Source organism: Alteromonas sp. ABV4_515 (assembly GCF_056160345.1).
In genome coordinates this window covers 403,701-461,371 of record NZ_JBSWWZ010000003.1, presented here as the reverse complement: position 1 = coordinate 461,371, position 57,671 = coordinate 403,701, and the positions used below count along the sequence as shown (strand labels likewise).

The 57,671-nt window shown below is 49.3% G+C and carries 48 protein-coding genes (2 of these 48 cut by a window edge); 36 read left to right on the top strand and 12 right to left on the bottom strand.

The window, feature by feature from the left end; translation table 11 throughout:
* The 3 genes from dapD to map all read right to left on the bottom strand — a co-directional run.
* Positions 1-768: the 5' portion of a 2,3,4,5-tetrahydropyridine-2,6-dicarboxylate N-succinyltransferase gene (gene dapD, locus ACXAGX_RS09825; RefSeq protein WP_070127127.1), read on the bottom strand. Its footprint begins 57 nt before the window's first position; the window shows 768 of its 825 coding nt (coding positions 1-768); the start codon lies at positions 766-768; its stop codon lies beyond the left edge, outside the window.
* Positions 765-3,416: a [protein-PII] uridylyltransferase gene (gene glnD, locus ACXAGX_RS09820; RefSeq protein ID WP_474838006.1), complete on the bottom strand. Its 2,652-nt coding sequence runs from the start codon at positions 3,414-3,416 to the stop codon at positions 765-767. Before glnD ends, dapD begins: the two co-directional genes overlap by 4 nt.
* Positions 3,417-3,601: 185 nt before the next feature.
* On the bottom strand, positions 3,602-4,441 hold the full coding sequence (gene map, locus ACXAGX_RS09815; protein ID WP_474838113.1) for a type I methionyl aminopeptidase: 840 nt from the start codon (positions 4,439-4,441) through the stop codon (positions 3,602-3,604).
* 318 nt (positions 4,442-4,759) lie between these two features.
* Between map and rpsB the strand changes: the two genes are divergently transcribed.
* From rpsB to tilS, 17 genes are all read left to right on the top strand, one after another.
* Complete coding sequence (rpsB, locus tag ACXAGX_RS09810) at positions 4,760-5,491, top strand: 30S ribosomal protein S2 (RefSeq protein WP_070127124.1); 732 nt, start codon at positions 4,760-4,762, stop codon at positions 5,489-5,491.
* Positions 5,492-5,618: 127 nt separating this feature from the next.
* Complete coding sequence (tsf, locus tag ACXAGX_RS09805; protein WP_474817750.1) at positions 5,619-6,491, top strand: translation elongation factor Ts; 873 nt, start codon at positions 5,619-5,621, stop codon at positions 6,489-6,491.
* A gap of 195 nt (positions 6,492-6,686) precedes the next feature.
* Complete coding sequence (gene pyrH, locus ACXAGX_RS09800) at positions 6,687-7,427, top strand: UMP kinase (RefSeq protein WP_070127121.1); 741 nt, start codon at positions 6,687-6,689, stop codon at positions 7,425-7,427.
* Between the two features lie 16 nt (positions 7,428-7,443).
* A complete protein-coding gene (gene frr, locus ACXAGX_RS09795) occupies positions 7,444-8,001 on the top strand; it encodes a ribosome recycling factor (RefSeq protein WP_070127119.1) in 558 nt (185 codons plus the stop codon).
* Between the two features lie 18 nt (positions 8,002-8,019).
* Positions 8,020-8,784 (top strand): polyprenyl diphosphate synthase, encoded by a 765-nt coding sequence (gene uppS, locus ACXAGX_RS09790; protein ID WP_474817752.1) that lies wholly within the window; start codon positions 8,020-8,022, stop codon positions 8,782-8,784.
* Between the two features lie 58 nt (positions 8,785-8,842).
* Positions 8,843-9,706 carry a phosphatidate cytidylyltransferase gene (locus ACXAGX_RS09785; RefSeq protein WP_070127117.1) on the top strand — a complete coding sequence of 288 codons (864 nt, stop codon included), beginning with the start codon at positions 8,843-8,845 and terminating at the stop codon, positions 9,704-9,706.
* Positions 9,706-10,887 carry a 1-deoxy-D-xylulose-5-phosphate reductoisomerase gene (gene ispC / locus ACXAGX_RS09780; protein ID WP_474838111.1) on the top strand — a complete coding sequence of 394 codons (1,182 nt, stop codon included), beginning with the start codon at positions 9,706-9,708 and terminating at the stop codon, positions 10,885-10,887. Before ACXAGX_RS09785 ends, ispC begins: the two co-directional genes overlap by 1 nt.
* Entirely contained in the window at positions 10,887-12,242 is a 1,356-nt protein-coding gene (gene rseP / locus ACXAGX_RS09775; protein WP_474838004.1) for a sigma E protease regulator RseP, read from the top strand. The genes ispC and rseP overlap by 1 nt, the downstream gene beginning before the upstream one ends.
* A 91-nt stretch (positions 12,243-12,333) precedes the next feature.
* Positions 12,334-14,811, top strand: coding sequence for an outer membrane protein assembly factor BamA (gene bamA / locus ACXAGX_RS09770; RefSeq protein WP_474817754.1), 2,478 nt, complete (start codon positions 12,334-12,336; stop codon positions 14,809-14,811).
* A gap of 50 nt (positions 14,812-14,861) precedes the next feature.
* Positions 14,862-15,377, top strand: coding sequence for an OmpH family outer membrane protein (locus ACXAGX_RS09765; protein WP_083273186.1), 516 nt, complete (start codon positions 14,862-14,864; stop codon positions 15,375-15,377).
* A 195-nt stretch (positions 15,378-15,572) separates the two neighbouring features.
* Complete coding sequence (gene fabZ / locus ACXAGX_RS09760) at positions 15,573-16,022, top strand: 3-hydroxyacyl-ACP dehydratase FabZ (RefSeq protein WP_070127112.1); 450 nt, start codon at positions 15,573-15,575, stop codon at positions 16,020-16,022.
* A gap of 1 nt (position 16,023) precedes the next feature.
* The gene (gene lpxA / locus ACXAGX_RS09755; RefSeq protein WP_474817756.1) at positions 16,024-16,794 is read left to right on the top strand and encodes an acyl-ACP--UDP-N-acetylglucosamine O-acyltransferase; all 771 of its coding nucleotides are present in this window, start codon (positions 16,024-16,026) and stop codon (positions 16,792-16,794) included.
* Complete coding sequence (gene lpxB, locus ACXAGX_RS09750; protein ID WP_474838002.1) at positions 16,795-17,949, top strand: lipid-A-disaccharide synthase; 1,155 nt, start codon at positions 16,795-16,797, stop codon at positions 17,947-17,949.
* Entirely contained in the window at positions 17,942-18,517 is a 576-nt protein-coding gene (gene rnhB / locus ACXAGX_RS09745) for a ribonuclease HII (RefSeq protein WP_474838000.1), read from the top strand. The genes lpxB and rnhB overlap by 8 nt, the downstream gene beginning before the upstream one ends.
* A gap of 11 nt (positions 18,518-18,528) precedes the next feature.
* Positions 18,529-21,993 carry a DNA polymerase III subunit alpha gene (gene dnaE / locus ACXAGX_RS09740; RefSeq protein WP_474837998.1) on the top strand — a complete coding sequence of 1,155 codons (3,465 nt, stop codon included), beginning with the start codon at positions 18,529-18,531 and terminating at the stop codon, positions 21,991-21,993.
* A 33-nt stretch (positions 21,994-22,026) separates the two neighbouring features.
* The gene (gene accA / locus ACXAGX_RS09735) at positions 22,027-22,983 is read left to right on the top strand and encodes an acetyl-CoA carboxylase carboxyl transferase subunit alpha (protein ID WP_070127105.1); all 957 of its coding nucleotides are present in this window, start codon (positions 22,027-22,029) and stop codon (positions 22,981-22,983) included.
* A gap of 28 nt (positions 22,984-23,011) precedes the next feature.
* Positions 23,012-24,343, top strand: coding sequence for a tRNA lysidine(34) synthetase TilS (gene tilS, locus ACXAGX_RS09730; protein WP_474837996.1), 1,332 nt, complete (start codon positions 23,012-23,014; stop codon positions 24,341-24,343).
* 48 nt (positions 24,344-24,391) lie between these two features.
* Here the strand turns inward: tilS and ACXAGX_RS09725 are convergent, their stop codons facing one another.
* Positions 24,392-25,297: a GGDEF domain-containing protein gene (locus ACXAGX_RS09725; protein WP_474817760.1), complete on the bottom strand. Its 906-nt coding sequence runs from the start codon at positions 25,295-25,297 to the stop codon at positions 24,392-24,394.
* Positions 25,298-25,527: 230 nt separating this feature from the next.
* On the opposite strand from ACXAGX_RS09725, the gene ACXAGX_RS09720 reads away from it, so the two are divergent.
* Positions 25,528-27,465, top strand: a complete 1,938-nt coding sequence (locus ACXAGX_RS09720; RefSeq protein ID WP_474818391.1) for a cation:proton antiporter domain-containing protein — start codon at positions 25,528-25,530, stop codon at positions 27,463-27,465.
* 90 nt (positions 27,466-27,555) lie between these two features.
* Here ACXAGX_RS09720 and ACXAGX_RS09715 read toward each other — a convergent pair whose 3' ends face one another.
* On the bottom strand, positions 27,556-27,783 hold the full coding sequence (locus ACXAGX_RS09715; protein WP_474817761.1) for a hypothetical protein: 228 nt from the start codon (positions 27,781-27,783) through the stop codon (positions 27,556-27,558).
* Between the two features lie 290 nt (positions 27,784-28,073).
* Between ACXAGX_RS09715 and tadA the strand changes: the two genes are divergently transcribed.
* On the top strand, positions 28,074-28,583 hold the full coding sequence (tadA, locus tag ACXAGX_RS09710) for a tRNA adenosine(34) deaminase TadA (RefSeq protein ID WP_474837994.1): 510 nt from the start codon (positions 28,074-28,076) through the stop codon (positions 28,581-28,583).
* A 47-nt stretch (positions 28,584-28,630) separates the two neighbouring features.
* On the opposite strand, the gene ACXAGX_RS09705 is transcribed toward tadA, so the two are convergent.
* Both ACXAGX_RS09705 and ACXAGX_RS09700 read right to left on the bottom strand, forming a co-directional pair.
* The gene (locus ACXAGX_RS09705) at positions 28,631-28,783 is read right to left on the bottom strand and encodes a hypothetical protein (RefSeq protein WP_170826629.1); all 153 of its coding nucleotides are present in this window, start codon (positions 28,781-28,783) and stop codon (positions 28,631-28,633) included.
* Positions 28,784-28,991: 208 nt separating this feature from the next.
* Entirely contained in the window at positions 28,992-30,011 is a 1,020-nt protein-coding gene (locus ACXAGX_RS09700; RefSeq protein WP_474817763.1) for a membrane-bound lytic murein transglycosylase MltF, read from the bottom strand.
* 170 nt (positions 30,012-30,181) lie between these two features.
* Between ACXAGX_RS09700 and purL the strand changes: the two genes are divergently transcribed.
* A complete protein-coding gene (gene purL, locus ACXAGX_RS09695; protein WP_474837992.1) occupies positions 30,182-34,078 on the top strand; it encodes a phosphoribosylformylglycinamidine synthase in 3,897 nt (1,298 codons plus the stop codon).
* Between the two features lie 513 nt (positions 34,079-34,591).
* Entirely contained in the window at positions 34,592-34,729 is a 138-nt protein-coding gene (locus tag ACXAGX_RS09690) for a hypothetical protein (protein WP_170826628.1), read from the top strand.
* A gap of 169 nt (positions 34,730-34,898) precedes the next feature.
* On the opposite strand, the gene smrA is transcribed toward ACXAGX_RS09690, so the two are convergent.
* From smrA to ACXAGX_RS09675, 3 genes are all read right to left on the bottom strand, one after another.
* Positions 34,899-35,486 (bottom strand): DNA endonuclease SmrA, encoded by a 588-nt coding sequence (gene smrA / locus ACXAGX_RS09685; RefSeq protein WP_474817765.1) that lies wholly within the window; start codon positions 35,484-35,486, stop codon positions 34,899-34,901.
* Positions 35,487-35,690: 204 nt separating this feature from the next.
* Complete coding sequence (locus ACXAGX_RS09680; RefSeq protein ID WP_474837990.1) at positions 35,691-38,012, bottom strand: acyl-CoA dehydrogenase; 2,322 nt, start codon at positions 38,010-38,012, stop codon at positions 35,691-35,693.
* Positions 38,013-38,294: 282 nt separating this feature from the next.
* Entirely contained in the window at positions 38,295-39,194 is a 900-nt protein-coding gene (locus ACXAGX_RS09675; protein ID WP_474837988.1) for a LysR family transcriptional regulator, read from the bottom strand.
* Between the two features lie 179 nt (positions 39,195-39,373).
* Here ACXAGX_RS09675 and ACXAGX_RS09670 point away from each other — a divergent pair, with 179 nt between their 5' ends.
* The 5 genes from ACXAGX_RS09670 (at position 39,374) to ACXAGX_RS09650 (ending at position 47,795) form a co-directional block, all read left to right on the top strand.
* On the top strand, positions 39,374-41,038 hold the full coding sequence (locus ACXAGX_RS09670) for a DUF1302 domain-containing protein (RefSeq protein ID WP_474837986.1): 1,665 nt from the start codon (positions 39,374-39,376) through the stop codon (positions 41,036-41,038).
* 12 nt (positions 41,039-41,050) lie between these two features.
* A complete protein-coding gene (locus tag ACXAGX_RS09665) occupies positions 41,051-42,403 on the top strand; it encodes a DUF1329 domain-containing protein (protein ID WP_474837984.1) in 1,353 nt (450 codons plus the stop codon).
* Positions 42,404-42,479: 76 nt separating this feature from the next.
* Positions 42,480-43,583, top strand: a complete 1,104-nt coding sequence (locus tag ACXAGX_RS09660) for a WD40/YVTN/BNR-like repeat-containing protein (RefSeq protein WP_474837982.1) — start codon at positions 42,480-42,482, stop codon at positions 43,581-43,583.
* Positions 43,583-45,967 carry an efflux RND transporter permease subunit gene (locus ACXAGX_RS09655; protein WP_474837980.1) on the top strand — a complete coding sequence of 795 codons (2,385 nt, stop codon included), beginning with the start codon at positions 43,583-43,585 and terminating at the stop codon, positions 45,965-45,967. The genes ACXAGX_RS09660 and ACXAGX_RS09655 overlap by 1 nt, the downstream gene beginning before the upstream one ends.
* A gap of 118 nt (positions 45,968-46,085) precedes the next feature.
* Positions 46,086-47,795 (top strand): sigma 54-interacting transcriptional regulator, encoded by a 1,710-nt coding sequence (locus ACXAGX_RS09650; protein WP_474837978.1) that lies wholly within the window; start codon positions 46,086-46,088, stop codon positions 47,793-47,795.
* Positions 47,796-47,852: 57 nt separating this feature from the next.
* Here ACXAGX_RS09650 and ACXAGX_RS09645 read toward each other — a convergent pair whose 3' ends face one another.
* Both ACXAGX_RS09645 and ACXAGX_RS09640 read right to left on the bottom strand, forming a co-directional pair.
* Positions 47,853-48,086, bottom strand: coding sequence for a hypothetical protein (locus ACXAGX_RS09645; RefSeq protein ID WP_474837976.1), 234 nt, complete (start codon positions 48,084-48,086; stop codon positions 47,853-47,855).
* A 117-nt stretch (positions 48,087-48,203) separates the two neighbouring features.
* Positions 48,204-48,662 (bottom strand): FAD-dependent oxidoreductase, encoded by a 459-nt coding sequence (locus ACXAGX_RS09640; protein WP_474837974.1) that lies wholly within the window; start codon positions 48,660-48,662, stop codon positions 48,204-48,206.
* Positions 48,663-48,748: 86 nt separating this feature from the next.
* Between ACXAGX_RS09640 and ACXAGX_RS09635 the strand changes: the two genes are divergently transcribed.
* The 10 genes from ACXAGX_RS09635 to dmpE form a co-directional block, all read left to right on the top strand.
* Complete coding sequence (locus tag ACXAGX_RS09635; protein ID WP_474837972.1) at positions 48,749-49,543, top strand: SDR family NAD(P)-dependent oxidoreductase; 795 nt, start codon at positions 48,749-48,751, stop codon at positions 49,541-49,543.
* Positions 49,544-49,950: 407 nt separating this feature from the next.
* Positions 49,951-50,880 (top strand): catechol 2,3-dioxygenase, encoded by a 930-nt coding sequence (locus ACXAGX_RS09630; protein ID WP_474837970.1) that lies wholly within the window; start codon positions 49,951-49,953, stop codon positions 50,878-50,880.
* Positions 50,881-50,901: 21 nt separating this feature from the next.
* On the top strand, positions 50,902-51,180 hold the full coding sequence (locus tag ACXAGX_RS09625; protein WP_474837968.1) for a phenol hydroxylase subunit: 279 nt from the start codon (positions 50,902-50,904) through the stop codon (positions 51,178-51,180).
* Positions 51,181-51,267: 87 nt separating this feature from the next.
* Entirely contained in the window at positions 51,268-52,275 is a 1,008-nt protein-coding gene (locus tag ACXAGX_RS09620) for a ferritin family protein (RefSeq protein WP_474837966.1), read from the top strand.
* Positions 52,275-52,544: an MmoB/DmpM family protein gene (locus ACXAGX_RS09615; protein WP_474837964.1), complete on the top strand. Its 270-nt coding sequence runs from the start codon at positions 52,275-52,277 to the stop codon at positions 52,542-52,544. The genes ACXAGX_RS09620 and ACXAGX_RS09615 overlap by 1 nt, the downstream gene beginning before the upstream one ends.
* A 52-nt stretch (positions 52,545-52,596) precedes the next feature.
* A complete protein-coding gene (locus ACXAGX_RS09610; RefSeq protein ID WP_474837962.1) occupies positions 52,597-54,129 on the top strand; it encodes a YHS domain-containing protein in 1,533 nt (510 codons plus the stop codon).
* A 31-nt stretch (positions 54,130-54,160) separates the two neighbouring features.
* Positions 54,161-54,520, top strand: a complete 360-nt coding sequence (locus ACXAGX_RS09605; RefSeq protein WP_474837960.1) for a phenol hydroxylase subunit P4 — start codon at positions 54,161-54,163, stop codon at positions 54,518-54,520.
* Position 54,521: 1 nt separating this feature from the next.
* Positions 54,522-55,580 (top strand): 2Fe-2S iron-sulfur cluster-binding protein, encoded by a 1,059-nt coding sequence (locus ACXAGX_RS09600; protein ID WP_474837958.1) that lies wholly within the window; start codon positions 54,522-54,524, stop codon positions 55,578-55,580.
* A 153-nt stretch (positions 55,581-55,733) separates the two neighbouring features.
* Complete coding sequence (locus tag ACXAGX_RS09595) at positions 55,734-57,194, top strand: 2-hydroxymuconic semialdehyde dehydrogenase (RefSeq protein ID WP_474837956.1); 1,461 nt, start codon at positions 55,734-55,736, stop codon at positions 57,192-57,194.
* Positions 57,195-57,204: 10 nt separating this feature from the next.
* Positions 57,205-57,671 carry the 5' portion of a 2-oxopent-4-enoate hydratase gene (gene dmpE, locus ACXAGX_RS09590; RefSeq protein ID WP_474837954.1) on the top strand. Its footprint extends 331 nt past the window's final position, so 467 of the gene's 798 nt are visible here — the first part of the coding sequence; it begins with the start codon at positions 57,205-57,207; its stop codon lies off the right edge, out of view.

The window sequence follows — 57,671 nt, the reverse complement described above, 5'->3', positions numbered from 1 at the left end:
TACTTTCTTCACGATGATAGCAGCGTACAGGCTATGAGAGCCGTCTTTGCTTGGCAATGAGCCAGAAACAACCACGGAGCCTGCAGGTACACGGCCGTAAGTGATTTCGCCGGTTTCACGGTCATAAATACGGGTGCTTTGAGAAATGTAAACGCCCATTGAAATTACCGCGCCTTCTTCAACAATTACACCTTCCACGATTTCAGAGCGTGCGCCGATGAAGCAGTTGTCTTCGATGATGGTTGGATTGGCCTGCAGTGGCTCCAATACACCACCGATGCCCACGCCACCAGACAGGTGAACGTTTTTACCAATTTGCGCACATGAGCCAACCGTCGCCCAGGTATCAACCATGGTGCCTTCGTCTACGAATGCGCCAATGTTTACGTAAGATGGCATAACTACCACATTCTTACCAACGAAAGAACCCGTACGAACAGCCGCTGGTGGAACGATACGCACGCCTTCAGCTGCGAATTGCTCAGCAGTGTAATCTGTGTATTTCAGAGGAACTTTATCGAAGAACTTAGATTCAGCACCATCGATGATGTCATTGTTGTGAAGACGGAAGTACAACAGTACCGCCTTTTTCAGCCACTGATGAACTACCCACTCTCCGGCGATTTTCTCAGCCACACGCGCTTTGCCGCTATTCAGTAAAGCAATGGCGTCGGCTACGGCCTGGCGTACTTCGTCTGGCGCTGAAGAAGGTGACAGGCTGTCGCGATTTTCAAAGGCTTCTTCAATGATAGTTTTCAATTCAGTCATGATATGTTGATGTCTTCAAGTTGATCGAGTTTAAACAGGATCTGCTTTTTGAGGGCAGTCTGTTGCTCAGGGGTTAACGATTTGCCAGCATCGTTGCTGACAATAAATATATCCTCGGCGCGTTCACCGATGGTGGCAATCTTTGCCAATTTAAGTACGACATTCCTGTCAACGAAGGCATGGCCAATTTTAGCCAGAATACCCGGCGCGTCCAGTGCTTCCAGTTCAATCAATGTGCTTTCTTCATTAAGGGTGAAGAAGCGAATTTTGGTCGGCACGTCCAACTGGCGTAACTGACGGGATAGCTTACGCTTGTTGTCGTGTGCTCTGCCTGGCTTTTCCAACTGGTCGAGGATAGCCTTTTCCAGACTGAGGGTACGGTTTTCGCCACTCAATCGGGAACCGTCGTTTTCCAATACCAGAATGCTGTCGAATACGTAGCCGTCACGAGTAATGGTGATGTGTGCATCGTGTATGGAGCAGTTACGGCTGTCGAGCACCGATGCTACCTGGGCAAATAGCGCTTTACGGTCACGGCCATAGATCAGAATTTCGGTGCCGCCTTTGGCGCTGTTGTCATTCGCCTTTACCACCAGGGCATTGGAATCATCCCGCAGTTCTGATTTCTCTGCGGTGAGGATCACCTGGGAGTGCCAGGCTATTTGCGCGGGTTTGAAACGAACGAAATAATCATCATCCATCCGGCTCCACAGACTCTCAATGTCTTGTTCAGCGATACCCTGAGATTCCAGGATAATCCGCGCAGTATGTTTATGCTCTTTTACCCGATCATCAAGGGTAACCTGACACTGCAAGCCATTGTCTAACGCTTTTTGGGTCATCAGGTAGAGTTCCCGCAGGAGCGACGACTTCCAGTCATTCCACAAGTTATCGTTAGTGGCGCGAATATCTGCCAGGGTCAGCACATACAACAGGTTCAGATGCGTATGACTACGCACAGCAGTAGCAAATTCGCTGATCACTTCAGGATCATAAATGTCCCGGCGTTGAGCTACCACCGACATGAGCAAGTGGTTTTCCACCAACCATGCCACCAGGTCGGCATCGCGGGCATCGATACCATGAAGCAAGGCAAAGGTTGCAACGTCTTCGGCTCCCAGTTCAGAGTGATCACCACCACGACCTTTAGCGATATCATGGAACACGGCTGCCAGATAAATGATCTCAGGATGATCTAGATTTCGTACGATGCGACCACAGCGAGGAAACTCGATATTCTGTGGTTGGAAATAGCGATTCACGTTTTTCACTACACGGTGGGTATGTTCGTCCACAGTGTAAGCATGGAACAAATCGAACTGCATCATGCCGACAATTTTGTCCCACTCTGGCAGGTACGACTCAAGAATGCCGTACTCGTGCATGATATCCCAACCGAAATCAAAGAAATGAGGATGTCGGAACAAATCCATCAATTTGCCACGACAGGCTTCCCGTTCAACATAATATTGATTTTCAAACTTACGGCGGGCATTGCGTAACTGACGAATGGTATCCGTATCGAGCCCTTTAACATCTGGGGTATCAGCAATAACCTTCAGGAAATCGAGTACCGCTTCCGGACTATCGAAAACGTTGCTGCGGGTGGGGGAAATCATGCCATCAAGCAGGTGGAAGTCGGCATTAACTGGCACGTCGTTTTGTACGCTTTGATTCAGCATATCGTAGCGGAAGCGCTGCAGCAGCATTTTATTCAGTTCGCTGACCCGACGAATCACGCGGAAGAAGTCGCGCATCATTTTCTCAACTGACGCTTTTCCATCGCGACCATAACCGAGTTTCTCAGCAACATCGGGCTGATAATCAAACAATAAACGGTTTTCACTGCGACCAGCAATTAAATGCAGGGCAAACCGCATGCGCCACAAATGCATTCGGCAACTAATGAGTTCACTATGCTCTTCTGGGGCAAAATAACCGTGACCCACCAGGTCGAAGCCATCAGAGACTTTGAAGTGTTTCTTCGCCACCCAGCCAATAGACTGGATATCACGCAAACACCCCGGATTTTCTTTAATGTTCGGCTCAAGGTTGTAAGAGGTGCCATTGAACTTGGCATGACGGGTTAACTGTTCTTCGTACTTCGCCTTAAAGAATTCTTTTGAAGAGAGGGCACGACGGCCATTAAGCTTTTCCCACAACGTTTCGAATACACTGGCATCACCCGTCAGTAAACGACTTTCAACCAGATTGGTTGCAATGGTAATGTCTTCTTTCGCCAGCGAAAGCGTGTCTTTAACGGTGCGAACAGACTGTCCTACATCCAGTTTGATGTCCCACAGCAGGGTAATGAACTGGCTTATTTTTTCTTGTGCTGGCTGCTTCAGCGATTTGTGGCTGACAATGAGTAAATCAATGTCTGAATGCGGCTGCAAGTGACCGCGACCGTAGCCGCCCACTGCACACAGCGCTAACCCACTCACGGCATCCAGTCCCATGAGTTGCCAGATATGCGCCAACAGCGCATCGATAAATTTTGCGCGCCCTGTGACAAGCTCGTCTACCGGCGTGTTATCAAATGCGCTTTCCAGCCATTCGCCGGAGGCAGTGATGCTTGCCTTTATTCCCGCGATATCATCGGCTGAGGTGATGTTTTCTGCCTGATCGATCAGTGTCTGTAAGCTCAAAATATGCCTTTACCTACTTCTGGAAGGAAAAAATCTGGCGAACAATAACACGAATCAGTGGCTTTGCGCAGTATGCAAAAGTGATGAAAACGCGCTAATTAGCGAATAAGTAGACGAAAAAGTTATAAAAGGCAGGAAGATGGACGGACAAAGAGGGTGTCCGTCCTAATCTATTAGTTAACTGCTTAACTATGGCTGATCACGCGAGGCAGCGTTTCTTCATCACGCAGAGTGAGGATTTCAACACCGTCTTCTGTCATCAGTAACGTGTGCTCCCATTGGGCACTGAGGCTGCGGTCTTTGGTGACCACAGTCCATTGGTCTGGCAGTACTTTGGAGTAGCGCTTACCGGCATTCACCATGGGCTCAATGGTAAAACACATGCCAGGCAGCAATTCGTCGCCTGTGCCAGGCTTGCCATAGTGCACGATTTGCGGTTCTTCATGGAAGCCCGCACCAATGCCATGCCCACAATATTCGCGAACGATGGAATAGTTGTGTGATTCGGCATGTGTCTGACAAATATGGCCGATGTCGCCTAAACGCATACCTGGCTTAACCGCTTTAATGGCTTCATATAAACATTCTTGCGTTACTCGCACCAGACGTTCAGCGAGTATGCTTGGCTTACCCACGATAAACATTTTCGAGGTGTCGCCGTGGTACCCATCTTTAATTACCGTCACGTCGATATTGACAATATCGCCGTCTTTGAGTTTCTTGTCTGACGGAATGCCATGACAGATACAGTGATTAACCGACGTACAAATCGATTTTGGAAAAGGTGGATGGCCATAATTCAGCGGTGCTGGAATCGCGTTTTGTTCATTAACGATATAGTCATGACAAAGCGTATTAAGCTCGTCAGTGGTTACGCCCTTTTTCACATGCGGCGTAATCATAGTCAAAACGTCGGCGGCGAGTTTTCCGGCGACGCGCATTTTTTCAATTTCTTCAGCGGTTTTGATGATAGCTGCCACTGTACCCTCGATAACTGGTTTTAATAAATAAACTGATGCATCGATTTTCCTGCGATAATACGCATTAATGAATGATAAAGATGCATGATTACAATAATGGTAACCGCTGTAGCCACGGCTGTATAGTCAGGTGAGGCGAGTGCGCGAAAACTTGAGTGCGCCGGGGCTTTGTGGTATAAAGCGCCCGCGTTTCGAAAGACTCATTAAATTTAGCCATTTTTTAAGCCACCGTAAACGTAAATAAACTTTTTAAATAACACACATATACCGACACTGACATCGGGGTGTCTGCTAAGTCTTAATGGCTTAAATGCGGATCGATGGAAGGGGTATATGGAGGCCTAACCCCAAGAGGAAAATATCATGGCAAACGTATCAATGCGTGACATGCTGAAAGCCGGTGTGCATTTCGGTCACCAAACTCGCTACTGGAACCCAAAGATGAAGCCTTTCATCTTCGGTGCTCGTAACAAAGTTCACATCATCAACCTGGAAAAAACAGTACCTCTGTTTAACGAAGCAATGAACTACCTGTCAGGTGTTGCTTCTAAGAAAGGTAAGATCCTTTTCGTAGGTACTAAGCGCGCAGCTGGCGAAGCAGTGAAAGATGCTGCTGCTAAATGCGACCAGTTCTATGTGAACAAGCGTTGGTTGGGCGGTATGCTGACTAACTGGAAAACAGTTCGTCAGTCAATCAAGCGTCTGAAAGATCTTGAGCAACAGTCTCAAGACGGTACTTTCGAGAAGCTGACCAAGAAAGAAGCACTGATGTTGCAACGTGAAATGGACAAGCTGGAAAGCAGCCTGGGCGGTATCAAAGACATGGGCGGTCTGCCTGACGTGATCTTTGTAATCGACGCCGATCACGAGCACATCGCAATTACTGAAGCACGTAACCTGGGTATCCCTGTAGTTGGTGTTGTAGATACTAACTCTAACCCTGACGGTGTTGATTTCATCATCCCTGGTAACGATGACGCGATCCGTGCGGTTCAGCTGTATCTTGATGCAGCTGCTGACGCAGTAAACAAAGGTCGCGAAAGCAACCTTGAAGTTCAGGCTGAACAAGACGACTTCGTAGAAGCGGCTGAGTAATCAGACCTGATGGGTGACAGTGGTTATGGCACTGACATGCCACTGTCATCAAAAATAACGAATATCTGAAGAGGGGCATACATCGCCCCTTTTACCTTATTAATGTTTAATGCTGAGGAATTGAAAAATGGCAGTGACTGCAGCACTTGTTAAAGAACTGCGTGAGCGTACCGGCGCAGGTATGATGGATTGTAAAAAAGCGCTGGTTGAGACCGATGGTGACATCGAACTGGCCATCGAAAACATGCGTAAGTCTGGTCAGGCTAAAGCCGCTAAGAAAGCTGGCCGTATCGCCGCTGAAGGTGTAATCCTGACTCAGGTCGAAGGCAACCGCGCAACCATGATGGAAGTTAACTGTGAAACTGACTTCGTTGCTCGTGACGAAGGTTTCCTGGGCTTCGGTAACAAAATTCTGGCCGTTGCACACGCTGGCAACATCAACTCTGTAGAAGAGCTGAACGAAGCTGAACTAGACGGTGCGAAAGTAATCGAAGTACGTGACGCACTAGTTGCTAAAATCGGTGAAAACATCTCTCCTCGTCGCGTTATCAACGTTGAAGGCGACAACTTAGGTGCATACGTGCACGGCGGTCGTATCGGCGTAATCGCTATCTTAAACGGTGGCGACGAAGAACTGGCAAAAGACGTAGCAATGCACGTTGCTGCGGCAAGCCCTCAGTTCGTTAAGCCTGACGACGTTCCTGCTGAAGTTGTAGAAAAAGAGAAAGAAATCCAGGTAGAGCTGGCTATCCAGTCTGGTAAGCCTGCTGATATCGCTGAGAAAATGGTTGCTGGGCGTATGAAGAAATTCACCGGCGAAATCAGCCTGACAGGTCAGCCTTTCGTTAAAGATCCTTCAGTTTCTGTTGGCGAACTGCTGAAGAGCAAAGGCGCTGACGTTGTTAACTTCATCCGTTTTGAAGTGGGTGAAGGTATCGAGAAGAAATCTGAAGACTTCGCAGCAGAAGTTGCGGCGCAAATGGAAGCAGCGAAGAAATAATTCTGCGTTTCGCTTTTTCATTCGGCCAATGTCGGATACACTACAGAGCACCTCTTCGGGGGTGCTTTTTTATGAGTAGGGCAGACCGCCCGAACCATCATAAAAAATATCGCTTGTAACGAGTCGGCTTGCGTCATTTCTTGTTGAGCACAACGAGGCATGAGACAAGCCGAATTCATAAGGACTATTCAAATAATGAGTATCACACCAAAATCAGCCTATCGACGTATTTTGTTAAAACTCAGCGGTGAAGCGCTGATGGGTTCAGAAGGGTTCGGTATCGATCCCAAAGTTCTTGATAGAATGGCTCAGGAAATTAAAGAGCTGGTTGAATTAGGTGTGCAGGTGGGTTTGGTTATCGGTGGCGGTAACCTGTTCCGTGGTGAAGGTCTGGCCAAAGCGGGCATGAACCGCGTTGTTGGTGACCACATGGGTATGCTGGCCACCGTTATGAACGGTCTGGCTATGCGTGATGCCTTGCACCGTGCCTTCGTAAACGCCCGCCTGATGTCAGCCATTCCTCTGAATGGCGTTTGTGACGCCTACAACTGGGCTGAAGCCATTAGTCTGCTAAAATCCGGCCGTGTAGTTATTTTTTCTGCGGGTACCGGTAATCCTTTCTTCACCACCGATTCTGCTGCGTGCTTACGTGGTATCGAAATTGAAGCTGAAGCTGTGCTTAAAGCGACGAAAGTTGATGGCGTGTACAGCGACGATCCGGTGAAAAACCCAGATGCGACCCTTTACCCGACACTGTCCTATCAGGAAGTGCTCGAGAAAGAGCTGAAAGTAATGGATTTATCTGCTTTCACCCTGGCCCGTGATCATCGTATGCCTATTCGCGTATTCAACATGAATAAACCCGGATGCCTTAAGCGCGTCGTAATGGGTGAGCAGGAAGGCACACTGATCGACCATCCTGAAAATTTAAAGTAAGAAATAGGAAACAACTGTGATTGATGAGATAGAAATGGATGCGCAAGAGCGCATGGAAAAAAGCATCAGCGCACTGAAAAGTCAGCTAAGCAAAATTCGCACAGGTCGTGCACACCCTAGTCTGCTCGACGGCATCATGGTGCCATATTACGGCGTAGACACACCCCTTAAGCAGGTTGCTAACGTGGTTGCAGAAGACAGCCGCACACTGGCACTGAGCGTATTCGATAAGAGCGCGATTCAGGCCGTTGAAAAAGCGATTATGCAGTCTGACCTGGGTCTTAACCCAATGAGCGCGGGCGGTTCAATCCGCATTCCTTTACCACCGCTTACTGAAGAGCGTCGTAAAGATTTAATCCGCGTTGTACGTAACGAAGCAGAAGGTGGACGTGTTGCTATCCGTAACATCCGTCGTGATGCGAACGGTGACGTAAAAGACCTGCTGAAAGAAAAAGAAATCAGCGAAGATGAAAGTCGTGCAGCGGAAGAAAATATTCAGTCGCTGACAAACGATTTCATCAAAAAAGTGGATGCCATGCTGGCAGACAAAGAAAAAGAACTAATGGAAATTTAAATAGTTACTATGTTAGGAATGCGGTCTAACACAGCGCCTGAAAAAACTGATGTCCTGGCCTCCGTGCCAGGACCTCAGCACGTTGCGATCATCATGGACGGAAATGGTCGATGGGCGCAAAAAAAGGGCAAAATCAGAACGTTCGGACACAAAGCCGGCGTGGAATCTGTTCGTGCAGTGGTACGTTTTGCTCGTCAGAATAATATTCAATCACTGACTCTTTTCGCTTTTTCCAGTGAAAATTGGAAACGTCCCGAAGAAGAAGTGTCGGTGCTTATGGAGTTGTTCAATTTGGTTTTGAACAACGAGGCAAAACGCTTGCACAAAAATGGCGTACGTCTCAAGGTGATAGGTGATGTGTCAGCTTTCGATGACAAGCTTACTGAAAAGATTCGGAAAGCCGAAGCGATGACAGCAGATAACCAGGAATTAGTGCTAAATATTGCCGCTAATTACGGTGGTCGCTGGGATATTGTCAATGCCGCCCGTCAACTCAGTGAAGCCGTGAGCGAAGGCAAAATGTCGTCTTCAGAAATCACAGAAGCTACGTTCGACTCTCACATCTCTACCGCGGGTTTACCGGAACTGGACTTACTTATCCGTACTGGGGGCGAACATCGCATCAGTAATTTCTTGCTGTGGCAATGTGCTTATGCGGAACTTTATTTTACCGACGTACTGTGGCCGGATTTTTCCGAAGACGTATTTCAGCAAGCTGTCAATGACTTCAAGCAGCGTCAGCGTCGGTTCGGTCTTACAGGCGAGCAGGTCAGCGTTCCTTAAGCTGAGCCTGCGCCATTAAGACGGAGCGCTCTCCGTCATCAGGAGCACAACGCCAATTATGCTAAAACAACGGATAATAACAGCATTAATTCTGGCGCCACTGGCGCTTATCGCGATCCTTTTTCTGCCTGTTTGGTGGTTTGAGGTAGCCATTGCCGGTGTCATCGGTCTGGGTGGCTATGAGTGGGCAAATATGTCTGGCATTAAGGCACGTCCTCGCAAGGCCATGTTTGCGGCGTTTGTCTTTGCACTCTGTCTGGTGTTGTCGTCTTTAGTGAATGCATCTGACATCTGGTATCAGGGCCAGTTACACGGTCTCTATCACTTCATTCTTGGTATCTCTGTCATCTGGTGGTTATTCTCGCTGTGGATGATCATCTTCTACCCACGCTATTCTACGTTCTGGCGCAATAACAACCTTATTCGACTGGGCTTTGGTCTGTTAACGCTTATTCCTACATGGGTGGCCGTTATCAGCTTACGTACCAGCCTGCACGATGTAGACACCCTATATGGCTCATCGCTTATTTTTTATGTGTTGGGTATTGTCTGGGCGGCGGATATCGGTGCTTTCTTCAGTGGTGTTAAATTCGGCCGTCATAAGCTGCGTCCGAATGTGTCTCCGGGTAAAACCCTGGAGGGGCTCATTGGCGGAATTGGCGCCTCATTTGCGATTATTGCGTTTGCCGCTTTGCACTACCAGGTCGCTACCGATCGTATCTGGCTACACCTTCTCATTGGCGGTATTACCGTTGCTGTTTCAGCATTGGGCGATTTGAATGAAAGTATGCTCAAGCGCTGTGCCGGCATTAAAGACAGCGGTAAATTGTTGCCTGGTCATGGTGGTATTCTCGATCGTATCGACAGCCTGACAGCAGCCTTTCCGGTATTTGCCTTCTGTTATGTAACCTGGATGGCATGATGCAAACCGTTACTATTCTTGGTGCAACCGGCTCCATCGGTTGCAGTACACTCGATGTCATAAATCGCCACCCGGACAAGTACCGGGTTTTTGCCATCACGGGTAATCAGCAAATTGAAAAGCTGTTACAACAGGCGAAAAACTGCGCAGCACGCTATGTGGTGCTTGCCGATGACAACCTGTACGACAAAGCCCGTGAAATGGCGGCCCATATGCAGGTTGAATCTGAAATTCTCTGTGGCCATAAAGCCCTTGAAGAAGTGGCGAGTGCCCCTGAAGTTACGTCAGTAATGGCAGCGATTGTCGGTGCTGCAGGCCTGTTACCAACTCTTGCTGCGGTGAAGGCGGGTAAACGGGTGTTGTTAGCTAACAAAGAAGCCCTGGTGATGTCTGGCGCATTATTTATTGATGCCGCACGTCAATCCGGCGCAGAAATCCTGCCTATCGATAGCGAACACAATGCTATTTTTCAGTGTTTGCCCGATAATTTTAAATACGGCGAGCTCGCGGCTTCCGGTATCAAGCAAATTCTACTTACCGGTTCTGGTGGTCCGTTTCGCGAGCGCGCGCTAGCCACTTTTTCCGAGATTTCCGTGGAAGAGGCTTGTCATCATCCGAACTGGTCGATGGGGCGTAAAATTACCGTTGATTCCGCCACCATGATGAACAAGGGTCTTGAATTTATCGAAGCCTGCTGGTTGTTTGGCGCCACATCAGATGACATCACCGTTGTGCTGCATCCTCAGAGTGTGATTCATTCTATGGTGCAGTATAACGACGGTTCAGTGATTGCTCAGCTTGGCAATCCTGATATGCGTACGCCTATCGCTTATGGGCTTGCGTGGCCAGAAAGAATTGACGCGGGTGTAGAACCCCTCGACTTTGCAAAAATGGCAGACTTGTCATTTTCCTCGCCTTGTTATGAGCGCTATCCCAACCTTAAACTTGCCATCGATGCCTGTAACGCGGGGCAAGCCGCTACCACCCGTTTGAATGCGGCGAATGAAATTGCCGTTGCGGCGTTCCTCGACGGCGAGGTGGGTTTTACTGATATTGCGCGAATTAACGAAGAAACACTGAATAAATTGGAACCTGTGAGCGTTTCGTCTCTCCAACAAATCCTTGAAGAAGATCGCAAAGCCCGTGATGTGGCAAGGGAATTGGTAAGGGGTATCGCGTAGTGTTTTCGTTTTTATGGAGTTTAGGTTCATTTGTTGTGGCGCTGGGTATTCTGGTGGCCGTACATGAATGGGGGCATTTTTACGTTGCCCGGTTATGCGGGGTGCATGTTGAACGCTTCTCCATTGGTTTTGGTAAGCCATTCTGGACACGGGTAGACAAAAAAGGTACCGAGTTCGCCGTCGCCGCTATCCCTCTGGGTGGCTATGTACGAATGCTTGATGAGCGCGTGGATACCGTACCGGAAGAAAAACGTCACCTGGCCTTCAACAACAAGCCGGTCTTACAGCGCATGGCGATTATTGCCGCAGGGCCCGGGGTTAACTTTATTTTTGCGGTTATTGCCCTTACCGCCATGTTTCTGATCGGTCAAAACAAAGTTAAGCCCGTAGTGGGGGAAGTGTTACCTCAAAGTATTGCCGCGCAAACACAGCTGCATAGTGGCGATGAAATTGTTGGCGTAGACGGGCACGACACGTTGGACTGGGAGTCGGTCAATCTGGAACTGGTTTCGGCTATCGGTAGCGATTTTGTGCCAATTACTGTAAAGAATGCGCAAGGAATAACCAGTCAGGTTGAATTAAACATCAGTAACTGGAACTTTGATCCAGAAAAGCAGTCTGCATTAAACAGTTTGGGTATCGTGCCATTCAGGCCTGCCATAACGCTGAATATCGGTCTTGTCTCTGCAGATAGCCCAGCAGAGCAAGCCGGATTGTTAGTCGGTGATTCTCTGGTTGCGCTTAACAATGTTAAGATTGCAAGCTGGGAGTCGCTGGTAGAGCAGGTGAAAGCGTTACCTGGTGAAGACGTAGCCTTAACCATAAAACGCGATGGACAGACGCGTGTAATTAATGCCACTATCGCGCGCCGCGACACGCCAAATGGCCAAACTGGCTTTTTGGGCGTTAGTCCGCTGGCTGAACCCTGGCCCGAGGGCTATGTGTTTGTGCATCAGTATGGTCCGTTCGACGCCATTGTAAAGGCGGCGGATAAAACCTGGCGCTTAACGGCTGTCAGTGTTGAAATGCTAGGTAAGCTAGTAACCGGCGATGTGTCGCTGAACAATCTTAGCGGCCCGATTTCCATTGCACAGGGTGCAGGGGTGAGTGCAGGGTATGGCCTGACTTACTTTTTGAGTTTTTTAGCGTTGATCAGTGTCAGTCTTGGCATTATCAACTTGTTGCCAATTCCTATGCTGGATGGTGGTCACTTGCTGTTTTATGTCATCGAGTGGGTCACCGGAAAGCCAGTACCTGAAAGGATTCAGGAAACCGGATTTAAAATTGGCGGCGCATTGCTCTTTATGATGATGAGCATTGCCATTTTTAACGATATAAGTCGCTTTACATCTTAGTTTGTCTGTTGGTGTGATAAACAGATACAGATAAATGTAGACGACCATTTTAAATTAGAACAGCAAAACGCGGCCAGGAACAAAAGAATAGATGAAGTTAAATCAGTTAGTAGCAGCCGGACTCATGGCGTCCAGTGCTAGCTTCGCCAATGCTGCAGTGTCTGACAGTGAATTCGTTGTTGAAGATATCAAAGTCATCGGTTTGCAACGTGTTGCATTAGGTGCAGCGCTGACGTATCTGCCGGTGCAGGTAGGTGATCGACTCAACAGTTTCCGAATCACCCAGGCAATCCGTTCACTATACTCTTCTACGCACTTTGAGCGTGTTGAGATCCTTCGCGATGGTAATACATTGGTGGTTAAGGTCGCAGAGCGTCCTACTATCAGTAACATCATCTTTGAAGGAAATGACGATATCAAAGATGAACAATTGCAGGAAAGTTTGGATGGCAATGGCGTGCGAATTGGCGAGCCGTTGGACAAAACTGTTCTAACATCAATTGAAAATGGCCTGAAAGATTTCTTTTACAGCATCGGGAAATACAACGCTGACGTGTCTGCGATTGTTACCCCGCTGCCTCGTAACCGGGTCGATCTCAAGCTGCTCTTCGAAGAAGGCGATGCCGCCGAAATTCAACAGATCAACATCGTGGGTAACTCGGTGTTCTCTGATGAAGAGTTGATGAAAGACCTCGAACTTCAGTTTGATACGCCGTGGTGGGATTTCTTATCCGAAACCCGTTATCAGCAGCAAACGCTGCAGGGCGATATGGAAACCTTACGCAGTCACTATATGGACCGCGGTTACCTGCGCTTTAACATCGATTCAACGCAAGTCTCAATGACGCCAGAGAAAGACGGCATTTATATTGCGCTGAATGTAAACGAAGGTGAGCAATATACCGTTTCTGATGTTGAACTGGTTGGTGACTTATTAGGTAACGAAGAATACATCCGTTTAGTGTTACCGATTAACGTTGGTGAGCTGTACAACCAAGCGGAAGTGACCTACACCGAAGAGTTTATTAGTAAGTATCTGGGCCGCTTTGGCTATGCTTATCCTACAGTGACCACGGTGCCAGAAATTAACGATGAAGATAAAACCGTTAAACTGACACTTTCTGTCGACCCGGGCAAGCGTATTTATGTGCGCCGTATTAACTTTGAAGGTAACACAGTCACCTCGGATTCTGTTTTACGTCAGAACGTAAATCAGATGGAAGGGACCTGGCTATCCAATACCTCACTCGAAACGTCGAAAGCATCCCTGTCTCGTCTGACTTATATGGAAGAAGTGGAATTCGAAACCACGCGATTGCCAGGACTTGATGACCAGGTCGATGTTGACTTCAATGTTAAAGAACAGCCTTCAGGTTCATTTAATGCCGGTATTGGTTATGGTGACCGGACGAAACTGAGCTTACAGGCGGGTATTCAGCAAAATAACTTCCTTGGCACTGGTAAACAGGTTGGCCTCAATGTCAGCACGGTTTCGTATCAACGTTCTGCGCAAATTACCTACAACGACCCGTACTTCACCATAGATGGAATCAGCCTTGGTGGTACTATCGGTTACAGTGAATTCGATGGTTCTGACTTTAACGTTATTCAATATAACTCCAAACGCTGGTCTGTTGGGGCAAACATTGGTTATCCGATCAACGAAGTAAACCGGATTAACTTTGGCCTGACGTATTCCAGTGTAGAATTGTATAACACCGGTTATTACGAGCAAACAGAACAGTTCTATAACCAGTTCCGTGATGCGACCGATCCTGAAGCGCCAATCAATTACGACAGCTACCAGGCGAGTGTGGCGTGGAGCCGTAGCACGCTGAACAGAGGTTTGTTCCCAACTGCCGGTTCGTCACAGCGCGCCAGTTTGTCGGTTACTACACCAAATTCAGACGTTAACTACTTCAAAGCGGTACTCGATACCAAGTTTTATTTCCCACTGTCTCGTGACACGCGCTGGACCGTACTGGCCCGTCTTCGTTTAGGTTACGGTAATGGTTACGGCGAAACGAACGGTAACGAGCAAATCCTCCCATTTACTGAAAACTTCACTGCCGGTGGTGCTGACACCCTGCGTGGATTTGAGAACAACACGGTAGGTCCTCGTGGTATTATCCGCGGGAACACCAACAGTATTGTTGGACCGGATGGGCAGGTTTATCCTGGTGGTTCCGCCACCGACGGTATCAGTATTTCAAGACGAAGCCTTGGTGGTAATGCCATGGCCCTTGGTGGCGTGGAGCTTATTGTTCCCACACCATTTGTCGATGCAGAATATGATAATTCAGTACGTACCAGTATGTTTATTGATGTAGGTAACGTTTGGGATACTGAATTTGATTATGATAAGTACAAGGATTTAACCCAGTACAGTACAAATTCTGGCGGATTGATAGACTATTCCGACTGGACACAGTATCGTAGTTCCGCAGGTATTTCTGTACAATGGATTTCACCGATGGGGCCGATGGTCTTTAGCTTCTCTCGCGCTATTCAAGAACGTGAAGGCGATGACGCTAAATTCTTTACCTTTAATATCGGTCAAACATTCTAATTCTAATCCGGAAGTGAACCGGGCTTTAAAAATTTAAAAAGGAGTTCCTTTTGAAACAGTTGGCAAGACAATTCGTAGCAACCCTGATGTTAGGAAGTGCACTGGTAAGTGCATCTGCAATGGCTGAGCAGAAAATCGGCGTAGTAGATGTGCAAGGTGTATTCCAGGCGATGCCGCAGGCCGCTGAGATCTCTAATAACATCCAGGTAGAATTTAAAGACCAGATCGATGAAGTGAATCAACTTCAGAAAGACGGCCAGTTTTATGCAGAGCGTCTTCAGCGCGATGCTGCTACAATGAGCGAATCTGAGAAGAAAGAACTGCAAGATAAAATCCTTGCCGTTCGTGAGCAACTGGCAGAAAAAGGTCAGCCGTTACAGCAAAACATTCAACGTCGTAGCAACGAAGAGCGTAACAAGCTGTTAGGTTTAATCAAACAAGCGATTGATTCTGTTGCTGCTAAAGGTAAATACGACCTGGTATTAAATGCTGGTGCAGTTGCCTATACCGCTGATGAGCATGATATCTCTGAGCAAGTGCTCGAGCAGGTAAAGAAAATTAAGTAATGCCTTCGCCGGTTAACGGCGGCTTACTTCACAGAGCAGTTAATCTGCCCGGCAAACAGACTAACGTCGAGAGATGTTGGTCTGATTTGTTTTTAGCGCATATAAGCGTATGGTTGCCGCCATTTAAAAATAAAATACGGCAATCGGTCTGCAGCAAGTGAAATGCAGACTTGTTTTGGCATTAGGAGAGCTTTTTTGGCCAACTCACTCAACACAATTGATATCCAGGAAATTCTGGATCTACTTCCACACCGTTACCCGTTTCTGCTGGTTGATCGCGTTACCGACTATGTCGAAGGCGAATCCATAAAGGCGTACAAGAACATCACCATGAATGAACCTTGCTTCACCGGTCATTTCCCGGGTCGCCCGATTTTCCCTGGCGTGCTTATTCTGGAAGCAATGGCACAGGCAGCTGGCGTACTTGGTTTTAAAACCATGGGTAAATCCGATAAGCTATACTTGTATGCAGGTATTGATAGTGCACGGTTCAAACGTCCTGTGACACCTGGCGATCGTCTGGAATTCGATGTCAGCCTGATTAAAGAACGCAGAGGGATTTGGAAATTCAGAGGTACCGCAAGCGTCGACGGTGAGGAAGCTTGTAGTGCTGAATTCATGTGTGCAATAAGAGAGATGGTATAACGTGATTCATTCTACTGCCGTGATTTCCGACAAGGCTACCCTTGGGAAAAACGTCACGGTTGGACCGTTTTGTTATGTGGGCGATGAAGTGGTAATCGGAGACGATTGCGTACTTGAGTCTCATGTTGTGATTAAGGGTCCGACAACCATTGGTAAACGTAACCGCTTTTTCCAGTTTTGTTCAATCGGTGAAGATTGTCAGGATAAGAAGTACGCGGGCGAGCGTACGTATCTGGAAATTGGTGACGACAACGTATTCCGCGAATCCAGTAGCGTTCATCGGGGTACCATACAGGATAATGCAATAACACGTGTTGGCTCTCGCAATCTGCTTATGATCAATGCCCATGTAGCACACGATGTGGTAATGGGTGACGACTGTATCCTGGCGAACAATGTGTCGTTGGCTGGACACGTCCACATGGGTAACTTTGTTATCTTTGGTGGCGGCGCCGCTATTCATCAATTCGGTAAAGTGGGAAGCCATGCATTCGTCGGAGCCGGTGCCATTCTGGTGAAAGATGTTCCTCCTTACGTTATGGTTAATGGTCAAAAGAACGTAACGGCAGGGATTAACTCTGAAGGCTTACGTCGTCGCGGATTCAGCTCAGAGCAAATTATGGCAGTGAAGCGTGCATATCGCACACTGTATCGCGATAACAATACCATTGAAGAAGCTATCGCTAAGTTAGCGGATGTTGCCGCGAAGGATGAAAATATCCAGGCATTGGTCACATTCCTGGAAAACGCGCATCGGGGCATATTACGCTAAATGCCCGCTTCAACGTTGCGAATCGGCATCGTGGCAGGTGAGCCATCTGGAGATGTGCTCGCCGCCGGTATGGTTGCTGAACTGAAAAAGCGATACCCCGATGCCATTATTGAAGGCATCGGCGGTGACAATATGAAAGCGGCGGGTTTTCACTCGTTGTTTGATATGGAAACCCTCTCCGTTATGGGGCTGGTTGAAGTATTGTCTCATTTACCTGCCATTCTGAAATTAAAAAAACAATTACTTGCTCATTTCGAAGCTCATCCTCCTGATGTGTTTATTGGCGTTGATGCACCAGATTTTAATCTGCGTGTAGAAAAGGCGTTAAAAGCACGAGGTATTAAAACGGTGCACTATGTCAGTCCAACCGTGTGGGCTTGGCGAGAAAAACGCATACATAAAATAAAGGCGGCAACCAACCACGTGCTTGGCTTGTTTCCTTTTGAGAAGCAGGTTTACGACAAGTACCAGGTACCTTACACCTTTGTCGGCCACACGCTGGCTGATGCCGTCCCCCTTGAGCCTGACCAGCAAGCAGCACGGGCTTCACTGGGGCTAGACGCCAACGCGCCAGTGCTTGCCGTTTTACCCGGAAGCCGGGGTGGGGAGTTAAAAGCGTTGTTACCCGTGTTTACTGAAACCATGCGTAAAATCAAAACCCTGGTTCCCGGTATTCGCTTTGTTTTGCCCGCTGCGAATCAATATCGTCTCGATGGTATTCAGGCTTATTTACAGGAAAACTGCAAAGACTGGTTTAGCGATGGCGAGTTATTACTCACCAAAGGGAATGCCAGAGAAGCGATGATTGCCAGCGATACCATTTTACTGGCATCAGGCACGGCGACGCTGGAAGCTATGTTGTGCAAACGCCCCATGGTGACCTGTTATAAACTTGCGCCGCTCACTTACAAAATCATGCAGCGCCTGTACAAAGCGCCATTTTTTGCCTTACCGAATTTGCTCGCTGGCGAAGCACTGATCCCTGAGCTGCTTCAAGATGATGTAAATCCAGATACGCTGTGTGAACACTTAGTGCCTATGTTTTCTAAAGATAATTCCGCGCTCATTCAGCGCTTCACTGCGTTACACAAAAGCTTGAAACTGGATGCAGATAAAATGGCTGCCCAGGCCATTTCAGAGGTTATTAATGAATAAACTGATTGCCGGTGTTGATGAAGTAGGTCGAGGACCACTGGTGGGTGACGTGGTAACTGCAGCGGTGATTTTAGACCCTGCTAATCCCATCGAAGGACTCAACGACTCGAAAAAACTGTCTGAAAAGAAACGCACGGCGCTGGCTGAAGAAATTAAACAAAAAGCCCTGAGTTGGGCAATCGGCCGCGCTACTCCGCAGGAAATCGACCATCTCAACATCCTCCACGCAACCATGCTGGCGATGAAACGTGCCGTTGAAGGGCTGGCTTTACAGCCCGAATTTGTGCGAGTAGACGGTAACCGACTGCCAGACTGGTCGTATGCATCAGAAGCGATTGTCAAAGGCGACGGATTGCATGCCGAGATTTCTGCAGCATCAATTTTGGCGAAGGTTGAGCGTGATAACGACATGATAGAGTTACATGCTCAGTATCCCCAATATAATTTCGCCGGGCACAAAGGCTATCCCACTAAAGCACATTTTGAAGCTTTAGAAGCGTACGGCGTATTACCGTGTTATCGTATGTCCTTTAAGCCTGTTCAGGCGCGTTTGGCTGTCCAGAAATAAGAGAATAAAGCATGTCTACGCCGTTTATCCATCTTCGCGTTCACAGCGACTTTTCGATGATGGATGGGTTGAATAAAGTTAAGCCCATCCTTGCGCAGGTTGAAGCCTTCAACATGCCCGCGGTGGCGATCACCGACCAAATGAACATGTGTGGTCTGGTGAAATACTATTCCGACGCCCACAATCGCGGTATCAAACCTATTATTGGCACCGATTTCTGGGTGCAAAGTGAAATGCTCGACGAGGAGCCTTTCCGTTTAACCTTATTGGCGATGAACAATGAGGGCTATAAAAATATCACCTTGCTGATCTCCAAAGCCTACCTGCGTGGTGAAGTTCATCACCGCGCTGTTATTGATCAGGCATGGCTGGCTGAACATGCAGAAGGCGTGATTATTCTGTCCGGTGCTATGCACGGCGATATTGGTATTGCACTCACTAAGAATAACCAGAAGATACTAGACGCCTCACTGGCCTTTTATCAGCAGCATTTTGCCGATCGATTTTACCTGGAACTCATTCGTACTGGTCGCCCGGGAGAAGAGGACTATTTGCATAGAGCTGTAGACCTGGCTGAACAGACAGGTTTGCCGGTGGTCGCCACTAACGAAGTGTGCTTTATCGAAAAGGTGGGCTTCGAGGCCCATGAAATTCGTGTGGCGATTCACGATGGCTACACCCTCGACGATCCTCGCCGTCCGAAGCGTTACAGTGATCAACAGTATCTTCGTTCTGCCGAAGAAATGGTTGAGTTGTTCAGCGATATACCGGAAGCCATCGAAAATACGGTGGAGATTGCTAAACGCTGTAATGTTACCGTACGCCTTGGTGAGTATTTCCTGCCGCAGTTTCCAACCGGCGGCATGACCACAGAAGACTTTCTGGTGAAAGTGTCAGAAGAAGGTTTGGAAGAGCGACTTGAGTTTCTGTTTCCCAATGAAGCGGAGCGGGCAGACAAGCGACCTGAATACGATGAGCGTTTGGCCATCGAACTGGGTGTTATCAACCAAATGGGATTCCCCGGTTACTTCCTTATCGTTATGGAATTTATCCAGTGGAGTAAAGACAACGGCATCCCTGTAGGGCCAGGCCGGGGGTCCGGTGCCGGCTCATTAGTGGCTTATGCGCTCAAAATTACTGACTTGGATCCGCTTGAATTCGACCTGCTATTCGAACGTTTTCTTAACCCAGAGCGGGTATCCATGCCCGACTTCGACGTTGACTTCTGTATGGATCGTCGCGACGAAGTTATCGACCACGTGGCAGAGCTATACGGCCGTCAGGCGGTTTCTCAAATCATTACCTTTGGTACCATGGCAGCAAAAGCCGTGGTGCGGGACGTGGGCCGTGTTCTTGGTCATCCCTACGGTTTTGTCGACCGTATTTCCAAACTGATCCCGTCAGACCCTGGCATGACGTTGGGTAAAGCCTTCGAAGTGGAGCCACGGTTACCAGAGCTATATAACGACGATGAGGAAGTGAAAGACCTCATCGATATGGCCCGCATTCTGGAAGGGGTTACCCGTAACGCCGGTAAACACGCCGGTGGCGTGGTTATTGCCCCCACTACCATTACCGACTTCGCGCCGCTGTATTGCGATGACGAAGGGAAAAACCCGGTAACCCAGTTCGACAAGAATGACGTGGAAACGGCCGGTCTGGTTAAGTTCGACTTCCTGGGTCTGCGTACCTTAACCATCATCCAGTGGGCGCTGGATATGATTAAGGAAGGGCGAGGCGAGGATGTAGACATTAGCGCCATTCCCCTTGAAGATAAAAAGAGTTTCCGCTCGCTACAAGCTGCAGAAACCACAGCGGTATTCCAGCTTGAATCTCGCGGGATGAAAGAGTTGATCAAGCGCCTGAAGCCAGACTGCTTCGAAGATATTATCGCACTGGTGGCCCTGTTTCGACCGGGGCCGCTGCAATCAGGCATGGTAGATAACTTTATCGACCGTAAACACGGTAGGGAAGAAATCTCATTTCCGGATGCGGAGTACCAGCATGAGTGTCTGAAAGAAATTCTTGAGCCCACCTACGGCATCATCCTGTATCAGGAACAGGTTATGCAGATTGCCCAGGAAATGTCCGGATACAGCCTGGGTGGCGCTGACTTGCTCCGCCGTGCAATGGGTAAGAAAAAACCCGAAGAAATGGCAAAGCAGCGGTCAACCTTCCAGGATGGTGCCGCCGGTAATAACATCGATCCCGATCTGGCAATGAAAATTTTCGATCTGGTGGAAAAGTTCGCCGGATACGGGTTTAACAAATCACACTCTGCGGCATATGCCCTGGTGTCATATCAAACGCTATGGCTGAAGGTGCATTATCCTGCTGAGTTCATGGCTGCGGTTATGTCGGCAGATATGGATAATACCGACAAAATCGTTACCCTGGTTGATGAAGTTGATCGTATGGGCCTGACCATGTTGCCACCCGATCTCAACGTGGGTAAATACAAATTCACCGTGGACGATCAGGGTCGTATTGTTTACGGCATTGGCGCAATCAAAGGTGTGGGCGAAGGCCCCATCGAAGCGATTATTGAAGCCCGGGAACAACACGGTAGTTTTACTGATTTGTTTGATTTCTGTGCTAAAGTGGACATTAAGCGGGTTAACAAGCGCGTACTAGAAAAATTGGTGCTTGCCGGGGCGATGGATAACCTGGGGCCGCATCGAGCCGCCATTATGGCATCGTTGCCTGAAGCTATTGCCGCAGCCGGACAGCATGCAAAAGCCGAGTCGTTTGGACAGTCAGATATGTTCGGCTTGTTGACCACAGAACCCGACGACGTTAAACAAGCCTTTGCTGATGTGCCACAATGGCCGGAAAAGGTTTGGCTGGATGGCGAGAAAGATACCCTTGGATTGTATCTCACTGGCCACCCGATTAACCAATATGCTGACGAGATTAAACATTACTCAGATGGCAGGTTGGTTGATCTTAAACCTACCGGAAAAGACCAGATGTCTTCTGCGGTAGGTTTAGTCTTAGGCGTACGGGTGATGACCAATAAAAAAGGGCGTCGCTGGGCCATTGTTACCCTGGATGATAAAAGTGCAAGGATGGATGTACGTTTCTTCCCGGATATGTACGAAAAATATGAGAGTATTCTCGAAACTGACCGTATCCTGCTAATAAAGGGACAGGTCAGCTTTGATGATTTCTCTGGTGGCAATACAATCTCTGCCCGTGATGCAATGGACATTGTTCAGGCCAGAGAACAGAACGCAAGAGCACTGATGTTGGAATTAGACACAGTGCAAATTGATGAAAACCGAATTTCATCACTACAGGCAATTCTTCAGACGTACCGCGGCGGCAGTTGTCCGGTACAGATGCGTGTGGTCCATCCGGATGCGGAAGCAGTACTGGCCTGCGGTGCACAGTGGTACGTGACACCGGAAGATCAATTGTTGCACGAATTAAAGCAGTGTCTGGGTGAGCAGTCAGTCGCCATGTGTTATCACTGACAGGCGTAAAAAGTAGTATAGATAGGACACAGAATGAGTATACAGTTTTTGGAATTTGAGCAGCCGATTGCTGAACTAGAAGCAAAAATCGAAGAGCTTCGGCTGGTTAATCAGGGTGGTGAATTCGATGTGGGTATCGAAGAAGAGATCACCAAATTACGCACGAAAAGTGCAGAGCAGACAAAAAAGATCTTCTCTGACTTAGGTGCATGGCAGATCTCTCAGTTGGCCCGTCATCCAATGCGTCCTTATACGCTGGATTACGTTGGCCGCATTTTTACCGAGTTCGATGAACTGGCCGGTGACCGCGCTTATGCCGACGACAAAGCCATTGTTGGTGGTCTGGCAAAAATTGATGACCAGCCAATTATGCTGATTGGTCATCAGAAAGGTCGCGACACCCATGAAAAAATTAAACGTAACTTCGGTATGCCAAAGCCGGAAGGTTACCGCAAAGCCCTGCGTCTGATGAAGATGGCGGAGCGTTTTAATCTGCCAATCGTTACGTTAATCGACACGCCGGGAGCCTATCCGGGTGTGGGAGCGGAAGAACGTGGCCAAAGTGAAGCGATTGCCCGCAATCTTTTCGAAATGGCACAGCTTCGTGTACCCATCATCTGTACTGTTATCGGTGAAGGTGGTTCCGGTGGCGCACTGGCCATTGGTGTGGGTGACCGCGTGAATATGCTCCAGTACTCTACCTATTCGGTTATTTCACCAGAAGGCTGTGCGTCTATTCTGTGGAAGAGTGCAGAGAAAGCCCCTCTGGCTGCTGAAGCAATGGGCGTGAGTGCGCCGCAAATTAAAGAGCTTGGTTTGATCAACAGTATTGTTGAGGAACCGCTTGGTGGTGCCCATCGCGATCACGACAGTATGGCGGCAAATTTGAAAGCCACCATCAAACAGCAGTTAAGTCAGCTTAAATCGTTAGACGTTGAAAATCTGATGGAAGAGCGTTACCAAAGACTGATGTCTTTCGGTTACTGCTAAACCCGCAGTACAATCTGGGACAACAGCTATGTCTTTAAAGGTCGATGCAACATCATTGATGCTGCAGATCACCGAATCGCTTCAACGACTGTTGTCCTCGCTAACATCACCGCCTACCACACTCATTGTTGGGTTCAGCGGTGGTGTAGATTCTTCCTTTCTTCTCCATGCACTAGCCTGTTCCTCCCTCGTTTCATCTACATCATTACCTCCTCTGCATGCCGTATATATTCACCATGGTTTAAGTGACCAGGCCGACCAATGGCAACTGCATTGCCAGGAATTCTGTGAACAGCGAAATATTCGCTTCTCAGCGGTGGAAGTACAGGTGCCTGATTTACCCCGTACCAGCCTTGAGGCGACAGCACGTGATGCTCGGTATGATGCACTTCTGGATATCTGTAAACGTGAGCAGGGGGCGCTGGTGTTGGGTCAGCATCAAGATGATCAAGTGGAAACCTTATTGCTAGCACTAAAGCGGGGGAGCGGACCTGCCGGACTTGCTGCGATGCCTGCGGTGTCGACAAAGTGTGATGTGGCTTTACTTCGGCCTATGTTGAATGTATCAAGGTCAAGCCTAGAAGAGGCGGCAAAGGCACTTTCGCTTGATTGGGTAGAAGACGAATCAAATACCGATCTTCGGTTTGACCGCAATTATCTTCGCCAAACCATATTGCCCATGATAACAGCGCGTTGGGAGCAGTTTGGCGGCAGTGTCAGCAAATCCGCGGAGTTACTTCAAGAGCAGAATGCGCTGCTCGATGAAGTGACAAAAGAACGTTTTTTATCTTCAAGGAACGCTGACAACACCTTGTCAGTGGCGCGTATTCAAGCTTTGTCTTTACCCTGGCAGCGTGCTGTTATTCGTTATTGGATTCGGCTTCACCGCAAACCAATGCCAAGTCGAATTCAACTCGAGGAAGTACTGCAAGCGATGGGGGCCAGGGGTGATGCAAATCCAGTGGTTTCTATGAGTGGGTACGATATTCGGCGTTACAATCAGAGCTTGTTTCTTACCGAGTCACTCAGTCGTCCTGAACAGCAAAAAGTGACACCCGGTACCATTATCCAGTTACCGTGGTGGCCAATCGCCTTCGAAATTGACGGCCAGGGGGATTTTTCTGTGGTAGCGGCACATGAAATAAAACGACTTCAGGTACTGAATAACCCGTTAGCAAAAACGCCTGGGAAGTGGTTCAAAGAGTGGAAGGTGCCAACCTGGCTACGAAATCAGGTACCGGTGATCATCGACAATGAACACCCGGTGGCAGTGGTTCTCACCGACAAAATCATTTATTTATCGGCAGCTGCGAAAGCGCAGTTCGATATTCGCCTGGTGGATACCGCGCTGCCAGAATGAAAGCCAGAGGCAACAATTTGCCTCTTAGCGGGTTTAATGGCTGACAAGCTATGCCGCTAGATAGGCGTTTTTACCTGCGCCTTTTACCTGATAAAGTGCTTTATCTGCTCTGTCTATAAGGTCAGAAATACTGTCTTCCTGGCGGAAAACTGCACCGCCGATGCTACAGGAAATACCGTGATCATGCAGGAAGGTATTGTTAGCAATCTTCAAACTAATTCGATCGGCGATGCGTTTAAGCGATGTTTTCTTTGAGCAATCCAGTAGACAACAAAACTCGTCGCCGCCAATACGAAACGCTTCATCCTCAGCACGTAATACTGCGGCGATCTCAGTTGCCACTGTAAGCAACACTTTGTCACCTTCCTGATGACCAAAGCTATCGTTCACATGCTTGAAGTTGTCCAGATCCAGTATCAATAGCCCGAAGGTTTCACTGTGGCGAAGCGCGCGACTGGTAAGTCTGTCGCAGGATTCATCAAAGGCATTGCGGTTACCTAGTTTCGTTAACGCATCTTTTGTCGCCATTTTTTTCAGGCGATCAAACTCCAGTGCGTTGCTGAACTGATGACTGAACAATACGTGTAGTTCACCAAGGCATTGTCGCTCTTCACGGCTCGGCTCTGATGCGAACATATAGTGAACATAAGGTGCCGGGCCTTGAGCCGAGCGATTGCTAAGCGGCAGCGATAGGGTAGTGCCCGGCAGATTTTTAACCGGTGCACGGCCATACGTCAGGTGACGAGCGGCTTCGCTCAGGTTAAGATGAACCAGTGCAACATGTTGTCTTAGCTGATGAAAGTACAAAGACGCCAGGGCAGAAATGTCTATGGTAGACAAAATTCGACCAAGAAACGCGTTCTTTTGTTCTGCACTCAGTCGCGGTCCTGTCGACGCCAAAGGATAAAAGCTGTCTGGTAAAGCGTGCTCAAAAGCGGATGTTGAAAATTCCAAAACCGTGCTCCTCAGGAACCATGCGTTATACTTACCAGCGGCAACATGAAAGTAATCATTTTAGTCAAAAAGTTGCCGCCTCATCGTTGATGCAGAGGATTCTGCAAACGCTGTGCCATCGCTAAAATTGACTTGTCGGTAGATTGAGCGATTTGGCCTGAACTGTATTTGCCAGCAAAAACCAAGGAGTCGTTGTGGTAGAGAGTGGATTTGGACAAATTGTTTTCTTGATGGCTCTTGCTGTTATCAGCGTCGCAGTTTTTCGCAAGCTGCATTTACCCCCCATTCTCGCCTATCTGTTCGCTGGTCTACTCGCGGGCCCGGAGGTACTCAAGCTATTTCTGCATCCTGAAGACATGCATCTACTGGCAGAAATCGGCATTGTATTTTTATTGTTCTCCCTTGGTCTTGAGTTTTCTTTGCCGAAATTGATGTCGATGCGCAGCCTGGTGTTCGGTGTGGGGCTAGGACAAATGGTCTTTACCACTGGGACATTCTCGGTTATCGTCCATTTCTTTGGCTTTGAATGGGGGCCCGCAGTCATTATCGGTGGCATGCTGGCATTAAGCTCAACGGCCATTGTGATTAAACAACTTACCGAAGCCGGTGCCCTTAATCATCGGCGTACTGAAATGGCGATCAGTATTCTGCTGTTTCAGGATTTGGCAGTCGTGCCATTTTTGATTGTTATTCCACTAATGGCATCGCAACAGGATGTCAGCCTGGCCAGCGCATTGATCATGGCGCTCGTGAAGGGCGTGGTGGTTGTCATTATGCTCCTGTCGGCAGGGAAGTGGATTTTACCCTGGATATTTCGAGAAGTCGCCAAAACCCGCACCGATGAGCTGTTCGTTCTCACTACCATTTTAGTTGCCATTCTTGCTGGCGGCCTCACCTATGTGTTTGGCTTGTCCATGGCGTTGGGGGCATTTCTTGCGGGTATGATGCTCGGTGAGAGCCAGTACAAGTATCAGTTAGAAGCCGATATCCGTCCGTTCCGCGATATTCTCATGGGACTGTTTTTTGTCACAGTGGGCATGCAGTTAAAACTCGATGTGCTGTTTTCCGATGGCTTATTCATCTTCACTGGGGTATTGGTGTTAATGGTGCTTAAAGTGTTAGTGCTCCAGTTGGTCGCCAAAATACTTAAGCGGGATTCAGTTGATTCCTGGGCTACCGGCATCAAGTTGTGTCAGATTGGCGAATTTAGTTTTGTTATTGCGGCACTGGCTACCACTGAAGGGGTGATTGATGCGCGCACCTCATCGATCATCATCAGTATGGGGGTTATCAGTATGGCGCTCACTCCCATGTTGGTGGATCGCAGCGTTGCATGGGCACAACGGCTTTCGCCTAAGCAAATGCGCCATGTTGAGCCCGAAAGCACCATTCCTGAAGCCTCTGAATATAACAATCACATCATCATTGCTGGATTTGGCAGGGTGGGGCAGTCTGTGGCCCGACTGCTAAAACTGGAAGGAATCGCATTTATTACTATCGATGCCGACCCCGTGCGGGTTTACGAGAGTCGTAATGCTGGCGAACCGATATTATTTGGTGATGCCAGTCAGAAAGATATTCTGGAAAATGCGGGAGCGGCTCGTGCTAGCCTAATCCTCGTGACGTTTGACGAGCCCGAAAAGGCAAAGCAGGTTATCAATGCTGCCCGGCAGATAGCCGGTGAAATTAACCTGATGGTGAGGACAAAAAGGGACTATCAGCTAGACGCCTTGTATAAAGCGGGCGCGAGTCAGGTAGTACCGGAGATTCAAGAGGGCAGCCTGATGTTAATTTCACAAGTGTTGCACTATGCAGGCGTGCCGATGTCGAGAATACTACGACGTGTACGTGAGGAGCGTCAGGGGCGCTATGATCATCTCCATGGTTTCTATCCCGGTGAAACCACTGAAATAAGCTATGGCACAGAAGATAAACTGGAGTTTGTGCATGCGGTTGTTCTGAATAACAACGCGGCCTGTCTTGGACGGCAATTGAGTGATATTGATTTTCAGCGCATGCGGGTGCGTTTGCAGGGATTACGCCGGGACGGCCAGGAAATCAACGAGCCCAATCCGGGCGATGTGCTGCAAGCCGGTGATGTGTTAGTTATTGCGGGTAAACCGCGACGGGTAGAAAGAGCCGAAAGACGTTTGCTTGAAGGGGCGTAAATTTGCCCCCTACGCTGGCACGGGAAAGTCATTGCCGTTTATAGGTAAAAGCCTCTTGGCCTAACAAACGGCTTTTCAGAGCGTGCTCGATTAGGCGACTTTGTCTTTTTCCAGATCTTTGAACTGTCTTTTGAGATCGTAGTTTTCGTCGGTCACGATTTTTTCCAGCACTTCAATGCGCTCACGTAGCGCAGCCATTTCAGCCTGCATGGCTTCATCAACTTTGGAATTCTTCTTTGATTTACTTTTATCCTTTGCAGCATTTACGACAGAAACCAGTGCCCAGGCACAGATAGCAACAATTGCAATGGCGGTCATATTCATTTTGTTCCCTCAACAAAGTAAAATTAAAGTGTAACGCCCCAACGGCGTTTTGTCGTTAACGATTGGCGATATAATCGTCACAAACTGTGTCATTGTTTTATGTGTCCACAAATTTGCCAACGATATAGTGTGCAGCGCCTTGGTTTTGCTCTTAATCTTAATTTTATAGAAGCAAGTCCGTTGCCAATGTGGAATACTATTAAATATCAGTTGGTTAGGTTTTTCTTGTTTTGTGGAAAACCAACAAAATGTGAAAGTTAAATAAAATTTGGTCAAATTAGCTAATGAGTGAAGTTGTTAGTCAGCCTGATGAATACTGGATGCGGGAAGCGCTTAAGCGGGCTGATCGTGCTGAAGCGGTAAATGAAATCCCCGTGGGTGCCATTGTTGTCGCGAATGGAGAAATTATTGGTGAGGGTTGGAATACGCCCATTTCCGACCACGATCCCTCCGCGCATGCAGAAATGCAGGCTGTGCGAATGGCGGCAAAGCAGGTTGAAAATTATCGGGTGATAGACGCTACGCTCTATGTCACGCTTGAACCTTGTGCAATGTGCGCGGGCATGTTGGTTCACGCTCGAATTGCCAGAGTGGTGTTTGGTGCGTTCGATCTTAAAACCGGTTCGGCAGGCTCAGTCATGCAGTTGCTTCAGCATCCGCAGTTAAATCATCAATGCGAGATAACGTCTGGTGTGTTAGCACAAGAGTGCGGTGAAAAACTGTCTGCCTTCTTTCGCCGTCGCCGGGCTGAGATTAAAGCCGCAAAGGCGGAGGCGAAAAGGCTTTCAGAGTAGGCCGAGCGACCTGGGGGAGATATTAGCGAGGGCGAATGCCCGTAGGATTAATTATTGCTTTCAGGTTTGCCGAACATTTCCTCAGTATTGAAATGACGGCGGCGTTGTAATACCCGTTGATGGGCGCGTTTTAACATTAATTTTCTTCTGTTCGTATTTTTCAAAACAATTTTTCTCTTTTTTGCTTTTAGTCTTCTCATTCACCCTCCTATTCTTATCACAGTCAGGGCGCTGATGTAACAGGCACAGTGCTTACCTGTCACTAAATCCATCATTACAGCGGCAATAACGCGTAGGGCAATCACCAATACGCTGTAAGTATGCATTTAGTTTTACCGGACAAAGATGAAAACTTTATTACAATTTTCACTTACCAGTAGGTGATTCCCAAATAAAAGCCAGGAATCGTTATTGTGCCTCCAGCGCAACCAGGGCGCGTTGGTAATCATGAACATTGGACACAAACTTTATTGTGTTAGTTCCGTTAACATAGCCAGCATTAAGATGCCGATAAATATCGGGATCTTCAAGTGCCGGATAGCGCAGCTGGACATCAATCCAGCTATTTTCATCGCCACCCTGTTCCCGGGTAAGCCGACGAGCGTCCAGCAAGTGGGGAATGCCCGAATAAAAGGCGGCCAATGCCATCGATACCCTTTCCTCGGGGGGAACAATATTCGGTATCAATACCATAATCGTAGCGAAACGTTGCGCATCTGCGAGGTTACTGGTCTTATTCTGCCAGCGGTTTAACTGGAAAGTCAGTGCTGCTAATAACGTGCGTGACGTTTGCTCAGAAATTTGACTAAAGACGCTTCCGGCAACTGAATCGAAGTGAGCGTACAGTTCATCTTCGGCTTCGATTGCTTGATTGACTATCGCCGTAATATCAGGCTCAGTTAAAGGTGGTTTGGCAGTCATATAGCGGGCGTGAAGTTCGTCAAATATGCCCTGCTGGTGGGAGTCGTTGAAATAATCAAATACCGCTGCCTGTAAGGAGTCGTCCTGAGTGGCATTTAACTGCCAGGCGGTTTCAAGATAGCGGGGGCCTTGCTTATTGTGCTCGGTATTAAATGCCTGATAAGCACCGCCCGGTACGACGAGATCAATGCGGTTGTCAACGAGGGCTTTTTCCATATCCACGGTGTCGAAATAAGGAATTAGCGCCAGTTCTACATTCAGATGCTCAGCAAATCCGGCGACTAACTCGTAATCAAATCCTTGCTTTCCCTGTGGTCCGATTTCAAACCGCGCGGGCGCGAACTGAATGCCCACTTTTAACTGCTCCCGGTTGTCGATATCACTGCGAATATCGGGCAGGGAAGGGGGAATACATCCGCTCAGACCCGTTAGTACAAAGACTGCAACGAGCAGTTTCTTTACCGGCGAGGCGCTGGGCAGTAAACCGGAAGGCTTTGTGTACAGCACGTATTTATCTTAACCTTTGATAGAAATTTGAAAAAAAATTAAACTTGTCTGGAATGTTAGGTTATCAAAAGGCCGGAATTCCTCTATAATCCGCGCCGAAATCCTCGTCCATCCAAGAGATAGCGTTTTGAGCTGTCAGACGTTATTTCCAAACAATCAGGTAAAGCGATATGTTGGTCCTTAGAGGCGCACCCGCCCTGTCTGAATTCAGACAAACTAAACTTATTGAAAGGCTGGGTCAATCCGGTATCACCGTGAATGGCATTTATGCAGAGTTTGTTCATCTGGTGAACACAACGCAAGCACTGACCGACGACGCTCGTCAGGTCTTAGATAAACTCCTCACTTATGGTCCGAAAGCGCAGACCAAAGCACCGACTGGCGAATGTTTCTTCGTTACGCCGCGTCCGGGCACCATCTCTCCCTGGTCTTCCAAAGCCACTAATATTGCACAGAACTGTGGCCTTACCGCCATCGACCGCATTGAGCGTGGTTGTGCATATTATGTTGAAGTAAACGGCGAATTATCTGATGCAGATAAAGCGCTGGTGGCGGCAGAACTGCACGACCGCATGACTGAGTCGGTATTTGCTGCGCCAGAAAGTGCGGCGGTGCTTTTCGAGCAGGCGCAGGGACAGAGCTTTACCTCGGTGGATGTATTAGGAAGCGGCAAGCAGGCACTGTTTGATGCGAATATCAGTCTGGGTCTGGCTCTCGCTGACGATGAAATTGACTACCTGTTTGACAGTTTCACCCGTTTAGGTCGTAACCCTAACGATGTTGAGCTTTACATGTTCGCGCAGGCTAACTCTGAGCACTGCCGACACAAGATTTTTAACGCCAGCTGGACTATTGATGGCGTAGAGCAGGATAAATCCCTGTTCAAAATGATAAAAAACACTTTTGAAACCCACCCTGAATTTGTTCACTCTGCGTATAAAGATAACGCGGCTGTGATGGAAGGCTGGCAGGCGGGGCGTTTCTTCCCGAACCCGCAGTCGCATCAGTACGAATATCATCATGAAGATATCGACATTCTGATGAAGGTGGAAACCCACAACCACCCAACGGCTATTTCGCCGTTCCCGGGTGCTGCTACCGGTTCCGGTGGTGAAATTCGTGACGAAGGTGCAACAGGCCGTGGTTCTAAACCTAAAGCCGGTTTGGTGGGCTTTACCGTTTCTAACCTGCGTATTCCGGGTGCTGAGCAACCGTGGGAAGCCAACTATGGCAAACCACAGCGTATCGTCAGTGCATTGGATATTATGATTGAAGGCCCGCTGGGTGGCGCGGCATTCAACAACGAATTTGGTCGTCCAAACCTGTTGGGTTATTTCCGTACTTACGAGCAGGAAGTGTCCAGCTTCAACGGTGTGGAAGTACGTGGTTACCATAAACCAATTATGCTGGCTGGTGGTCTGGGTAACATTCGTAAATCCCATATCGAAAAAGGCGAAATTACCGTTGGCGCGAAACTCATCGTGCTGGGTGGCCCGGCAATGAATATCGGTCTCGGTGGCGGCGCGGCGTCTTCCATGGCGTCCGGTCAGTCTAACGAAGATCTGGATTTTGCTTCTGTACAGCGAGACAACCCTGAAATGGAGCGTCGCTGTCAGGAAGTTATCGATGCCTGCTGGCAGTTAGGTGATAACAACCCGATTCAGTTTATCCACGATGTGGGCGCAGGCGGTCTGTCTAACGCACTGCCTGAACTGGTTAACGACGGTGGTCGTGGCGGTAAATTCGAATTGCGTGACGTGCTGGCCGACGAAGCGGGCATGACGCCACTGGAACTGTGGTGTAACGAATCGCAGGAACGTTATGTACTGTCTGTTGCCCCTGAAAATCTGGAAAAATTTGCGGCTATCTGTGCCCGTGAACGTGCCCCGTTTGCGGTAGTGGGAGAAGCCACTGAAGAGCAGCACCTTTCACTGCACGATGCTGATTTCGAGAACCAGCCTATCGATATGCCTCTGGATGTACTGTTAGGCAAGCCGCCTAAAATGCATCGTGACGTGAAATCAGAAACAGTTGCACCAGAAGCACTGAAACGTGAAGACATCACGCTGGCTGATGCGGCTCAGCGAATGCTGCGCCTGCCGACGGTCGCTGAGAAAACCTTCCTTATTACCATTGGCGACCGCTCGGTTACCGGTCTCGTTTCACGCGACCAGATGGTGGGTCCGTGGCAGGTGCCGGTGGCTGACGTTGCGGTTACCGCCAGTGCGTTTGACACCTATCATGGTGAAGCCATGTCTATGGGTGAACGGACGCCTGTAGCCTTGTTGTCTCACGGCGCATCAGCCCGTCTGGCAGTGGGTGAAGCACTGACCAACATTGCGGCGTCGAACATTGGTGACATCAAGCGCATTAAGTTGTCTGCAAACTGGATGGCTGCTGCCGGTCACCCGGGTGAAGACGCCGGTCTTTACGAAGCCGTAAAAGCGGTAGGTGAAGAACTGTGTCCAGCGCTGGGCCTGACGATTCCGGTGGGTAAAGACTCCATGTCGATGAAAACCGCTTGGCAGGAAGAAGACGGTACGGGTAAATCAGTAACGTCTCCATTGTCGCTGGTGATCACTGCATTTGGTGCAGTAAAAGACATTCGTAAAACACTCACACCGCAACTGCGTACCGATAAAGGCGCAACACGCCTGATGCTGATTGATTTAGGTGCTGGTCAGAACCGTCTTGGCGCAAGCTGTCTGGCGCAGGTGTATCAGCAACTGGCTGATAAACCTGCAGATGTTGATAGCGCAGAAACTCTGCTGGGCTTCTACAACGCTGTGCAGGCGATGGTAGAAAAAGAGCTGGTTATCGCTTACCACGACCGTTCTGACGGTGGTCTGTTCACAACCGTAGCGGAAATGGCGTTTGCCGGTAAGACAGGCGTAACGGTTTCTCTTGATACTCTGGCTGACGATGACTTAGCAGTACTGTTTAACGAAGAATTAGGTGCGGTTATTCAGGTAGCAGAAAGCGACGTTGAAGCGGTGACAGCGATTGCTGAAGCTCACGGTCTGGGCGCGCTGTTACACGATATTGGTACGCTGAATGCGACAGACATGGTTGAGTTCAACCGTGGTGACGTTGCTGTACTGACCGACACTCGCGTGAATCTGCGTACCATGTGGGCAGAAACCACGCACAATATGCAAAGCCTGCGTGATAACCCTAAATGTGCTGACGAAGAGCATGCTGCCAAGCAGGATGCGGCAGATCCGGGTTTGAGCGCGAAGCTGAGCTATGATGTTACTGAAGACGTTGCTGCGCCTTATATTGCTAAGGGTGTTAAGCCTGAAGTAGCGATTCTGCGTGAGCAGGGCGTTAACTCTCATCTGGAAATGGCAGCGGCATTTACCCGTGCTGGCTTTACCGCTATCGACGTGCACATGAGTGACGTACTGAGCGGCCGTGTATCTCTGGACAACTTCAAAGGTCTGGCGGCTTGTGGTGGTTTCTCTTACGGTGACGTACTGGGTGCCGGTGAAGGTTGGGCGAAGTCAATTCTGTTCAATGCCCAAGCCCGTGACCAATTTGCAGCTTTCTTTAACCGCAATGATACGTTCAGCTTGGGTGTATGTAACGGTTGTCAGATGCTGTCTAACCTGAAATCTTTGATCCCTGGCACAGAAAACTGGCCACACTTTGTGACTAACGTGTCTGAGCGCTTCGAAGCCCGTGTTGCCATGGTAGAAGTAACGGAGTCAAACTCTGTGCTGCTGCAGGGCATGAAAGGCTCGATGATGCCTATCGCGGTATCTCACGGTGAAGGTCAGGCTGAGTTTGCCTCTGCTGATGCATTGAGTGCGGTCCAGAGTGTGAATCAGGTCGCCCTGCGTTACGTGAACAACTACGGTCAGGTAGCAGATACTTATCCTGCGAACCCGAACGGTTCACCAGCGGGTATCACGGGTCTGACATCTGCTGATGGTCGAGCAACGATTATGATGCCTCACCCAGAACGTGTATTCCGTACTGTAGCCAACTCCTGGCGCCCAGACGACTGGCAAGAAGACGGTGCGTGGATGCGCATCTTCCGCAACGCCCGCGTCTTTGTCGGCTAGGTTGAGGTTGTAATACCGCTTCTCGCACGAAGAGGGGCTGCGTTTTAAAAACACGCCGAAAAACCATCCATGGTGGCTCGGTTGCGGCGTCCCTGCCGCAAACGGTTTTTAAAACGCAGCCCCTCTTTTTTTGTGCGAGCGCTGGTTAGTCAACCTGTTCAGCACTTTAGTCGCTTCCGCACTGCCGGTATGCGAATGCTGGCATCGTTTAGCTTTTTCACGTTTACAAGCCATACCCGTTACACACGACTTTAGAAAACAATGACGGGTGTTTACATAAAATGTATTATTTTTACGCGTTATTGAAACTTAAAGAGAAATGCGTTGTCAGCTTAAGGAGTGCCAAAAAACAGTGATCAAAGCGTCAAAATTTTGAATCGATCGCTTGTGATCTGTAAATCTCTGTTTTACATTAGTGTGCGTCAGGAAGACGAATACAAAACAGCATCGGATGCAAAATATTGGTTAGGATCGTTAACGATCCGTAGTTAACGCAGATAATAAGAGACGAATATGTATCGTTCTGGTAAAGGTTTCGGTTTAACCGGTGTCGCTGTAGCAGTATTGTTTATGATTCTGACCGCAGTATTCAGTTCTTCCGCAAAATCTACAGAATTAACGGTCGCTGAGCAAAGCTCACAAGACATCTAATAAGTGCACTTGATTTAATCGTATAGTGCAACTTAATCAACACATCTGCAAAGCAGGCGGGTAAAGTCATGTCTGCTGAAAAATCATTATCACACTGTCTACCGGCCACGAACATCATTCTTTTTTAGTACGACATTCATACGCCGGGATCTCAAGCATAGACCACTTTTTATTTTTTTCTATTTTTTTCGCGATTAATTAGCTTCTGCTGTGGATGCTTCTTAAGCAGAACATAGGTTGCCCCAAAACCACCGTGCATTGGTTGGGCGGTATGCCAGGCGATTACCCAGTCTAATTCCCGTAGCCAGTGATTCACGTAGCTCTTTTTTAACGCTGGAATGGGTTGACTGTTTTCACCTTTGCCATGTTGAATAAGCAGTGCGCGGGAGCCGCGTTCATGGGCTTTTTTCAGCTTCTGATAAAGCAGGTCGCGACATTCTTTCAAAGTAAGATTTTTTAGTGAAACACGCTGTTCGATATCGTATTTCCCTAACCGCAGATTCTTAAATACGCCATCCTGAATACCGGGCTGTTGATAAGCAATAAAATCATCAGGTTTAACCGGCTTCACATTCTCCATACTCAGTGGGTTGAATATTTCAGGGGACTCTTGTGCCAGAGCTGCGCGTCGTGCCTTCTTTGCCAGGCTGTCATGACTGTCGTGATTAAAAACTTTGTCATCAGAGGTGATGGGTTTTACATCGCCCATTTCTTCCATAAAGGAACGCAGATCGTCATCTTCAAAGTGATGGTCCATAGTTCACCTCCTAATCAACTCTTCTTACTTATACGTGAAAACGGCGTCGTTGTTCACTGACAGCATTGTGCCCGCATTTTAGCGGCAACTGCAATATGTGGGGTTATCGACTGCCGGTTTACTGAGCATCTCTTACCGGAATGTCACTAAAAAAGCCGTGAACAGACTCGCTTCACGGCTTTGATTTTTTGGTTTAACGTGGACTTATCCCGTCTTTAGCGATGTCACATTAGAGGCAGAATCATGTGCGTTCAGATGTCGGTCAAAACTATCGACGTTTACTACCTGCAAACGGAGTTTATCGGCATTCCTGATTTTACAGGCTTCATCTTCGGTGATGATGCCGTCTTCAAGTAGCTTATCGCACAACTGAAAGAGTGAACCTTTATCTTTTACCGAACCATTTTTACGGGCCTTCCTTAATTTTCGGTTGAGCGGTTCGAGGGCAAGGATTGCATCATACGCCTGTTGTAATACGGCGATGGGATCGTTGGCATTGTCGGTATAAACTTGCGGCGTGAGGCGGGTACGGAGTTCACTGTTCTCACACAGCGAGTCGCTTATTGCCAGCGTGAGTTTATCGGCTGGTGGCGCATAACTACGGCCAAACGGAAACACAATGCGTCGCAGTAGCCAACCGGTAACCGGATTCGAAATATGGCGGGTGAATCCGTACATGGCGTCTTCGCATTGTTTGAGTGCTCGGGCTACGAGATAGTCTACATAAACCTGCTCATCTCTACGGTAGCCTCGCTTGTGGTGATGATACAGTACGGCAGACGTGAGATAGAGTTGACTGAGTACATCACCAAGACGGGCAGACAACAACTCGCGACGTTTTAGTTCACCGCCTAAAACCAACATAGCAATGTCGCTGTAAAGGGCCAATGCCTTACTCATTCGTTCGAGTTGACGGTAGTGCTTTTTATTGGCTGTTTCTGGCGCACTAATCAACCGCCCGCCAGTGAGGCCATGGAAAAATGAGAACAAACCATTACCCACAGCAAATTTCACATGTTTACCAAGTAATGTTTCGAAGTCAGACAGTGCCTGTTCCTGGTCGGGATTGGCGGCAGCAATCAATTCATCGAAGACATATGGGTGACAGCGGGTAGCACCCTGACCGAAGATCATCAGGTTTCGGGTAAGAATATTGGCACCTTCCACGGTAATGGAAACCGGCATGGCCATGTAAAGTGATGCGAGATAATTATTCGGCCCCATTTGAATGCCCTTACCACCATGAATGTCCATGGCGATATTAACGCTGCTGCGGGCGGCTTCGGTCATGTGGTATTTTGCAATTGCTGTTACCACCGAGGGTTTGTTGCCCTGATCAATGGCCATGGCGGTCATCTGCCGCACGGCTTCTGTCATATAGGTATTGGCACCTAATGTCGCCAGGCCCTCAGCCACACCTTCAAATTTATACAATGGACTATTGAATTGCTGGCGCACCATGGCATAAATCGCTGTGGTACGAGCGCTGAGTTGGCAGTTACCGGTTGAAAGTGCTGGCAGCGATATGCCTCGTCCGGCAGATAAGCACTCAATCAGCATTTTCCAGCCTTTACCTGCATAATCTGGCCCACCAATGATCCAGTCTACCGGGATGAATACATCCTTGCCTCGTGTAGTACCGTTCATAAATGCCTGTTCCAAAGGCAAATGACGATCGCCGGTTTCAACACCAGGGTGTGACGTAGGGATCAGCGCACAGGTAATGCCGATGTTCACTTTGTCGCCCAATAGCTTATCTGGGTCGGAAAGCTTGAATGCCAGGCCCAAAACCGTGGCCACGGGAGCTAGAGTAATATAGCGCTTGTCCCAGTTGAGTCGAATTCCTAAGGTTTCTTTGCCTTCGTGCTCGCCCATGCAAATCACGCCAGTATCGGGGATGGCGCCGGCATCTGAACCGGCTTCAGGAGCAGTAAGGGCAAAGCAGGGGATATCTTCACCACTGGCTAAACGGGGAAGCCAGTAGTTTTTCTGCTCTTCGGTGCCGTAGTGGCTTAATAGCTCTCCGGGGCCAAGAGAATTAGGCACCATCACGGTGACACCGGCACTCAGCGAGCGGCTGGAAATTTGCGAGACAATGGTTGAGTTAGCGAAGGCTGAGAACTCTTTACCACCATATGCTTTTGGAATGATCAGCGAGAAAAAACCGTGTCGGCGCATGTAATCCCAGGCTTCAGGCGAGAAGTCTTTACGTTCATGAATGGCGTCGAAATCGTCAATCAGACTCATCAATTTAGGCACATGAACGTCAATAAACGCTTGTTCTTCATCCGACAATTCCGGTTTAGGAAAGGCCTGTAGTTTTTCCCAGTCAGGGCGGCCCTGAAAGAGATCAGCTTCCCACCAGGTACTGCCTGCTTCCATGGCTTCGCGTTCAGTTTGGCTCAGCGGCGGAAGAATGCGTTTGAACAGATCAAAGATTGGTCCGGTGACCAGTGAACGGCGAATCGAACTTACGCCGAAAACAATTGCACCAGCAATAATAGCGACAATGAGTATGAACCACATAAATGTATCCGACATATCTGAAATGTGAATGATATGTATAATTTAAACGACCGTTTGAATTTCGGCAATGTCCAATTTTGTTAAATTGCGTGATGGGGTAGTGTAATAACTGATTACGTTCTGCAGTGCTCATTGTTCGGTTTATAAAGAGCTATACACATATTCCATTGGCCTGCTGGGGCAGAAAGCCGCTGAAAAGTGTGAGTAACCCGATATCTTGTCATTTTTGTCAGGCAATTTATCTGCCCGACAAAAATGTCTGGTCTGACCCGGGCAGTCTGTTTACTCTGCGATGTGACTCTTGTAATCATGCACAACGGAAAGAAAAGAACTTAACAGCGGGGAATGGTTGTCTTTAAGGTAAACGCAACTTAAATCCAGTGTGGCATTTTCCGGCAAATGATTTAGCGGCCTGTAGACCACCCCAGGCATAGACATGCTGGTAGTGGAAGTGGGAACAAGGCATACACCGAAGCCGCCGGATACAAGTGCAACGCCGGCTACAGCATCGTTCATAACCTGTGCGATATTCATATTCACACCGCCTTCCTGAAAAATACGTACGACTAAATCAACAAAGTTTGGACGAGAACTGTTAGGAAAAACGATTAAAGGTTCCCCTGCCAATGAGGCCAGGTCGATGCTGGAATGCGCGGCAAGAGGGTGGCTCTGGTGAAGCGCTACCATAAGGTTTTCCCGCAGGATCTGTATTGAGTCTATATCGCTGAGCGGCGGTAGCATACGATTAAAACCCAGAGATATTCGCTTTTGTCGAAGTGCTTCGATTTGTTCTCCCTTGTTCATTGAGTGCAATACAACATGTACTTCCGGGTATTGTTGTTTGAATTGTTGCAATATTTCAGGAATGGTTTTAAGAATACCTGAACCGAATACCGCTACATCCAGTCGGCCCATTAATCCCTGACCTGCTCTGCGGGTTCGCTCCTGAGCCAGCTCCATCAGACTAAGTATATTCTTACTTTCAGTAAGGAACAGTTTGCCTGCTTGAGTCAGTTCCACCCCTTTTGACGTACGATCAAAGAGTTGAACACCTAGATCCTGCTCCAGTTGCTGGATTTGACGGGTCAGCGGAGGTTGAGAAATAAACAGCCTTTTTGCAGCCCTCCCGATGTTTTTTTCCTCGGCAACTGCCACAAAGTACCGCAACTGGCGCACGTCCATAAACACTCCTGTTAACACTTTCTTAATACCCTGAAGGTATCAAAGCGGGCTGTCAATAGTATTGGAAGGTAATTAACAGCGATTATACATTTCATTCACAACACATGGCAGAGCAATCTGTCGTGATTGGTCCGGGCATAGTGCAAACAGCGAGGAAACACACTATGGAGGAGAAATGGATGAAAGAAAATAATAAAAAATCTGCATTAAAAACCCTGTCAGTTGCCGTTCTCTTAGGTCTTGGCGTCAGTCATGTCGCCAACGCCACAACCATCGATACCAGCAATCCGAATCTGCGTATCCGCTGGGACAACACGGTTAAGTACAGTGCGTCTTTCCGGGTTACCGACCCTGACGCAAAAGTGGCCGATAGTTCAATTGGCCCTCAGGCTAATACTAATGATGGCGACCTTAATTTTGATAAAGGTCTGGTGTCGAACCGGATAGATTTACTGTCTGAATTCGACCTCAGGTACAAACGTAATTACGGCGTGCGTTTTAGTGCTGCTGCCTGGTACGACTCTGTCTATCACGAGTCCAATGACAACCCCGCTGAACTCGGTGGCGCATTGGTTAACTCTGTATCGGTCGGCCCGAATGAATTTACGGCAGAAACGGAAGGTTTGCACGGGCAGTACGCCGAACTGCTGGATGCCTTTGTATACGGCAGTTTCACTCCGGGGAAAAAAGCACTGAACCTGAAGGCCGGTCGCTTTACTCAATTGTATGGTGAATCGCTTTTCTTCGGCTCGAATGCTATGGCCGGTGCCATGACCTCTCTGGATCTGGCCCGGGCGCTTTCCGTTCCAAATTCTGAATTTAAAGAAGTGGCACGCCCCACAGCGCAGCTGGCCGGCCAGTTACAGTGGAACTCTAAGCTGACACTGGCGGCTTACTATCAGGTGGAATGGCGTCGAAGCCGCCTGCCGGCAGCCGGGAGCTATTTCAGCTTTGCAGATTTCGTAGATAAAGGTGGTGAGTCGCTGATCCTCGGCCCCGGCGTGGTTGCCTTTCGCGGCGATGACATCACGCCTGAGGAAAGCGGCCAGTACGGTCTGCAGATCCGCTACAAAATTAATGATTACGAAGTGGGTTTCTACCACGCGAACTTCCATGAAAAACTGCCTCAGTTCTATGTCCGTCCGGGTGTAAATGTCACTGAAGGTGGCATCGGCGACTACGTGCAGGTGTACGGTGAAGATATCAAACTTTACGGCATGAGTGTCAGTACCCTGGTGGGGGAAACCAACGTAGCAGCAGAGATGTCACTGCGCACCGACATGCCACTGGTAGCCATCGGTAATACCGTCATCCTTCCCGGAGATACTGTCTCCGATGGTGGTAATAATTCCGCTTTCCCCCGTGGCGATACTTTCCATTTTAACGCCTCGGCTATCACCATTTTAAATGAAAGCAGCGTTTGGGATGCCGCGAGTTTTGTGGGTGAGTTTGCTTTTAACCGTCGACTTAACATTTCTGAAAATGCCGATCAGCTGGATCCACTGGCAACCCGTGATGCCAGCGCCGTGCAGTTCGTGTTCTCGCCGGAATACTTTCAGGTTATGCCGGGGCTCGATCTTCAGGTGCCCATCGCTATGGGATATGGCCTGTCCGGTCGTTCGTCTGTTAATGGCGTACTTTTTCCGGCTGAGCACGGCGGTAACGTGAGCCTTGGGGTGAAAGGGGACTACAACCGTATCTGGCGCTTTGGTGTGAGCTTTACCAAATATATCGGTGACGCCGGCTCTGTAATCCAGTACGACACTGAAGTTCCTATGCTGTCCTACAAGAATTTCCACGGCGACCGTGACTTCATCTCATTTTCGATTCAACGCACTTTCTAAAGGAATAACCATATGAAAGCTATGATCAAAACCGGAATTGCTGCCGCGCTGGCGCTGAGTTTATCTCCGCTGGCACTGGCAAAAGCCAGTGACGCCGACGCGGCAAAACTGGGTGACACCTTAACGCCATTGGGTGGAGAAATGGCCGCCAACGCCGATGGCTCAATCCCTGCCTGGACAGGCGGTATCAAAGATAACGTGGCGGGCGACCATGCCGGTGACATCCCGCTGGATTTGTTTGCTGACGAGAAACCGCTTTATAAGGTAGACATTAACAACTATGAGCAATACAAAGACCAGCTCAGCAAGGGCACGATAGCCCTGATGAAAAAGTACCCGGATACATTTTATGTGAATGTCTATCCAACCCACCGCACGGCAACGGCGCCCGAGTATGTTATTGAGGGCACCAAACGTAATGCCACCCAGTGCGAGCTCACCGAAAACGGCTACAGCATCGATGGCTGTATCGGCGGTATCCCATTCCCCATTCCGGAAAATGGCAACGAGGTAATGTGGAATTTTCTGCTACGGGTAGAAGCCCCTTCCATCGAATACACGTTTAAGAATGTGGTTGGGAATGCTGACGGCTCCCATACTCTTGCTACCCGTAACGAAATTGCCTTCCAGTACCCGCCTTATTACAGAGATGCGGATCCGGATGACTGGAACGGGGAATATTCCATGTTCCGTTTCAACACCATGGAGCCACCATTTAAAGCCGGTGAATCTCTGGTGATCCGCGACAGCATCGACGCTGACAACCCCCGTAAAGCCTGGCAATACCTGCTCGGACAGCGACGTGTTCGTCGTGCTCCTACCGTTGCTTACGATACGCCTGACTTCGTGGCCTCCGGCGCGAACTACTTCGATGAGGTACAGGGCCTGTTAGGACACATTGACCGCTTTACCTGGACGCTGAAGGGCAAGCAGGAAATGCTGGTACCGTACAACGACAACGGATTTATCAAGCCTTCGGCAGACGAAGCCATCAGTGAGTACCACCTCAACCCGGAGCACGTACGCTGGGAGAAGCACCGCGTGTGGGTGGTAGAGGCAAATGTCGCTGAAGGTAGTCGTCACGCCGTACCCAAGCGCACCTATTACATCGACGAGGACTCCTGGGTGATTCTGCTGATAGACGGTTACGACGCCGAGGGCAACTTGTGGAGAACCTCTCAGCTGACTCCCTTTGTGGTGCCTGCCGTACCGGCGGTATTGATTAAAACTGCCACCGTATTCAACCTGCAGGCAAAAACCATGAGTGTGATTCAGTCACTGAACGGTGAAAGTTTTCACGTGGTAGATGCCAAGCCTGAAACTTACTTCACTGGTGACGCCGTAGCTGCAGATGCGGTGAGATAGTCGTGCGGAGGAGGGGCGTGAGCTCCTCTTTTATCGGTTTGAGACTTTACGGAAATTGCCTCACATGAAACGAGTAATGAAATCTCTTGTATGCGGTCTTGGATTTTTTGTTTCCGGTCTGACGTTGACTGCTGCCAGCGCTGCAGAAAAGCCAATGAGCGATACCTTAAAGCAGGTGCTGACGTCGGATGCCAAGCGCAACAAAATCAGTCTGCAGAGCCTGCAACTTGCATTGGACAACGCCGGCTCAAGGCTGGTATCAGTAGGTGAGCGGGGCGTGGTACTGCTGTCAGATGATAACGGCGAAAGCTGGCGTCAGGCCGAAAAAGTGCCGGTTTCGGTCACCCTAACCTCGGTAAGCTTTGCCGATGAAAACAACGGCTGGGCCGCCGGGCACAGTGGCATAATCATCCATACCGTGGATGGCGGAGAGACCTGGGAAGCCCAGCTTAACGGTGCAGAAGCTGCGGAACTTGCCATGGCTGAAGCACTGAAAATGATAGAAAACGACGAAGAAGCCGGCGAAGACGCTAAAAGAAATGCCGGTTACCTGGTCAAGGAAGGGGCTGACAAGCCTCTGCTGGCTATTCATTTTGCCAATGACAAACGCGGCTGGGCCGTGGGCGCGTATGGTCTTGCGCTGGCGACGGATGATGGTGGACAACACTGGTATTCCATTATCGGACGATTGCCCAACGACATGGGGAGCCATCTTTATCAGGTCCTGGAGAAGGGCAATGAACTTCTGATTATCGGTGAGCGGGCAGCCGTGTTTGCATCTGATGATAGTGGTAAAGCTTTTAAGCGGGTGAATACGCCCTACATCGGCAGTTATTTTGATGGTTTGTTGCTGGAAAATGGCGCAACGCTGCTCTACGGACTGCGCGGTAATATCTGGCTGCAACCCGCCGATGGCAGAGCATGGCAGCATATCGATACCGGCATGGAAGTGACGCTGACCAGCGGAGTTGTTTCGCCTGACGATACTATCTTACTGGCTGATCAAAGCGGGCAGATTTATCGCTCGGCAGATAACGGTGCGCACTTTGACCTGCTCGGGCAAACACCATTTGGTGGCATCACAGATTTCATTGCAACAGACAGCGGCTTTGCCGTGAGTACATCCCGCGGCACGCACGTACTGAAACTGGAAAACCTTGTGCAGGGAGGTAGTCGTTGATGAGTGCACAACACACCAGAGAGGAAACACTGATCCGAAACCTGGAAGATTTTGACACCGGATCAGGCCGTCTGCTGGAAAGAGCTATCTTTAATTTCCGTCCGCTGATCATCCTGTTGTGTCTGGTGGTGACGGCGGTACTGGCCTATCAGTCGGCACGCCTGGAATTAAGTGCTGGCTTTCAGAAAATGATCCCCGGCAATCACCCTTATATCGTGAATTTTCTGGAAAACAGTAAACAGCTGGCTGATACCAGTAACGCCCTAAGAATTGCGGTAGAAAATGAGAACGGCACCATCTTTGATGCTGACTATCTGGAAACTCTGCGACAGCTCAATGACGAATTATTCCTGATGCCCGGTGTTGAGCGGCCGTTTATGAAATCTCTCTGGGCACCGTCAGTCCGCTGGACGGGTGTTACCGAGGAGGGGCTGGATGGTGGGCCGGTCATTCCTGACAATTACGATGGCTCGGTAACCAGCCTGGATCAGGTGCGCCTCAACGTGGAGCGTTCCGGCGAGGTAGGTCAGCTGGTGGCGTCTGATTACACATCCAGCATTATTCTGCTTCCGCTCAGGGAAACCAATCAGGACGGCGAGCAGATTGATTATCATGAGCTTTCCGGCTATCTCGAATCGGTACGTGACAAGTATCAGCAAAACGGCATTAAGATCCACATTACCGGTTTTGCCAAGGTGGTGGGAGACCTCATCGACGGCCTGCAGCAGGTGCTGGTGTTCTTCGCGATTACAATTGGCATCTGCACAATAGTGCTCTTTATCTATACCCGCTGTATCCGAAGTACGCTGCTGGTGGTGGTGTGTTCTCTGGTGGCGGTAGTCTGGTTGCTTGGCCTGTTGCCAACGCTTGGCTACGAGCTGGATCCATACTCTATTCTGGTTCCGTTTCTGGTGTTCGCTATCGGTATGAGCCACGGTGCCCAGAAAATGAATGGCATCATGCAGGACATTGGTCGCGGAATTCATAAGCTGCTGGCAGCACGCTATACCTTCCGTCGGCTATTTGTGGCTGGTATTACGGCGCTGGTTTCTGACGCTGTAGGATTTGCCGTTTTGATGGTGATTGATATCCCGGTGATTCAGGATCTGGCCGTCACCGCCAGTATCGGCGTGGCAGTACTCATATTTACCAATCTCATTCTGTTACCGGTATTGCTTTCCTATACCGGGGTGTCTGCCAGTGCCGCTGCCCGCAGTGTGAAAGCGGAACAGCGTGATGCGAAAGACATCAACCATACCAAACATCCGTTGTGGGCTTTCCTGGATTTATTCACCCGCCGTGGTGTCGCAACGGTTACGGTTATCGCTGCACTGGTACTGGGGCTAGGTGGTGTCATCATCGGTTCGCAGGTAAAAATCGGTGATACCGATCAGGGCGCGCCAGAGCTTCGCCCGGATTCCCGTTACAACCTCGATAATGCCTATATCACGTCCCACTACGCCACCAGCAGTGATGTATATGTGGTGATGGTGAAAACCGGTCAGTACGCCTGTGCCCACTACAGCACCCTGATGGATGTGGATGCTTTGGAACAATCGCTGCGTCAGCTTCCGGGAGTAGTGACCACATCATCCCTGGCAGGTCTTGCCAAAGTAGCGAATGCCGGTATGAACGAGGGGAATCTGAAATGGTACGGCATCCCGCCTTCACAGGGCATGCTCAATGCCATCATTACCCGGGCTCCCCGGGAAATGTTTAATCAGAACTGCGACTTGCTGACCATTTTCGCCTATCTGCAGGACCATAAATCTGACACCCTGAATGATGTGGTGAACACTGTCGAAGCCTTCGCCGCTGAGCATAATAGTGACGACATTACCTTTCTCAATGCGGCTGGCAATGCGGGCATAGAAGCCGCCACCAATATCGTGGTGGAAAAAGCCAATACCCAGATGCTGCTGTATGTTTATGCCGCTGTCATTCTGCTGGCATTCCTAACCTTCCGCTCGTGGCGTGCAGTGCTGTGTGCTGTATTACCGCTGATGCTGACGTCTGTGCTCTGTCAGGCTCTGATGGTATGGCTCAATATCGGCGTTAAAGTGGCGACACTGCCGGTAATTGCCCTGGGCGTGGGGATCGGGGTGGATTATGCGCTTTATATACTGACGGTAGTTAAAACCCGTCTTAGCGAAGGGGCTAACCTGTCTGATGCCTATTACGATGCATTGTTGTTTACCGGCAAGGTGGTGGTACTTACCGGTATCACGCTGGGTATTGCGGTTGCTACCTGGGTGCTTTCACCCATTAAGTTCCAGGCCGATATGGGAATTCTGCTGGCCTTCATGTTCATCTGGAACATGCTGGGAGCACTAATTCTGCTGCCAGCGCTGGGTCACTTTTTTCTAAAAGAACAAAAGGCATAATCGATATAAGAAAGTAAAATTTAACAAAATAGTAACACAAGGGTGAGGATTCACCTTATGATGGAGGTCGAAAGACCTCCATGCATGTTTCACGATTTTTACTGAGTGGACCAGAATCATGATAGCAGAACATCATATTGAGAAAGAAAAGGCGTTAGTAGATAAGTTCGATTTGCGCTCGAAACTCCGGTTCAATCAGGAGACGGGTAAGATCTGGCTTGGTGAAAACCGTCTCCTGCTTTTTCATGCCAAAGCCATGATGGAGATGCGGGCAAAGCTTTTCGATACCCTCGACAGTGATTCTGCTAAACGCATTCTTATTCGTATGGGCTATGTGGCCGGCGAGCAGGATGCAGATCTGGCGCATAAAATGGCCAATGAAAAGCCAGACTATGATGTGTTCAGTCTGGGTCCCGAAATGCACGCTTTTGAGGGGCAGGTACGTTCTCACATTACCGACTATGATATTGACTGGAAAGACGGCCGTTTCTTCGGAGAGGTCATGGTAGAAAACTCCTGGGAAGCAGAAGCGCACTTGCAATCTATGGGGCTGAGTAGCGAAGCAAGTTGCTGGACAATTATCGGTTATGCATCAGGGTATACCAGCCGCTTCTTTCGTCGTTTTATTGTATTCAAAGAAACAGAATGCATGTGTAAGGGCGAGGCTCACTGCAAGTTTATCGGTAAACCTGCTGACTGCTGGGATGACGAGGCCTACGTAGACTTATTTCGTGATGCACCACTTGAACCGTCGTTCCGTGCTATCGAAGATGAACTGAACCAGCTGAGGGGAAAACGTAAGGTCCGTCACGATACTGACGGCCTGGTTGGCGCGTCGCCTCAGTTTACCAATGCCCTGAATTTGCTGAAGCGTGCTGCTGATACCCCCATCAATGTGCTGTTGCTGGGTGAGACCGGAGTGGGTAAAGAGGTGTTTGCCCGCTGGTTGCACGAGCACAGTCCCAGAAAAGATGCCCCCTTCATTGCGGTTAACTGCGGGGCAATTCCTGATGAACTGATTGAGTCAGAACTGTTTGGTGTAAAAAAGGGCGCGTATACGGGGGCACAGGATTCCCGGCCAGGTCGGTTTGAACGGGCTGACGGTGGTACATTATTTCTCGATGAACTTGGTGATTTGCCGTTATCAGCGCAGGTTAAACTCCTGCGGGTACTTCAAACCGGTGAAGTGGAGCGACTCGGTGATGATGTGGTTCGCAGAGTCAACGTGAGGCTTGTAGCTGCCACTAATGTGGACTTGCAGAATGCCATCAAAGAAAGTCGCTTCAGGGCCGATCTTTATTACCGTATTGCCACTTATCCGGTGAGTATACCGCCTCTCCGTGAGCGCCTGGCAGATATCATAATGCTGGCCGCATTTATGGTAGATAAATTCTCAGGAATTTATCAGAAAACGCTCAATGGATTTTCAGAGCGGGCTGTGCAGGCTTTATCCGCGCACGACTGGCCGGGTAATGTGCGAGAACTGGAAAACGTCATCGAGCGAGGCGTGCTGCTGACGGGGGAGGGGGAACAGATCGAGGTGGAGTCTCTGTTCGTCGCGGTACCGGACGCGGTGCAGGAAAAGCTCGACGGGCCTGATACGGTTTCACAGAGCGGCAATATCACAGCGGTAGATAAATCGCCGGAGTTTAATGAAGGTTTCTATGACCGTCTGCTGGAAGACGGACAGTTCGACATGGCCCAGCACGAACAGCAGCTGTTTGAGGCGGCGGTTCGCAAAGCCGATGGCAACCTGACTCACGCCGCCCAGTATCTGGGTGTGACCCGGCGACAACTTGCCTATCGGATTAATGAGAAAAGTCGCTAAAAAAGTGGCCGGAAAGCATAAACTTTCTGGCCTGTTCATTGTTAAAGTTTTCGCCAGCTAACCTCTTGCACGGCGATGTTTCATACCTGCCATAACTTCCGCCAGACGTTCTACCGCACCAATGGATTCACCCGGGTCGATGACGGCATGAGGATTTCCGAAATCATTCTCTGCACCGGTCTGCACCAGCAACCCATCTCTGCGCGGATAGAAGGACACTTTCTTGGAAAAGTATTGTACGCCGTAAGTGACCTCGGGCTGAGGAATTAACTTACATGTCTGTCCGCGCACTGGCAGGATACTGTCATCAGCCAGAAGCGCCCTGGCACCGTAACCGGTGCAGTTGATGATGGTTTTTCTTCAAAGTTACTGAAGTCCTGCTTCTCCTTCAGCTCCCGATACACGATATCACCGCCTCCGGAGAGAAACACCTCCGTGAGCCCCGTGATGACCTTTAGTTTCGAAAGGAGTATCGGAGAGCTGAAACATTCTTGCCCATTCTACCGGGTTGCCGTGTAGGCCAAGCAGGGTCTGATATTTTCTGAAGGATGTTCGCGCCATCTGCTCCCAGATGCTGGCAAAAGGCTGCGCGTAGGCAGCAGAAATGATGCGGGAATCTGGTGACCAGATGCCAGTGGCAAAAGAGGATCGTACGTAAGGCGGCCGTTCTTTGGCATAAATAGTCACTTTTATCCCTTTACGCTGAGCCTGAATAGCGGTAGTCAGGCCAATAGCACCACAACCCAGTACCGCAATGGTTTTGACACCTGTCAGTGAGGCCATTTGCTCATTGTCTAATTTTTCGATTGTTATATCCGTATTAAGTACAAGCAAAGAGGCATAGAAAATAGCGATACTTTGTATCACAAGAACGTCTGGCTTCAGGTCGGTAAAGATTTAACCGAAAACACTGAGTCAGACCTGATTCATTGTTGCAGATACAGGAGACTATTATGCAAATCGAATTTTCAGGAAAAACCGCTATCGTCACAGGTTCTACGAAAGGGATTGGTCTGGCAACAGCATCAATGCTGGCAAATGCCGGAGCAAAAGTCTTCCTCACAGGACGAACAGAACAAAGCGTCAATGAGGCCGTAGAAAACCTTAAATCAAGATTTCAGGAAGCAGATATCACCGGAGTGGCGGCGGATTTGGGCACGGCTGAAGGCTGCAAAGTGCTTACCGATAAAGTTCCTTCCTGCGATATTCTGATTAACAATGTGGGCATTTATGGTGCCACGGATTTTTTTGAAATCAGCGATGAGGAATGGCAGCAGTATTATGATGTGAATGTAATGTCTGCAGTGCGCCTTTCCCGCCACTATGCCCCTGCCATGGCTGAGCAGAAATGGGGGCGGATTTTATTTGTTGCCTCAGAGTCGGCGATAAATATTCCGGTGGAAATGATTCAGTATGGCACGTCGAAATCTGCAATTCTTGGCTTATCCCGTGGACTTGCTAAACGTATGGCTGAAACAGGTGTTACAGTGAATGCCGTATTGCCCGGACCAACGCTTAGTGAAGGCGCTGAAAGTATTCTGCAGGATATTGCCAGCGAACGTGATATCAGCGTGGATGAGGCAGGCAAGCAGTTCGTAACGGAAAATCGCCCCTCTTCGATCACGCGTCGCTTTGCCAGTACCGAGGAAGTAGCGAATATGATTGTATATACCTGTTCAGAGCAGGCCTCAGCTACCACAGGCAGCGCCTTGCGCGTTGATGGTGGAATCGTCGATTTCATCATGTAACTAAGGTTAATGTGTGTCTGTCGGAAAAATGCCGACAGACCACAGGCTACTCGTTTTCCTGCCCGGGATGCATCACTCACTTCACTTTTATCTCTTCTACTTCAAGTGCCTCCGTCCATTTCGACTTCTTACCAACTTCAGCCAGTGTGCAAGCCAACCCAATACCATTCTTGCCTCATCGTATTTCTGACTACTGAATAAAACGCCCCTGGCTTTACAATTTTGTCAGGCACGCTGACAGCCTGACATTTACGTAAAGAAAAAGTTAAAGCTTCCTGTTTATTCTAATTGTCTGATTTTAATTAATTCAATAAAAACAATGTCATGAAAACGTGGCACGCATCCTGATATTGGTTAATAAATTGTTGCATTTGTAAGTACTGTTTTATCAATAACGGAGAATAATTATGGCGATGACAGGGGTATTACGTCCGGGACACGCAGTGGTACGGGTACTGGATCTGGAAGAGTCGATTAAGTTTTATCGTGATGTTATGGGCCTGGTTGAAACCGGTCGTGACGATATGGGGCGGGTCTATTTCAAATGCTGGGATGAGCGTGATCACAGCAGTTACATTATCCGTGAAGCAGAACAAGCCGGTGTCGATTTTATCGGCTTCAAGGTACTGGATAACGACACACTGGATAAGCTGGAAAAAGATTTAAACGATTACGGCGTGGAGACCCGCCGCATTGAGGCCGGCGACCTGATGGAAACCGGTGAGCGTGTACGCTTCACGCTGCCATCTGGTCATGAGTTTGAACTCTACGCAGAGAAAACCTCTGTGGGGAACGGGATGTCTATGGAGAACCCTGCTCCCTGGTATGAAGACAGCGAGCGGGGTATCGCACCGGTTCGCCTTGACCATGCGCTGCTGTACGGCCCTAACATTGCCGAGGTGAAAAAGATTTTCTGCGATGTGCTCGGCTTCTATCTTGTTGAGCGCGTGATCGGTGAAGACGGCAAAACAGAGGCGGGTATCTGGCTGTCCTGTTCTCATAAAGTCCATGATATTGCTTTCGTGGAATACCCTGAACCGGGCAAATTACACCACTGTTCATTCTTAATGGAAAGTTGGGAGCGGGTACTGAGAGCTGGCGACATCATGTCCATGAACGATGTCGCGGTAGATATCGGCCCGACCCGACACGGTATCACCCGCGGTTGTACCATCTATGCCTTTGACCCTTCGGGTAACCGCTTCGAGACCTTCATGGGCGGCTATCATCCTTATCCTGACTACGAAACCCTCACCTGGACCTGGGATAACTTTGCCCAGGGCCTGGATTACCCCCAGCGCAAGCTGCACGAAAGCTTCCTCACTGTTGTCAGCTAAGCGCCAGTACAGGAGTCAGTTATGAACGAGAGTATTGCGGCAAGCCCTGACCAGTTTGATATCACCCGTCAGTGGGTGCGTGTAACAGGCAAACGGGAAGACGGCTTTATTGAGTTTGATTTCAGTATGGGGGAGCCGGAAGTGTTTCTGGAAATGGTCCTGAAGGAAGATGACTTCAACGCATTTTGCCGGCAGCAACAGGTTGCTTTCCTGAGGACTGATAACGAGTCGGGAAACGCAGAAGTGTCACCCTGGGACTGGCGTCTGCATGACGCCACCCATCATTTCAGAGACGCCTGACACAGAAAAATTATCGCAAAGGGAGAGGTGGCAAGTGGCGCGAGCCGGCGTCTGTCACTATTAATCACTTATCCGGAGTAAACCGAGATGCAAATAGATGTACAAACGGTAAGCATTACACCGAAAAACACTACTTTTACTCATTTACAGAAGCGGTTCGGCAACAAGATTCCGTCCCGTTATCAGGAAGCCAGTTACGATCTGCAGGCGTGTGAAAACCTGCATTATCGTCCTACCTGGGCACCAGAGCAGCAGTTGTATGATGCGGAACTCAGCAAGATTCGCATGAACGACTGGTACGATTTGAAAGATCCCCGTCAGTTTTACTACAGCACTTACACCCTCAACCGGGCAAAAAAACAGGAAACCATGGAGTCTAACTTCTCCACAGTAGAAACCCTGAAACTGATTGAGAACCTCCCGGACAATGTACGGGATGATGCCCAGAAAGTGCTACTTCCACTGCGGCATGTGGCCTGGGGAGCAAACCAGAACAATACCTTTGTTTGCGGCTATGGTTACGGTGCCATTTTTACTCAGGCGTGTATGTACCATGCTATGGATAACCTCGGTATCGCCCAGTACCTTTCTCGTATTGGTCTGATGCTGGATGACGTGGTGGCCCTGGAAGGGGCAAAAATAGACTGGATGGAAGCGGATGCCTGGCAGCCACTTCGCCGCACTATGGAAGACCTGCTGGTGGTGCGTGATCCGGTAGAGCTGTTTGTTAAACAGAATTTTGTCCTAGATGGCTTGCTGTACCCGCTGGTGTACCTTCGCCTTGTTGATGAATTGATGGTTGAAGAAGGCGGCTCAGGGCTCTCTATTCTGACTCAGTTCATGAGCAGCTGGTATTCCGAATCTGCCCGCTGGGTCGATGCCATGGTTAAAACCATGGCAGCGGAATCTGATGCCAATCGTGCTCACCTCGAAAACTGGATCGATTCCTATTCTTCTCATGTTTCTTCTGTGCTGATCCCTGTGGCTGGTCTTGTTCTGGAAGGCAGTGAAGCGGATCAGGAAGTCGCCACTGTACACGAAGCCATGATGGCCCGCGCCCGCAAGCTTGGCCTGTTCAAACAGGAGAAAGCCTGATGTCTAACGTGTTCATCATTTTACAGGCCAACGAGGACACCCGTCCCATCGTCGAAGCCATCGAAATCGACAACCCTGACGCCGAAGTGGTGCAGGAGCCGGCCATGGTGAAAGTGGTGCGCCCTAATCACTTAGTGATTAAACGGGAAACCATCGAAGAACAGGTAGGCCGCGAATTCGATATGCAGGAAATCGGCATCAACCTCGTCACGCTAAGTGGCAACGTTGATGAAGACGAAGACAGCCTGACCTTAACCTGGAATAGCTAGATAAATTCAAGTCGCTGTCGGTGAACAGCGAGGCCGCTTCGGCTGCAAAATTTTGGAGAGAGTAATGGATATTCAGAAGAAACCTAAAAAACTCAGCATCAAAGAAAAGTATCGCATGATGACCCGGGATCTGGCCTGGGAACCGAGCTATCGCACCAAAAAAGAAATTTTCCCTTATGTGGATTATGAGGGCATTAAGATTCATGACTGGTCGAAGTGGGAAGATCCGTTCCGCATGACCATGGATTCCTACTGGAAATATCAGGCAGAAAAAGAGCGGAAATACTACGCGATTATTGATGCTCACGCGCAAAATAATGGCCACCTCAATATTACGGATGCCCGTTATCTGACCGCGCTGAAACTGTTTCTGCAGGGCATCAGTCCGGGTGAGTATGCGGCGCATCGTGGTTTTGCCCGTGTGGGACGAGAGTTTGCCGGAGTTGGTCCGCAGGTAGCCTGTCAGATGCAGGCCATTGACGAGATTCGTCACGCCCAGACTCAGGTTCACGCCATGTCGAACTATAACAAGTTCTACAATGGCTTTGCCTCCTTCGCTGAACAACGTGATCGTATCTGGTACACCTCCGTGCCGCGCAGTTTCTTCGATGATGCCATGTCTTCCGGCCCCTTTGAGTTCCTGGTCGCCATCGGCTTCTCATTCGAATACGTGCTGACCAACCTGCTGTTCGTACCTTTCATGTCCGGTGCCGCCTATAACGGCGATATGGCAACGGTGACGTTTGGTTTCTCTGCTCAGTCCGATGAAGCCCGTCATATGACTCTTGGACTGGAATGTATCAAGTTCATTCTTGAACAGGATCCGGACAATATCCCTATCGTGCAGAAGTGGATTGATAAGTGGTTCTGGCGCGGCTGCCGTTTGCTGACCCTGGTTGCCACCATGATGGACTATATGCTGCCCAAGCGCGTGATGTCCTGGCGTGAAGCCTGGAATATTTATGGCGTGGAGAACGGCGAGGCGCTGTTTAAAGATCTGGCCCGCTACGGCATTCGCAAACCCATGCACTGGGACGACGTGGAGAAATCCATCGACCATACCTCTCACCAGTTGATGCTGGGTCTCTATCAGTGGAAATTCGGTACGGCCTTCCACAGCTGGATCCCGACCGCAGAAGACTTCGAGTGGCTGAAGAAGAAATACCCGGACACATTCGAGAAGTACTACATGCCGCGCTGGGAGTACATCATCAAGCAGAAGGAGGCCGGCAACGAATACAACAACTTCGGTTTACCGAAACTCTGTCAGACCTGCCAGCTGCCATGCCTTTACACAGAACCGGATGATCCGACGCAGCTCGCCCATCGCGAGACCGTTTATGAAGGGGAGAAATATCATTTCTGCTCTGACGGCTGTCAGCACGTGTTTGAGCAGGAACCCGAGAAATTTGTTCAGTCTTGGCTGCCTATGCCTGGCCTGATGCAGGCGCCGCTGAACGGTGATCTGGCTGCCTGGATGGAGTGGGTGTCGCTGAATCCTGAAACCGATACTGGTGACTATCAGGGTTCTGAAGATCAGCAGAACTTTGACAAGTGGCGCCGTCAGGCCACGTCAAACAGCTGAAACCTATTGCAGGAAAATAAGGAGAACAATTATGTCTGTAGTAGCTAATGGTGAATACAAATTTGCTCCCCGCGATGCGGTGGAAAATTTTCAGGGTAACTATCTGCTGTTTGCCTGCTGGGATCAGCACATGCTGATGGCTGCCCCGTTTATGCTGTTTGCGTCACCTAAAGACAAACTAGGGGACATTATCGACGCTCAGCTTAAACCATTGATGTCACCGGATCCGGACTTCGACAAAATCGACTGGGATGCCATCAAATGGCTGAAAGACAACAAGCCCTGGATCCCGGACATGAATAAAACCGTGGAAGAAAATGGCCTGGGTCATAAAGACCAGATGCGTTTTACCACCCCCGGACTGGCGACGCTGATTTTAGGGGAGAGCTGATATGACTTATGAAGTCACGATCGAACCTCTCGGTCAGACCATCGAAGTTGAGGAGGACCAGACCATTCTGGATGCAGCGCTGCGGGCAGGGATTTACCTGCCCCATGCCTGCGGGCACGGGCTGTGTGCTACCTGCAAAATTGATGTGCTGGAAGGTGAGGTTGATCACGGAGAGGCATCCGGCTTTGCGCTGATGGATTTTGAGCGTGAGGAGAATAAATGTCTGGCCTGCTGTGCGCGCCCGGAAAGCGATCTGGTCATTGAAGCGGAAATTGAGGAAGACGAAGATTCCCGCAACCTGCCTATCGCAGATTACGAGTGTGTAGTGAGCCGTATTGAGGATCTCACGCCTACCATTAAGGGGATCTGGCTGAAGCTGGACAACCCTGATGCCATTGAGTTTCAGGCTGGTCAGTACATTCAGCTTAATGTGCCGGACGGCATTGGCAGCAGAGCGTTTTCCATTGCTAACAGTCCGTCACTGGATGGCGAGATTGAACTTAATATCCGGCAGGTTCCCGGCGGCGCTGCCACTACCTATATCCATGAAAAACTGCAGGTGGGAGATGAGATTTCTTTCACCGGGCCTTATGGCCGGTTTTTTGTGAAGAAATCAGCTGAAATGCCCATGATTTTTATGGCTGGTGGCTCAGGACTTTCCAGCCCGCGCTCTATGATCCTGGAACTGCTGGAAGAGGGATGCGAACTGCCTATCACCCTGATTTACGGCCAGCGCAGTAAAGAAGAGCTTTACTACCACAAAGAGTTTCTTGAGCTGGCAGTGAAGTATCCGAACTTTACCTATGTGCCCGCATTGTCAGACAACAAAAGTGGAAACTGGGAAGGCGAAACCGGCTTCGTGCATGAAGCCGCTCAGCGAGCCTTTGATGGAAATTTCTCCGGTCATAAAGCGTATCTCTGTGGCCCACCTCTGATGATCGATGCCTGCATAAATACCCTGATGCAGGGAAGGTTATTCGAGCGTGACATCTACACCGAGAAATTTATCTCTGCCGCAGATGCCCAACAGGTAAGAAGCCCGCTATTTAAAAATATCTGAAGTGAATATTAATACTTTGAGAGTATCAAGAGTCGGTTTAAATGGTATTAGACGGTATAGAGCGTCAGGATTACACTCGGTTCAAGTGTTAGTAAGTTGTAAATTTATTTTATCAAAATCATCGTCAAGAACGTGAAATAAGCGAGTAAAACAATGCGCCAGATTCAGAATTTTATCAGAGGAGAATTTGTCGAAGCGGCTTCAGGAAAACGCTTCGATAAAGTATCGCCCGTTACCGGCGAAATCATTGCCAGCGTTGCCGAGGCCGGAAAGTCAGACGTCAACGAGGCAGTGCTTGCGGCGAAAGAGGCGCTTAATGGGGAGTGGGGCGCCATGACCACTGACGAGCGTGTTACCATGCTCTATGAGGTGGCTGATGAAATTACCCGCCGTTTTGAGGATTTCGTGGAAGCCGAAATGGCCGATACCGGTCAGCCTCAGCATGTGATGCGTCATGTCTTCATTCCTCGCGGCGCAGCAAACTTCAAAATCTTCGCAGATACCATTAAAAACGTGGCAACGGAAAGCTTCCGTCTGGATACGCCGGATGGCGCTGGCGCACTGAACTATGGTGTACGCAAACCCAAAGGCGTTATTGGTGTTATCAGCCCGTGGAACGCGCCATTTATGCTGATGACCTGGAAAGTGGGTCCGGCACTGGCATGTGGTAACACGGTTGTGGTCAAGCCTTCTGAAGAAACCCCGCTTACCGCAACCCTGCTGGGTGAGGTGATGAATAAAGTGGATGTACCGGCCGGCGTGTATAACGTGGTTAACGGTTTTGGTCCGGATTCCGCCGGTGAGTTTGTTACTCAGCATCCTAAAGTTGACGGCATCACTTTTACCGGTGAAACCCGAACCGGTACCGCCATCATGAAAGCCGCGGCAGAGGGTACACGGGACGTGTCCTTCGAGATGGGCGGTAAGAATGCAGGAATCGTTTTCGCCGATTGTGATTTTGATAAGGCGGTCGAGGGTATTTTCCGCTCAGCGTTCCTGAATACCGGTCAGGTTTGTCTGGGTACAGAGCGTGTGTACGTAGAGCGTCCGATATTCGAGAAATTTGTTCAGGCGCTGAAAGAAAAAGCAGAGGCCGTTTCCCTTGGCCGTCCTACCGATGCCGGTGTGAACTACGGCCCACTTATCAGTAAGGAGCATCAGGACAAGGTGCTGTCTTATTACAACAAGGCGGTGGAAGAGGGGGCAACCGTGGTTACCGGTGGTGGTATTCCGGAAATGCCAGACGGCGTAAAAGGCGGCAACTGGATCCAGCCCACTATCTGGACCGGCCTGTCTGATGATGCCACCGTCATTCGCGAGGAAATATTCGGTCCTTGCTGCCATATCCGCCCGTTCGACAGTGAAGAGGAAGTGGTGAACCTGGCCAATGATACGGAATATGGCCTCTCCACCACCATCTGGACCCAGAACCTTGGCGTAGCTCATCGCATGGCAGAAAACATCGATGTAGGGATCTGCTGGGTGAACTCATGGTTCCTGCGCGATCTGCGCACCGCTTTCGGTGGCACCAAACAGTCTGGTATAGGCCGCGAAGGTGGCGTGCATTCGCTGGAGTTCTATACCGAGCTGCGCAACGTCTGCATCAAGATGTAAGGAGACTGACATGGATAATCAGTTAATCAGTAAACTCGGCGATGAGCTTTACGAAGCTTTCGTTTCCAGAAATACCCTGACGCCTTTCACCGAGCAATATCCGGATATCACGTTGGAGCAGGCCTACCGCATTCAGGAGCGCTTTATTCAACGTCGGCTAAACAGCGGAGAAACGGTAACCGGTAAGAAAATTGGTGTTACCAGTGCTGCGGTTCAGAAAATGCTTGGCGTGTTTCAGCCGGATTTCGGCATCCTGACCAGCAAGATGGTGTATCGCCAGGGCGAAGTCATCGATCTCAACGGACTTATTCAGCCAAAAGCAGAGGCGGAACTGGCACTGGTGCTGAAAGAAGATCTTATTGGCCCCGGTATCACGCCGGTAGATGTGATGCGTGCTACTGACTATGTCAGCCCCTGTTTTGAAATCGTCGATTCCCGTATCACAGACTGGAAAATCAAGATTCAGGATACAGTGGC

What these genes read in the sequence shown, in the direction of transcription:
- rpsB (WP_070127124.1), top strand. Translation starts at nt 4,760, where the DNA reads ATGGCAAACGTATCAATGCGTGACATGCTGAAAGCCGGTGTGCATTTC.
- tsf (WP_474817750.1), top strand. Translation starts at nt 5,619, where the DNA reads ATGGCAGTGACTGCAGCACTTGTTAAAGAACTGCGTGAGCGTACCGGC.
- pyrH (WP_070127121.1), top strand. Translation starts at nt 6,687, where the DNA reads ATGAGTATCACACCAAAATCAGCCTATCGACGTATTTTGTTAAAACTC.
- uppS (WP_474817752.1), top strand. Translation starts at nt 8,020, where the DNA reads ATGCGGTCTAACACAGCGCCTGAAAAAACTGATGTCCTGGCCTCCGTG.
- ACXAGX_RS09785 (WP_070127117.1), top strand. Translation starts at nt 8,843, where the DNA reads ATGCTAAAACAACGGATAATAACAGCATTAATTCTGGCGCCACTGGCG.
- ispC (WP_474838111.1), top strand. Translation starts at nt 9,706, where the DNA reads ATGCAAACCGTTACTATTCTTGGTGCAACCGGCTCCATCGGTTGCAGT.
- bamA (WP_474817754.1), top strand. Translation starts at nt 12,334, where the DNA reads ATGAAGTTAAATCAGTTAGTAGCAGCCGGACTCATGGCGTCCAGTGCT.
- lpxB (WP_474838002.1), top strand. Translation starts at nt 16,795, where the DNA reads ATGCCCGCTTCAACGTTGCGAATCGGCATCGTGGCAGGTGAGCCATCT.
- rnhB (WP_474838000.1), top strand. Translation starts at nt 17,942, where the DNA reads ATGAATAAACTGATTGCCGGTGTTGATGAAGTAGGTCGAGGACCACTG.
- dnaE (WP_474837998.1), top strand. Translation starts at nt 18,529, where the DNA reads ATGTCTACGCCGTTTATCCATCTTCGCGTTCACAGCGACTTTTCGATG.
- accA (WP_070127105.1), top strand. Translation starts at nt 22,027, where the DNA reads ATGAGTATACAGTTTTTGGAATTTGAGCAGCCGATTGCTGAACTAGAA.
- tilS (WP_474837996.1), top strand. Translation starts at nt 23,012, where the DNA reads ATGTCTTTAAAGGTCGATGCAACATCATTGATGCTGCAGATCACCGAA.
- ACXAGX_RS09720 (WP_474818391.1), top strand. Translation starts at nt 25,528, where the DNA reads ATGGCTCTTGCTGTTATCAGCGTCGCAGTTTTTCGCAAGCTGCATTTA.
- ACXAGX_RS09715 (WP_474817761.1), bottom strand. Translation starts at nt 27,783, where the DNA reads ATGACCGCCATTGCAATTGTTGCTATCTGTGCCTGGGCACTGGTTTCT.
- tadA (WP_474837994.1), top strand. Translation starts at nt 28,074, where the DNA reads ATGAGTGAAGTTGTTAGTCAGCCTGATGAATACTGGATGCGGGAAGCG.
- ACXAGX_RS09705 (WP_170826629.1), bottom strand. Translation starts at nt 28,783, where the DNA reads ATGAGAAGACTAAAAGCAAAAAAGAGAAAAATTGTTTTGAAAAATACG.
- purL (WP_474837992.1), top strand. Translation starts at nt 30,182, where the DNA reads ATGTTGGTCCTTAGAGGCGCACCCGCCCTGTCTGAATTCAGACAAACT.
- ACXAGX_RS09690 (WP_170826628.1), top strand. Translation starts at nt 34,592, where the DNA reads ATGTATCGTTCTGGTAAAGGTTTCGGTTTAACCGGTGTCGCTGTAGCA.
- smrA (WP_474817765.1), bottom strand. Translation starts at nt 35,486, where the DNA reads ATGGACCATCACTTTGAAGATGACGATCTGCGTTCCTTTATGGAAGAA.
- ACXAGX_RS09680 (WP_474837990.1), bottom strand. Translation starts at nt 38,012, where the DNA reads ATGTGGTTCATACTCATTGTCGCTATTATTGCTGGTGCAATTGTTTTC.
- ACXAGX_RS09675 (WP_474837988.1), bottom strand. Translation starts at nt 39,194, where the DNA reads ATGGACGTGCGCCAGTTGCGGTACTTTGTGGCAGTTGCCGAGGAAAAA.
- ACXAGX_RS09670 (WP_474837986.1), top strand. Translation starts at nt 39,374, where the DNA reads ATGAAAGAAAATAATAAAAAATCTGCATTAAAAACCCTGTCAGTTGCC.
- ACXAGX_RS09665 (WP_474837984.1), top strand. Translation starts at nt 41,051, where the DNA reads ATGAAAGCTATGATCAAAACCGGAATTGCTGCCGCGCTGGCGCTGAGT.
- ACXAGX_RS09660 (WP_474837982.1), top strand. Translation starts at nt 42,480, where the DNA reads ATGAAATCTCTTGTATGCGGTCTTGGATTTTTTGTTTCCGGTCTGACG.
- ACXAGX_RS09655 (WP_474837980.1), top strand. Translation starts at nt 43,583, where the DNA reads ATGAGTGCACAACACACCAGAGAGGAAACACTGATCCGAAACCTGGAA.
- ACXAGX_RS09650 (WP_474837978.1), top strand. Translation starts at nt 46,086, where the DNA reads ATGATAGCAGAACATCATATTGAGAAAGAAAAGGCGTTAGTAGATAAG.
- ACXAGX_RS09635 (WP_474837972.1), top strand. Translation starts at nt 48,749, where the DNA reads ATGCAAATCGAATTTTCAGGAAAAACCGCTATCGTCACAGGTTCTACG.
- ACXAGX_RS09630 (WP_474837970.1), top strand. Translation starts at nt 49,951, where the DNA reads ATGGCGATGACAGGGGTATTACGTCCGGGACACGCAGTGGTACGGGTA.
- ACXAGX_RS09625 (WP_474837968.1), top strand. Translation starts at nt 50,902, where the DNA reads ATGAACGAGAGTATTGCGGCAAGCCCTGACCAGTTTGATATCACCCGT.
- ACXAGX_RS09620 (WP_474837966.1), top strand. Translation starts at nt 51,268, where the DNA reads ATGCAAATAGATGTACAAACGGTAAGCATTACACCGAAAAACACTACT.
- ACXAGX_RS09615 (WP_474837964.1), top strand. Translation starts at nt 52,275, where the DNA reads ATGTCTAACGTGTTCATCATTTTACAGGCCAACGAGGACACCCGTCCC.
- ACXAGX_RS09605 (WP_474837960.1), top strand. Translation starts at nt 54,161, where the DNA reads ATGTCTGTAGTAGCTAATGGTGAATACAAATTTGCTCCCCGCGATGCG.
- ACXAGX_RS09600 (WP_474837958.1), top strand. Translation starts at nt 54,522, where the DNA reads ATGACTTATGAAGTCACGATCGAACCTCTCGGTCAGACCATCGAAGTT.
- ACXAGX_RS09595 (WP_474837956.1), top strand. Translation starts at nt 55,734, where the DNA reads ATGCGCCAGATTCAGAATTTTATCAGAGGAGAATTTGTCGAAGCGGCT.